The sequence below is a fragment of the Streptomyces sp. NPDC047974 genome (assembly GCF_040653375.1).
Taxonomy (GTDB): domain Bacteria; phylum Actinomycetota; class Actinomycetes; order Streptomycetales; family Streptomycetaceae; genus Streptomyces.
Window position 1 is genome coordinate 113,292 of the sequence record NZ_JBEZNU010000016.1, and the last position, 56,105, is coordinate 169,396.

At 73.6% G+C, this 56,105-nt stretch carries 51 protein-coding genes, 4 pseudogenes and 1 riboswitch (2 of these 56 cut by a window edge); of the genes and pseudogenes, 31 read left to right on the plus strand and 24 right to left on the minus strand.

Annotated features, from left to right (window positions below):
* Nucleotides 1-1,027 carry the 3' portion of an NAD-dependent epimerase/dehydratase family protein gene (locus AB0E19_RS23165; protein WP_362183294.1) on the plus strand. The gene continues 35 nt to the left of window position 1, outside the view, so the window shows 1,027 of its 1,062 coding nt (coding positions 36-1,062); its start codon lies off the left edge, out of view; its stop codon occupies nucleotides 1,025-1,027.
* Nucleotides 1,028-1,036: 9 nt separating this feature from the next.
* Here AB0E19_RS23165 and AB0E19_RS23170 read toward each other — a convergent pair whose 3' ends face one another.
* Together AB0E19_RS23170 and AB0E19_RS23175 are read right to left on the minus strand one after the other, a co-directional pair.
* On the minus strand, nucleotides 1,037-2,149 hold the full coding sequence (locus AB0E19_RS23170) for a HAMP domain-containing sensor histidine kinase (RefSeq protein ID WP_362183297.1): 1,113 nt from the start codon (nucleotides 2,147-2,149) through the stop codon (nucleotides 1,037-1,039).
* On the minus strand, nucleotides 2,146-2,916 hold the full coding sequence (locus AB0E19_RS23175) for a response regulator transcription factor (protein ID WP_362183300.1): 771 nt from the start codon (nucleotides 2,914-2,916) through the stop codon (nucleotides 2,146-2,148). The genes AB0E19_RS23170 and AB0E19_RS23175 overlap by 4 nt, the downstream gene beginning before the upstream one ends.
* A 135-nt stretch (nucleotides 2,917-3,051) precedes the next feature.
* Between AB0E19_RS23175 and AB0E19_RS23180 the strand changes: the two genes are divergently transcribed.
* The 3 genes from AB0E19_RS23180 to AB0E19_RS23190 are packed head-to-tail and all read left to right on the plus strand — an operon-like array spanning nucleotide 3,052 to nucleotide 5,017.
* The gene (locus tag AB0E19_RS23180; protein ID WP_362183303.1) at nucleotides 3,052-3,729 is read left to right on the plus strand and encodes a glycosyltransferase family 2 protein; all 678 of its coding nucleotides are present in this window, start codon (nucleotides 3,052-3,054) and stop codon (nucleotides 3,727-3,729) included.
* On the plus strand, nucleotides 3,726-4,358 hold the full coding sequence (locus AB0E19_RS23185) for a DUF2064 domain-containing protein (protein ID WP_362183306.1): 633 nt from the start codon (nucleotides 3,726-3,728) through the stop codon (nucleotides 4,356-4,358). Before AB0E19_RS23180 ends, AB0E19_RS23185 begins: the two co-directional genes overlap by 4 nt.
* Complete coding sequence (locus AB0E19_RS23190; RefSeq protein WP_362183309.1) at nucleotides 4,355-5,017, plus strand: methyltransferase domain-containing protein; 663 nt, start codon at nucleotides 4,355-4,357, stop codon at nucleotides 5,015-5,017. Before AB0E19_RS23185 ends, AB0E19_RS23190 begins: the two co-directional genes overlap by 4 nt.
* Here the strand turns inward: AB0E19_RS23190 and AB0E19_RS23195 are convergent.
* Nucleotides 4,990-5,409: a hypothetical protein gene (locus tag AB0E19_RS23195; RefSeq protein WP_362183312.1), complete on the minus strand. Its 420-nt coding sequence runs from the start codon at nucleotides 5,407-5,409 to the stop codon at nucleotides 4,990-4,992. The two genes, AB0E19_RS23190 and AB0E19_RS23195, sit on opposite strands and share 28 nt — an antisense overlap.
* Nucleotides 5,406-6,575, minus strand: a complete 1,170-nt coding sequence (locus AB0E19_RS23200; protein ID WP_362183315.1) for a molybdopterin-dependent oxidoreductase — start codon at nucleotides 6,573-6,575, stop codon at nucleotides 5,406-5,408. The genes AB0E19_RS23195 and AB0E19_RS23200 overlap by 4 nt, the downstream gene beginning before the upstream one ends.
* 113 nt (nucleotides 6,576-6,688) lie before the next feature.
* Between AB0E19_RS23200 and AB0E19_RS23205 the strand changes: the two genes are divergently transcribed.
* Nucleotides 6,689-8,083, plus strand: a complete 1,395-nt coding sequence (locus tag AB0E19_RS23205) for a glycosyltransferase family 87 protein (RefSeq protein WP_362183318.1) — start codon at nucleotides 6,689-6,691, stop codon at nucleotides 8,081-8,083.
* 35 nt (nucleotides 8,084-8,118) lie between these two features.
* Nucleotides 8,119-8,940: an S-methyl-5'-thioadenosine phosphorylase gene (locus tag AB0E19_RS23210; protein WP_362183321.1), complete on the plus strand. Its 822-nt coding sequence runs from the start codon at nucleotides 8,119-8,121 to the stop codon at nucleotides 8,938-8,940.
* Nucleotides 8,941-9,275: 335 nt separating this feature from the next.
* Here AB0E19_RS23210 and AB0E19_RS23215 read toward each other — a convergent pair whose 3' ends face one another.
* The 5 genes from AB0E19_RS23215 to moaA all read right to left on the minus strand — a co-directional run bounded on the left by AB0E19_RS23215 (nucleotide 9,276) and on the right by moaA (nucleotide 14,469).
* A complete protein-coding gene (locus AB0E19_RS23215; protein WP_362183324.1) occupies nucleotides 9,276-11,015 on the minus strand; it encodes an FUSC family protein in 1,740 nt (579 codons plus the stop codon).
* 70 nt (nucleotides 11,016-11,085) lie between these two features.
* Nucleotides 11,086-11,532 (minus strand): molybdenum cofactor biosynthesis protein MoaE, encoded by a 447-nt coding sequence (locus tag AB0E19_RS23220; RefSeq protein ID WP_362183327.1) that lies wholly within the window; start codon nucleotides 11,530-11,532, stop codon nucleotides 11,086-11,088.
* 53 nt (nucleotides 11,533-11,585) lie between these two features.
* On the minus strand, nucleotides 11,586-11,882 hold the full coding sequence (locus AB0E19_RS23225; protein WP_362183330.1) for a MoaD/ThiS family protein: 297 nt from the start codon (nucleotides 11,880-11,882) through the stop codon (nucleotides 11,586-11,588).
* Nucleotides 11,879-13,078, minus strand: coding sequence for a molybdopterin molybdotransferase MoeA (locus AB0E19_RS23230; RefSeq protein WP_362183333.1), 1,200 nt, complete (start codon nucleotides 13,076-13,078; stop codon nucleotides 11,879-11,881). Before AB0E19_RS23230 ends, AB0E19_RS23225 begins: the two co-directional genes overlap by 4 nt.
* A gap of 368 nt (nucleotides 13,079-13,446) precedes the next feature.
* Entirely contained in the window at nucleotides 13,447-14,469 is a 1,023-nt protein-coding gene (gene moaA, locus AB0E19_RS23235; protein ID WP_362183336.1) for a GTP 3',8-cyclase MoaA, read from the minus strand.
* A gap of 476 nt (nucleotides 14,470-14,945) precedes the next feature.
* On the opposite strand from moaA, the gene AB0E19_RS23240 reads away from it, so the two are divergent.
* The 3 genes from AB0E19_RS23240 (at nucleotide 14,946) to AB0E19_RS23250 (ending at nucleotide 18,588) form a co-directional block, all read left to right on the plus strand.
* Nucleotides 14,946-17,240, plus strand: coding sequence for an FdhF/YdeP family oxidoreductase (locus AB0E19_RS23240; RefSeq protein ID WP_362183340.1), 2,295 nt, complete (start codon nucleotides 14,946-14,948; stop codon nucleotides 17,238-17,240).
* Nucleotides 17,241-17,424: 184 nt separating this feature from the next.
* The gene (gene fdhD, locus AB0E19_RS23245; protein WP_362183343.1) at nucleotides 17,425-18,261 is read left to right on the plus strand and encodes a formate dehydrogenase accessory sulfurtransferase FdhD; all 837 of its coding nucleotides are present in this window, start codon (nucleotides 17,425-17,427) and stop codon (nucleotides 18,259-18,261) included.
* A 39-nt stretch (nucleotides 18,262-18,300) separates the two neighbouring features.
* A complete protein-coding gene (locus AB0E19_RS23250; RefSeq protein ID WP_362183346.1) occupies nucleotides 18,301-18,588 on the plus strand; it encodes a LysR family transcriptional regulator in 288 nt (95 codons plus the stop codon).
* A gap of 137 nt (nucleotides 18,589-18,725) precedes the next feature.
* Here AB0E19_RS23250 and AB0E19_RS23255 read toward each other — a convergent pair whose 3' ends face one another.
* The 3 genes and pseudogenes from AB0E19_RS23255 to AB0E19_RS23265 form a co-directional block, all read right to left on the minus strand.
* A complete protein-coding gene (locus AB0E19_RS23255; RefSeq protein ID WP_362183349.1) occupies nucleotides 18,726-18,893 on the minus strand; it encodes a hypothetical protein in 168 nt (55 codons plus the stop codon).
* A 3-nt stretch (nucleotides 18,894-18,896) separates the two neighbouring features.
* Nucleotides 18,897-19,091 (minus strand): annotated as a pseudogene (locus tag AB0E19_RS23260) (hypothetical protein); the annotation flags it as partial.
* Between the two features lie 167 nt (nucleotides 19,092-19,258).
* Nucleotides 19,259-20,491, minus strand: a complete 1,233-nt coding sequence (locus AB0E19_RS23265; protein WP_362183352.1) for a helix-turn-helix domain-containing protein — start codon at nucleotides 20,489-20,491, stop codon at nucleotides 19,259-19,261.
* Between the two features lie 178 nt (nucleotides 20,492-20,669).
* On the opposite strand from AB0E19_RS23265, the gene AB0E19_RS23270 reads away from it, so the two are divergent.
* Complete coding sequence (locus AB0E19_RS23270) at nucleotides 20,670-21,368, plus strand: class I adenylate-forming enzyme family protein (RefSeq protein ID WP_362183355.1); 699 nt, start codon at nucleotides 20,670-20,672, stop codon at nucleotides 21,366-21,368.
* A 504-nt stretch (nucleotides 21,369-21,872) separates the two neighbouring features.
* On the opposite strand, the gene AB0E19_RS23275 is transcribed toward AB0E19_RS23270, so the two are convergent.
* The 3 genes from AB0E19_RS23275 to AB0E19_RS23285 form a co-directional block, all read right to left on the minus strand.
* Nucleotides 21,873-22,361: an isochorismatase family protein gene (locus AB0E19_RS23275; RefSeq protein WP_362183358.1), complete on the minus strand. Its 489-nt coding sequence runs from the start codon at nucleotides 22,359-22,361 to the stop codon at nucleotides 21,873-21,875.
* A gap of 10 nt (nucleotides 22,362-22,371) precedes the next feature.
* A complete protein-coding gene (locus AB0E19_RS23280) occupies nucleotides 22,372-23,055 on the minus strand; it encodes a hypothetical protein (RefSeq protein ID WP_362183361.1) in 684 nt (227 codons plus the stop codon).
* 574 nt (nucleotides 23,056-23,629) lie between these two features.
* Nucleotides 23,630-24,463: a DUF2785 domain-containing protein gene (locus tag AB0E19_RS23285; protein WP_362183364.1), complete on the minus strand. Its 834-nt coding sequence runs from the start codon at nucleotides 24,461-24,463 to the stop codon at nucleotides 23,630-23,632.
* A gap of 290 nt (nucleotides 24,464-24,753) precedes the next feature.
* Between AB0E19_RS23285 and AB0E19_RS23290 the strand changes: the two genes are divergently transcribed.
* From AB0E19_RS23290 to AB0E19_RS23300, 3 genes and pseudogenes are all read left to right on the plus strand, one after another.
* On the plus strand, nucleotides 24,754-25,173 hold the full coding sequence (locus tag AB0E19_RS23290) for a hypothetical protein (protein ID WP_362183367.1): 420 nt from the start codon (nucleotides 24,754-24,756) through the stop codon (nucleotides 25,171-25,173).
* A 172-nt stretch (nucleotides 25,174-25,345) separates the two neighbouring features.
* Nucleotides 25,346-25,516: pseudogene (locus AB0E19_RS23295) on the plus strand (formate dehydrogenase accessory sulfurtransferase FdhD); the annotation flags it as partial.
* A gap of 79 nt (nucleotides 25,517-25,595) precedes the next feature.
* Entirely contained in the window at nucleotides 25,596-26,513 is a 918-nt protein-coding gene (locus AB0E19_RS23300) for a LysR family transcriptional regulator (RefSeq protein ID WP_362183370.1), read from the plus strand.
* Nucleotides 26,514-26,738: 225 nt separating this feature from the next.
* Here the strand turns inward: AB0E19_RS23300 and AB0E19_RS23305 are convergent, their stop codons facing one another.
* Nucleotides 26,739-27,716 carry a winged helix-turn-helix domain-containing protein gene (locus tag AB0E19_RS23305; RefSeq protein ID WP_362183373.1) on the minus strand — a complete coding sequence of 326 codons (978 nt, stop codon included), beginning with the start codon at nucleotides 27,714-27,716 and terminating at the stop codon, nucleotides 26,739-26,741.
* Nucleotides 27,717-27,807: 91 nt separating this feature from the next.
* On the opposite strand from AB0E19_RS23305, the gene AB0E19_RS23310 reads away from it, so the two are divergent.
* Entirely contained in the window at nucleotides 27,808-27,957 is a 150-nt protein-coding gene (locus AB0E19_RS23310; RefSeq protein ID WP_362183376.1) for a hypothetical protein, read from the plus strand.
* Nucleotides 27,954-28,571: a DinB family protein gene (locus AB0E19_RS23315; RefSeq protein WP_362183379.1), complete on the plus strand. Its 618-nt coding sequence runs from the start codon at nucleotides 27,954-27,956 to the stop codon at nucleotides 28,569-28,571. The genes AB0E19_RS23310 and AB0E19_RS23315 overlap by 4 nt, the downstream gene beginning before the upstream one ends.
* 33 nt (nucleotides 28,572-28,604) lie before the next feature.
* Here AB0E19_RS23315 and AB0E19_RS23320 read toward each other — a convergent pair whose 3' ends face one another.
* Nucleotides 28,605-30,341: an amidase gene (locus AB0E19_RS23320; RefSeq protein WP_362183382.1), complete on the minus strand. Its 1,737-nt coding sequence runs from the start codon at nucleotides 30,339-30,341 to the stop codon at nucleotides 28,605-28,607.
* A gap of 177 nt (nucleotides 30,342-30,518) precedes the next feature.
* Here AB0E19_RS23320 and AB0E19_RS23325 point away from each other — a divergent pair, with 177 nt between their 5' ends.
* Entirely contained in the window at nucleotides 30,519-31,172 is a 654-nt protein-coding gene (locus tag AB0E19_RS23325) for a TetR/AcrR family transcriptional regulator (RefSeq protein ID WP_362183385.1), read from the plus strand.
* 33 nt (nucleotides 31,173-31,205) lie between these two features.
* Here the strand turns inward: AB0E19_RS23325 and AB0E19_RS23330 are convergent.
* Both AB0E19_RS23330 and metE read right to left on the minus strand, forming a co-directional pair.
* A pseudogene (locus AB0E19_RS23330) lies at nucleotides 31,206-31,544 on the minus strand (acyl-CoA thioesterase); the annotation flags it as partial.
* Nucleotides 31,545-31,764: 220 nt separating this feature from the next.
* Nucleotides 31,765-34,083 (minus strand): 5-methyltetrahydropteroyltriglutamate--homocysteine S-methyltransferase, encoded by a 2,319-nt coding sequence (gene metE, locus AB0E19_RS23335; protein WP_362183388.1) that lies wholly within the window; start codon nucleotides 34,081-34,083, stop codon nucleotides 31,765-31,767.
* Between the two features lie 182 nt (nucleotides 34,084-34,265).
* Nucleotides 34,266-34,417: riboswitch (cobalamin riboswitch) on the minus strand.
* A gap of 214 nt (nucleotides 34,418-34,631) precedes the next feature.
* Here metE and AB0E19_RS23340 point away from each other — a divergent pair.
* Nucleotides 34,632-35,366: a dienelactone hydrolase family protein gene (locus AB0E19_RS23340; RefSeq protein ID WP_362183391.1), complete on the plus strand. Its 735-nt coding sequence runs from the start codon at nucleotides 34,632-34,634 to the stop codon at nucleotides 35,364-35,366.
* Between the two features lie 106 nt (nucleotides 35,367-35,472).
* Here the strand turns inward: AB0E19_RS23340 and AB0E19_RS23345 are convergent, their stop codons facing one another.
* The gene (locus AB0E19_RS23345) at nucleotides 35,473-36,312 is read right to left on the minus strand and encodes an NAD(P)-dependent oxidoreductase (protein ID WP_362183394.1); all 840 of its coding nucleotides are present in this window, start codon (nucleotides 36,310-36,312) and stop codon (nucleotides 35,473-35,475) included.
* 30 nt (nucleotides 36,313-36,342) lie between these two features.
* Nucleotides 36,343-37,275: an NADP-dependent oxidoreductase gene (locus tag AB0E19_RS23350; RefSeq protein ID WP_362183458.1), complete on the minus strand. Its 933-nt coding sequence runs from the start codon at nucleotides 37,273-37,275 to the stop codon at nucleotides 36,343-36,345.
* A 94-nt stretch (nucleotides 37,276-37,369) separates the two neighbouring features.
* Between AB0E19_RS23350 and AB0E19_RS23355 the strand changes: the two genes are divergently transcribed.
* Nucleotides 37,370-38,326, plus strand: a complete 957-nt coding sequence (locus AB0E19_RS23355; protein WP_362183398.1) for a helix-turn-helix domain-containing protein — start codon at nucleotides 37,370-37,372, stop codon at nucleotides 38,324-38,326.
* A gap of 64 nt (nucleotides 38,327-38,390) precedes the next feature.
* Here the strand turns inward: AB0E19_RS23355 and AB0E19_RS23360 are convergent, their stop codons facing one another.
* On the minus strand, nucleotides 38,391-39,335 hold the full coding sequence (locus AB0E19_RS23360; RefSeq protein ID WP_362183401.1) for an SMP-30/gluconolactonase/LRE family protein: 945 nt from the start codon (nucleotides 39,333-39,335) through the stop codon (nucleotides 38,391-38,393).
* 125 nt (nucleotides 39,336-39,460) lie between these two features.
* Here AB0E19_RS23360 and AB0E19_RS23365 point away from each other — a divergent pair, with 125 nt between their 5' ends.
* Together AB0E19_RS23365 and AB0E19_RS23370 are read left to right on the plus strand one after the other, a co-directional pair.
* The gene (locus AB0E19_RS23365; protein ID WP_362183404.1) at nucleotides 39,461-39,913 is read left to right on the plus strand and encodes an Lrp/AsnC family transcriptional regulator; all 453 of its coding nucleotides are present in this window, start codon (nucleotides 39,461-39,463) and stop codon (nucleotides 39,911-39,913) included.
* A gap of 77 nt (nucleotides 39,914-39,990) precedes the next feature.
* On the plus strand, nucleotides 39,991-40,620 hold the full coding sequence (locus AB0E19_RS23370; RefSeq protein ID WP_362183407.1) for an HAD family hydrolase: 630 nt from the start codon (nucleotides 39,991-39,993) through the stop codon (nucleotides 40,618-40,620).
* Nucleotides 40,621-40,687: 67 nt separating this feature from the next.
* On the opposite strand, the gene AB0E19_RS23375 is transcribed toward AB0E19_RS23370, so the two are convergent.
* The gene (locus AB0E19_RS23375) at nucleotides 40,688-41,299 is read right to left on the minus strand and encodes a TetR/AcrR family transcriptional regulator (protein WP_362183410.1); all 612 of its coding nucleotides are present in this window, start codon (nucleotides 41,297-41,299) and stop codon (nucleotides 40,688-40,690) included.
* A gap of 67 nt (nucleotides 41,300-41,366) precedes the next feature.
* Here AB0E19_RS23375 and AB0E19_RS23380 point away from each other — a divergent pair, with 67 nt between their 5' ends.
* Nucleotides 41,367-42,851, plus strand: a complete 1,485-nt coding sequence (locus AB0E19_RS23380) for a DHA2 family efflux MFS transporter permease subunit (protein WP_362183413.1) — start codon at nucleotides 41,367-41,369, stop codon at nucleotides 42,849-42,851.
* 184 nt (nucleotides 42,852-43,035) lie between these two features.
* On the opposite strand, the pseudogene AB0E19_RS23385 reads toward AB0E19_RS23380, so the two are convergent.
* Nucleotides 43,036-43,230, minus strand: a pseudogene (locus AB0E19_RS23385) (IS200/IS605 family accessory protein TnpB-related protein); the annotation flags it as partial.
* 87 nt (nucleotides 43,231-43,317) lie between these two features.
* On the opposite strand from AB0E19_RS23385, the gene AB0E19_RS23390 reads away from it, so the two are divergent.
* The 10 genes from AB0E19_RS23390 to AB0E19_RS23435 form a co-directional block, all read left to right on the plus strand.
* Entirely contained in the window at nucleotides 43,318-43,740 is a 423-nt protein-coding gene (locus AB0E19_RS23390; RefSeq protein ID WP_362183461.1) for a GDSL-type esterase/lipase family protein, read from the plus strand.
* Between the two features lie 75 nt (nucleotides 43,741-43,815).
* Entirely contained in the window at nucleotides 43,816-45,156 is a 1,341-nt protein-coding gene (locus AB0E19_RS23395; protein WP_362183416.1) for a PASTA domain-containing protein, read from the plus strand.
* A gap of 486 nt (nucleotides 45,157-45,642) precedes the next feature.
* A complete protein-coding gene (locus tag AB0E19_RS23400) occupies nucleotides 45,643-46,788 on the plus strand; it encodes an ATP-grasp domain-containing protein (protein WP_362183419.1) in 1,146 nt (381 codons plus the stop codon).
* On the plus strand, nucleotides 46,785-47,936 hold the full coding sequence (locus AB0E19_RS23405; RefSeq protein ID WP_362183422.1) for a hypothetical protein: 1,152 nt from the start codon (nucleotides 46,785-46,787) through the stop codon (nucleotides 47,934-47,936). The genes AB0E19_RS23400 and AB0E19_RS23405 overlap by 4 nt, the downstream gene beginning before the upstream one ends.
* Complete coding sequence (locus AB0E19_RS23410; protein WP_362183425.1) at nucleotides 47,933-49,264, plus strand: hypothetical protein; 1,332 nt, start codon at nucleotides 47,933-47,935, stop codon at nucleotides 49,262-49,264. Before AB0E19_RS23405 ends, AB0E19_RS23410 begins: the two co-directional genes overlap by 4 nt.
* Nucleotides 49,261-50,373: a methyltransferase domain-containing protein gene (locus tag AB0E19_RS23415; RefSeq protein WP_362183428.1), complete on the plus strand. Its 1,113-nt coding sequence runs from the start codon at nucleotides 49,261-49,263 to the stop codon at nucleotides 50,371-50,373. Before AB0E19_RS23410 ends, AB0E19_RS23415 begins: the two co-directional genes overlap by 4 nt.
* Before the next feature lie 321 nt (nucleotides 50,374-50,694).
* Nucleotides 50,695-51,678, plus strand: coding sequence for an esterase family protein (locus tag AB0E19_RS23420; RefSeq protein WP_362183431.1), 984 nt, complete (start codon nucleotides 50,695-50,697; stop codon nucleotides 51,676-51,678).
* Nucleotides 51,679-51,766: 88 nt separating this feature from the next.
* Entirely contained in the window at nucleotides 51,767-53,263 is a 1,497-nt protein-coding gene (locus AB0E19_RS23425; RefSeq protein ID WP_362183434.1) for a hypothetical protein, read from the plus strand.
* 1 nt (nucleotide 53,264) lies between these two features.
* Nucleotides 53,265-55,295: a family 43 glycosylhydrolase gene (locus AB0E19_RS23430; protein ID WP_362183437.1), complete on the plus strand. Its 2,031-nt coding sequence runs from the start codon at nucleotides 53,265-53,267 to the stop codon at nucleotides 55,293-55,295.
* A 511-nt stretch (nucleotides 55,296-55,806) separates the two neighbouring features.
* Nucleotides 55,807-56,105: the 5' end (the start) of a serine/threonine protein kinase gene (locus tag AB0E19_RS23435; protein ID WP_362183440.1), read on the plus strand. It continues 502 nt past the right edge of the window; only the first 299 of its 801 coding nucleotides appear in the window; it begins with the start codon at nucleotides 55,807-55,809; its stop codon lies off the right edge, out of view.

The window sequence follows — 56,105 nt, forward strand, 5'->3', positions numbered from 1 at the left end:
CGGCTCACACATCGTCACCGAACTGCTCTCGGCGGGCCACGAACCCGTCGTCCTGGACGCTCTGCTGCCCGGCGCGCACGCCGCCGCCCCGGACCCCTCACCCGTGGAGTTCCTGCACGCGGACGTCCGGGACCCGAGGGCGGTGAGGGACGCGCTGGACGGGGTGCAGGCGGTCTGCCACCAGGCCGCCATGGTCGGCCTGGGCCAGGACTTCGCCGACGCGCCCGACTACGTCGGCTGCAACGACCTGGGGACCGCGGTCCTGCTCGCGGCGATGGCGCGGAGCGGCGTGCGGCACCTCGTTCTCGCCGGTTCCATGGTCGTGTACGGGGAGGGGCGGTACGACTGCCCCCGCCATGGACCGGTACAGCCCGGGCCCCGGCGCGCCGAGGACCTGGCGGCGGGACTCTTCGAGCCCCGGTGCCCCGCCTGCGGCGCCGAACTCGCCCCGGGGCTCGTCCGGGAGGACGCGCCGGCCGACCCCCGGAACGTGTACGCGACGACGAAGCTGGCCCAGGAACACCTGGCGGCGTCCTGGGCCCGCTCGGTGGAGGGGACGGCGGTCTCGTTGCGCTACCACAACGTGTACGGGCCGGGCATGCCCCGGGACACCCCCTACGCGGGCGTGGCGTCCCTGTTCCGCTCGGCCCTGGCGCGCGGCGAGGCGCCCCGTGTCTTCGAGGACGGCGGACAGCGCCGGGACTTCGTCCACGTACGGGATGTCGCCGCGGCGGACGTGCTGGCGCTGGAAGCCGTCGACGGTCTGCCGACGGGCGAGCTCACCCCGTACAACGTCGGCAGCGGCGAGCCGCACACGGTGGGCGAGATGGCCGCCGCCCTGGCGCGTGCCCACGGCGGTCCGGAACCGCTGGTGACGGGGGAGTTCCGGCTCGGTGACGTCCGGCACGTCACGGCCGACTCGGCCAAGCTGCGGCACGATCTCGGCTGGCGGCCACAGGTCGGCTTCGCCGACGGGATGGCGGAGTTCGCCCACGCCGGTCAACGGGCCTCCGCCGCCGTGGGCTGACCGGCGTGCTCAGCCCGCGGCGGCCGGGAGGGTGACCTCGAAACGGCATCCCCCGGGGACGTTGCGCACCTCCGCTCTGCCCGCGTGGGCCTCGACGATGCCCTTCACGATCGCCAGGCCCAGGCCCGCGCCCGCGGGCGGGGTGCGTGCCTCGGTGCCCCGCCAGCCGGTGTCGAAGACGCGGGGCAGATCCTCGTCCCGGATACCCCCGCAGCCGTCGGTGACGGACAGGACGACGGTGTCCTCGCGCCGCTCGGCGGCCACCGCCACCGTGCCGTCGGGCGGAGTGTGGCGGATGGCGTTGACGAGGAGGTTGGCCAGGACGCGGGTCATCTCCTTGCCGTCCACTTCGACCGGCACCGCCTGGACCGCCTCTCCCGACAGGCGCACGCCGTACTCGCGGGCGAGCGGATCGGCGCCGCCGAGCGCGTCACCGACCAGGTCGTGGACGGACAGGCGGCTCGGGGCGAGGGCGAGCGCGCCCGCGTGGATCCGGGAGAGTTCGAAGAGGTCGGTGACCATGGCGGTGAGGCGTTCGACCTCGGTGCGGATCTGCCGGTGGTAGCGGGCGGGGTCGGTAGCCACGCCGTCCTCCAACGCCTCGGCCATGGCCCGCAGCCCCGCGAGCGGGGTGCGCAGGTCGTGGGAGATCCAGGCGACGAGCTCCCTCCGGGACGCCTCCAGGGCGCGCTCGCGCCGACGGGACTCGTCCAGCTTGGCGCTCGTCGAGGCCAGCTCGACGGCGAGGGCGGCGAGCTCGGCGGTGGCGGTACCACCGGGGGCGGAGAAGCTTCCTCCGTCGCCGAAGTCCCGCGCCGCCTTCGCCAGGGCGTGACTGCGGGCCACGACCCACCGTCCGAGGAGGAGCGCGACGGCCAGCGAGACGAGTGCGGCCATGGCGACGACGACGGTCACGACCCACAGGTCGTGGGCGGACAGGAACATCGCCCGGGCGACGGCCAGCGTCCCGGCGAGCATCGCCGTCACCGTGACGGTGGCGACCACGGTCAGGGAGACCGCGACCGAGCGATGGCGCACGAGCCGGAGGACCACCGCGCCCGCGAGCCCGGCACACGCGGCTCCCGCGAGTGCGAAGAGGGCGATGAGCAGGACGTCCTTCATGCCGCCTCTCCGTCGTTCTCTCCGTCGTTCTCTCCGCCGTTCTCGGGTTCGCCGCCGCCCTCCGGCTCGAAGCCGTAGCCGACGCCCCACACGGTCCGGACGAACCGGGGCCGGGCCGGATCGTCCTCGATCTTCGCGCGGAGACGGCGTACGTGGACGGTGACGGTGGACAGGTCGCCGAAGTCCCAGCCCCACACCTCGCGCATCAGTTCCTCCCTGCTGTGCACGGCGCGCGGACGGAGCAGGAAGTACGCGAGCAGGTCGAACTCCCTCAGCGTGAGAGCGAGTTCCCGTCCTGCCCGAGTGGCTCGGCGCGTCGCGGGATCCACGGCGAGGTCCCCGGCGCGCAGCACGGGCCCCGTGACCCCCGGGGCGGCCGTGCGGGTCCGCCGCAGCACGGACTCGACCCGCAACACCAGTTCGCGCGGGCTGAACGGCTTGGTGACGTAGTCGTCCGCACCCACCTCCAGGCCCGTGATCCGGTCGTCCTCGTCCCCGCGGGCCGTCAGCATGATCACCGGCACGGGCCGGCGGGCGCGCAGCCGCCGGCACACCTCCAGGCCGTCGAGGCCGGGCAGCATCAGATCGAGCACGACCAGGTCCGGCCACCGGCGCTCCGCCCGCAGCAGCGCGTCGGGGCCGTCGGCGGCGTGCTCGACGGAACAGCCCGCCCGCTCCAGATAGCTGCCGACCACTTCGGCCACGGTGGGGTCGTCGTCCACCACCAGGATTCGGGCCGGTGCGGCCGGGGCGTCGTGCTCGCTCATGGCGCCCACCCTCGCATCCGCGCTCCGCCGACGACCACGCCCACCCGGGGGTACGCGGACCGACGTCCGCGTTTCGTAAGAAGTGAAACGGCCTGGAGACCGTCCGCGGTTCCTACGGTGAGACCTGTGACACCCATGACCGCAGATGTCGTCCTGCCCTGCCTCGACGAAGCCGAGGCGCTCCCCTGGGTCCTGTCCCGGATCCCCGCCGGGTGGCGGCCCCTCGTCGTCGACAACGGCTCCACCGACGGCTCCGCCGAGCTGGCCGCCGGCCTCGGGGCCACCGTCGTGCACGAGCCCCGGCGGGGGTTCGGCGCCGCCTGCCAGGCCGGGCTGCTCGCCGCCCGAGCCGAGTTCGTGTGCTTCTGCGACTGCGACGCCTCCCTCGACCCGGCCCTGCTGCCCGATCTCGTGCGCTCCGTGGCCGACGGCTCCTCCGACCTGCTCCTCGGCCGTCGCCGCCCCACCGGGCGCGGTGCCTGGCCCGCCCACGCCAGGGCCGGGAACACCGCCCTGTCCTGGCTGCTGAAGCGCCGCACCGGGCTGCGGCTGCGCGACCTCGGACCGATGCGCGCGGCCCGCCGAGAGGCCCTCCTGGGCCTGGGCCTCTCGGACCGGCGCAGCGGCTATCCGCTCGAAATGGTGGTGCGGGCCGCCGACGCCGGCTGGCGGGTGCGCGAGGTCGACGTGCCCTATCTGCCCCGGGCGGGCCGCTCGAAGGTCACCGGCACCTGGAAGGGCACCTGGCAGGCCGTGAACGACATGAGGCGCGTGCTCGACGCGCCCGTCACCCCCGGAGGTGCCCGCCCGTGACCACCCTCCTGGTCATCGCCAAGCAGCCGCGGCCCGGCCGTGTGAAGACGCGGCTCACGCCTCCGTTCACCCCGGAGGAGGCGGCCTCCCTCGCCGAGTCGGCCCTCGCGGACACGCTCGCTTCCGCGGCACGCGTCCCGGCGGACCGGCACGTCCTCGTGCTCGACGGAGAACCGGGGCCGTGGCTGCCGCCTGGTTTCCACGTCGTCCCGCAGGCGGCGGGCGGGCTCGACGTCCGGCTCGCGGCCGCGTTCGCCGGCTGCGACGGCCCGGCGCTCCTCATCGGCATGGACACCCCGCAGATCACCCCGGGGGTACTCGCGCCGGCCCTGTGCTGGGACCGGCACGACGCCTGGTTCGGTCCCGCCGCCGACGGGGGCTTCTGGGCCCTCGGCCTCGCCGCCCCCGATCCCGCCCTCCTGCTCGGCGTGCCGATGTCCCGGTCCGACACCGGAGCCGTGCAGCACGCGCGACTGCGGGCGGCCGGACTGAGCGTCGGCCTTCTGCCCGTCCTGAGGGACGTGGACACCGCGCGGGACGCCCGGCACGTCGCGGCCGAGGCACCGGGCACCCGCTTCGCGGCCCGGCACGCCCACCTGACGCTTTCGACGGCGGGAGCCGGTTCGTGACCACGACGGCCTGGCGCGCCGATCCGTACGCCGACGCCCTGCGCGCCGGGCGGGGGCCGTTGTTCCTGCGGCGCGACGACGGCTGGCTGCTGCCCCTGGAGGTCGAGCGCTGGTGCGAGGCGCCGGACGCCGCGGACCGGTCCGTGCTGGAGCGCTGCGGCCGACGGGTCCTCGACATCGGCTGCGGTCCCGGGCGGCTCGTCGCCGCCCTCGCCGCCGACGGGTGCCGGGCCCTGGGCATCGACGTCAGCCCGGAGGCGGTGTCCCGTACGGAGAGGGTCGGCGGCACGGCCCTGTGCAGGTCCGTCTTCGACCCGCTCCCCGAGGAGGGCCGCTGGGACACGGCGTTGCTCATCGACGGGAACATCGGGATCGGAGGCGATCCGGCCCGTCTGCTGCGGCGGTTGCGCCGGATCGTCTCCCGCGCCGGTCGCGTCCTCGCCGAATGCGCGCCGGTCGACGTCGACGAGCGCTGCGAGGTGCGGGTCGACGACGGCCGCGGCGGCAGGGGAGAGCCGTTTCCCTGGGCCCGGGTCGGCACCCGGGCCCTCGCCGTGCAGGCTGCCGGGGCCGGATGGACCGCGGCCGAGAGCTGGACGGCCGCGGGACGGTCCTTCCTCTCCCTCGTTCCTCAGCCGTCCGTACCGGTCCGCCGCTGAGACCGCCGCCACCGGCGTACGAGGTGCAGCCCTGCCGCTCCCGCGGCCACGACCGCCAGCACGATCACGAGGTTGCGCCCGTAGGGGAGCGGCAGCGCCGACGGGTTGGGCGCCGGGCCGGGCCGCAGGAGGAGCGGCAGCGTCACCAGGACCACACTGCCGCCGATCACCAGTGCCCCGCGCCACAAGCCCCGTTCGGGCCGTCCGGCGATCAGCAGGCCGACGGCCAGGACCAGCGGGGCGAGGAGACCGTCGTGGACGAGGAGGGCTCCGGCCAGCCACACCAGTACGTTCCCGGAAGCCGGTTGGGCGGCCACCAGCCAGGCCCCCAGGCCGATCAGGCCGACGCCGAGGCCGCCGACCGCGTAGCGCAGCGTCCGCAGCGGGTTCACAGCACCTCCAGGCGGTGCACCCACTTGGTCTGCAGGACCCCGGGCCGGTTGGGGGCGATGATCCGGGCGGGGAAGCCGTGGTCGAGGGAGAGCCGCTGCCCGTTGAGCGTGAGGGCGAGGAGGGTGAGCGGATCGTCCGCGTACCGCGCTCCCATCTCCATCACCCGGTAGGCTCCTTGGGCCTCCAGGGAGGTCACCCGCAGGGAGTCCCTGCCCGGCCGCCCGCCGGCCCTCTCCAGCAGGTCCCGCACGCGTACCCCGCCCCAGTCCGCGTCGACGCTCCAGCCCTCGACGCAGGCGATCGGCAACCGGGCCCGCGCGGGGGGCATCGCCCCCAGCTCCTCGAGGCCGAGGGTGTACGACAGCGGGCCGACCACTTCCAGACGCCACCGTCCCAGGCCGTCCGCCGCGACGCCCGCCGCGGCGGCGGTCCGGTTGACCGGCAACCCCTGGGGCCCGTGGTCGGGACTGCGGGGCGCGAGCAGGTCGAACGCCTTCAGCGGGGTGACGGACTGGCCGACCGTCGTCAGCGTCACCACGCCGACCGCCCCGCCCGCGGCGAGGAGCAGCGAGCGGCGGTCTGCGGCGTCCTCGGCCGGCAGCTCCCGCGTCCCCTCGGAGCGTCTGCTCCAATGGGCCCTGATCTCGGGAGCTTTGACGGCGACGTGCAGCAGGATCGAGCCGGCCGCGACCCAGGCGACGGCGAAGTGCACCGGCACGAAGGAGAACTGCCAGGGGTACCACTCGGCGATGTTGAGGAGCCCGGTCACCACCTGGAAGACGGCGGTCGCCACCAGGACGGCGATCGACAGGCGCTCCAGCGCGTGCCGTACGGACCGGACCGGCGGCCACGTGAACAGTCGCGGGTACACGGCCCAGAGCTTGACCGGGAGCAGGACGACCGCGGTGATGCCGCCGGCGACGTGCAGGCCCTGGGTGAGCCGGTAGCCCCACACCGGCCGGGCGGGAAGGTGATCGGCGAGCCAGCCCGGCGGGTGCTGGAGGTAGTGGCTGACGAGACCGGTCAGCAGGCAGACGCCGAAGGCGGCGCCGAGCCACCGGCCGACGGCCGTCGCCGTCCTGGCGTCGTGCAGTCGGCCTTCGAAGGACGGTGGCCGCAGCGCGGACAGGGCCCGGCTCGGGGGTCCGGGTACGCGGAAGGTCATGCCGTCCATGACACCGTCCCGAGGAGCCGCACGAAGGATGCGACACCTTACGGAACTCGAACGTCCCGCCGAGTCGTCTCCCCGCAGGTCCTGCGCGCTGTCAGGCTGCGTGCGTGATCCCCAACCGTCCCGCCGTCGCCGCCGCCCTGCTGCTCGCGGCCCTGACCGGCCTCCTCGCCGACCTCCTTCACGGGAACGCGCGCGGTGCCGGCCTCCTCGCCGGTCACGCGGGGGCGTGGGCGCTGTTCGCGGCGGCCGTCGTCGTCCTGCGCCGCGTCCCCGGCCGGACGGTCGTTCCCCTCCTCGTCGCCGGGGCGATCGCGGTCACGGCCACCGGCCTGACGGCCGCGCCGGCCACGAGCACCGACTCCTACCGGTACGCGTGGGACGGGAGGGTGCAGGCGTCCGGCGTCTCCCCGTACGACCACACGCCGGATGATCCGGCACTCGCCGGACTGCGCGACGGATGGCTCTTCCCCGACGCCGAGACCTGCGAGCGGGGCGAGGCCGACCTCGCCCCGCTCGACGACGGCCTGTGCACCCGCATCAACCGGCCCGCGGTCCACACCATCTATCCCCCGGTCGCCGAGGCCTGGTTCCTGCTGGTCCACGTCCTGTCACCGGACGGCGTCCGCCACAAAGCGCTCCAGACCGCCGCCGCCCTCCTCGCGCTGGCCGTCACGGGCCTGCTGATCGTGATCGACCGCCGCCGGGGCGATCCCCGCAGGGCCGCCCTGTGGGCCTGGTGCCCGGCCGTACCCGTCGAAGCCGTCAACAACGCCCACGTGGACGTCCTCGCCGTCCTCCTCTCGGTCGCCGCCCTGGCCGTCGTGGCACACCACCGCGTCACCGGGGGACTGCTGCTCGGCCTCGCGGTCGCCACGAAGATGCTGCCGGCCCTCCTCGTGCCCGGAGCGCTGTCCGGCGCCAGGCGCCCGCGCGCGGTCCTGGCGGTCCTGGTTCCGGTGGCCGCCACCGTCGGGGCGCTGTACCTCCCGTACGTCCTGCTCTCCCGGGAATCCGTCCTCGGGTACCTGAGCGGCTACGCCCAGGAGGAGGGGTACGACGACGCGGGCGCGAGCGGCCGGTACGCCCTGCTCCGGCTCGTCCTGCCCGACGCGTGGGCGGTGCCCGTCGTCGCCCTCGTCATGACGGCCGTGGCGCTCACGGTCTGGTGGCGCGCAGACCCCGAACGCCCCTGGAGCGGCGCCCTGGTGACCACCGGCACCGCCTTCCTCCTGCTGACCCCCGGCTACTCCTGGTACGCCCTCCTCCTGGTCGCGCTCGTCGCCCTCGACGGCCGCTGGGAGTGGCTGGGCGTGGCCCTCGCCGGTGCCACCGCCTACCTCGCGGCTCCGCTGGTGGGCCACGGGGCGGCCACCGCCGCCTACGGCATCGCGGCGGCCGCGGTCTGCGCGGGCTGGTGGACGCGACGACGCCCGGACGGCCCACGCCCCCGATCCGGGACGACCACGAACACGCACACGACCACGACCACGGCCGCGTGACGAACCGGCCACCCACACCACGGAGACACGACACCATGGATGAACGACCCGGCGGGAACCCGACGGCCGACATCGCGATCATCGGCGGAAGCGGCTTCTACGAACTGCTGGATCCGGCCCGCCGCGTCGAGGTGACCACCCCGTACGGCCCGCCCTCCGCCGCCGTGACCCTCGGCACCGTGGACGGCCGCAGGGTGGCCTTCCTCCCCCGGCACGGAGCGACGCACGCCGTCCCCGCCCACCGCATCAACCACCGCGCCAACCTCTGGGCCCTCCGCTCCCTGGGCGTCCGGCAGATCCTCGCGCCCTGCGCCGTCGGATCCCTGCGCGACGACCTCGGCCCCGGCAGCGTGGTCGTCCCCGACCAGCTGGTCGACCGTACGACCGGGCGCGTGCAGACGTACTACGACCACGGCGCGGTGCACGTCTCCTTCGCGGACCCCTACTGCGAGAGGGGACGGACCGCCGTCCTCAAGGCGGGGAGCGACTGCGGGGACGAGGTCCACGACGGCGGGACGATGGTCGTCGTGGAGGGTCCCCGTTTCTCGACCCGGGCGGAGTCACGGTGGTTCGCCTCCGCGGGGTGGTCGCTGGTCAACATGACGGGGCACCCCGAGGCGGTGCTCGCACGGGAACTCGCGCTCTGCTACACCTCCGTCGCCCTGGTGACCGACTACGACGCCGGCGTGGAGCACGGCGAGGGCGTCTCACAGCACGAGGTGTTCGCGGCGTTCTCGGCGAACGTACGGCGACTGAAGGACCTCGTCCTCCACACCGTCCGGGGCATGGGGCCCGAGAGGGAGTGCGCCTGTTCCGCGGCGCTCGACGGCATGGAGCTGCCGTTCGAGCTGCCCTGAGGACGCTCGGCAGCGGCGCCACTCGCGAACCGACCGGGGAGAAGGCGCCGGCCGCGTCCCGTGCCTCGCTCGGGCCGTCGGTGTTCCTCACGGAGCGTGGCACGGGCCCCTGTGCCGCCGCGACCACGGGTCCGGCTGACCTCCACCAGGCCGGGCGGTGTGGGCCGCGACAGGTGGTTGAACTCCCAGGCTCATGACGTGCAGAAACCATGCCGCCGGTGAGGCGAAGCGGCCCGGCAGCGCCCGCCGGGGATGAGCCTTCCTGCGCACGCCGCGAGGGTGCGGCGCGGGTGGAGCGGCAGCCCGGGGCCGGGCGAGCGACGCGTTCCGCGGCCTCATCGGCCCCGTACGAACCGTTCGAGGAGGCCGTACGCGCGTTGCTCCGCGGCGGCCAGTTCCGCGGGGTCGATCTCGGCCGACCAGAGTTCGCCCGCCGCTGCGTCGTCGGCCTCGCGCAGTTCCACCACCGCAGCCGCCAGTCGCGACTGGACGTGCGGGAACCGTGCCGCGTCGAGGTCCGCGAGTACCCGCTCGGCCCGCTCCGACGCCTCGGCGCACTCGGTCAGGGCGCGCTCCGCCCGCAGCGCCGCCCGGTCGTGCACCACCAGGAGCGCACACAGCAGTGCGACGGCGATGCCGAGGAAGCTGGCCAGGGCACGGTCCTGTACGAGCGCCCCGGGCGGCGTGGGCGCGGCGAGTTCGGTGAGCACCAGCGCCAGCGGGGTGAGGAACACGACGCCGAGTCCGTAGTTGCGGGCCACGACGTACTCGAGGAGGAACTCCAGCAGCACGACCACCACGACGAGGACCAGGGGATCGGGACGTGCGGCCAGGATGCCGAGCGCGAGCAGCAGACCCGCGACCGTGCCCAGGGTGCGCTGCACGGCCCGCTGCGCCGCCGTGCGCACGTTGATCGAGTGCAGGACGGCCGAGGCGGAGACGGACGCCCAGTAGCCGTGGTCGAGTCCCAGGGCCAGGGCCGCCAGTCCGGCCACGCCCGTGCCGAGGACCATCCGCAGGGCGGGCACCAGGAGAACCGCCGCACGGGTGTGGGCGTGGCCGGTGAAGAGCTCCCACGCGCGCAGTTCGGCGGTGGGGCGGGCGGGAGCCGGTGCGGGGCCGGTGGCGGGGGCGGCGCCGGGGTCGGCGTCGCCGCGGGAGACGGCGGCCGCCCGCGACAGCTCCGAGAGATCGGGCTCCCCGGCCCGGCGGCCCACCAGAACGCGGACCTGGACACGCAGCCGCTCCGCCAGACCGGCGGGGTCGTCCGGCGGCCGGCGGGCCGAGCCGATCAGCAGCGACCAGGACAGATCGGCCACCCGGACACAGAGGTCGCCTCGGTCGTCGCGCTCGGCGGCCGTCGGAGGCAGCGTGCCGAGCGTCCGGTACGCCTGCAGCACGGTCGCGGTCGCCCGGTGCCGGGCCGCCCGACGGTCGTGACCGGCGGCGATCGCCGCCAGCAGGTCCGCCAGCTCGCGCAGCGCGGCGGCGACGGCGAGGCGCCGCGGGCGGTCCGGGTGCACGAGCCGGCCGGACACGCCGAGCAGCCAGGCCACGGCCGCGCCCAGCGCGGCCAGGCCGGTGTGCGGCAGTACGTCCGACGGGTCCGGTGAGCCGTTCGCCGCGACGGCGAAGGAGAACATCAGCAGGACGGCTCCGAGGCCTCGGAGCCGAGCCGCGTCGCAGGAGAACTTGGCGGCCCCGGCCACCAGGGCGGTCACCGTGACCACCAGCGCGGCGCCCGCCCCGCCATCCTGCGGCCGGGCCCAGGCGCCGAGCGCGGTGCCGCCGGCGACGCAGGCTGTCATCGCCACGGCGACCAGCGCGAGCACCCTGGCCCGCGGGCCGTACGGCAGGTTGCGGCCGAACGTGGTGGTGAAGGAGCCGAGCATCGCGTACACGGCCGCGTCGGCCCGGCCCGCCACGGCGAGCGGCACCGCGGGCAGGGCCGTCACCGCGGCCGCGCGCAGGGCGAAGGACAGGGCGCCGTCGACGCTCTGCAGGGCCAGGGCGCCGCGCGGGGAGAGCACGCGTCCCACGCGGGCGGCCGCCTGGCGCAGGGCGGGCCGGGTCACCGCTGCGCACAAGGGACGCAAGCGGGGCAGAGGCGGTGTGGACCGCCCAGGCGTGCGGCCCGGCGGGCAGTCAGCACGCTCCCACCCATTCCACCGCGCCGTCCGCGAAGACCTGTCGCTTCCAGATCGGTACCTCGTGCTTGAGGTCCTCCACCAGCCGCTCGCAGGCGGCGAACGCCTCCGCGCGATGCGGGCAGGAGACGGCCGCGAGGACGGCGATGTCCCCGACCACGAGTGGCCCCGTCCGGTGCACGGCCGCGAGCGCGCGGACCGGGAAGTCCGCGGCGGCCTTCTCGGCCACCCGGCGGAGCTCGTCCGCCGCGCGCGGGTGGGCGCTGTACTCCAGAGCGGTCACCGGTCGGCCGCCGTCGTGGTCGCGGACGGTGCCGACGAAGAGGACGGTTCCGCCGGCGGCGTCGTCGCCGACGGCCGCGTACACCTCGTCGAGGGAGAGCGGGGCGTCGCGGACGTCGAGCAGACGGATCGGGTCGGCGGGGGTGCCGGGGGAACTCGTCATGGTGCTGGTCCTGGGGAGAAGGCGGGCGGGACGGAGACAGGAGCGGGGCGGGGTCAGCCGCCGGCGAACGGGGGCAGGACTTCGACGGTGCCGCCGTCGGACAAGGAGACGGCCGCGTGGTCCCGGTGGCCGACCGGGTGGCCGTCCACGAGGAACGAGCAGTGGGCGAGGACGAGGGCGAAGCGGGGCCGGCCGGCGTGGCGCGACCGGGCCCCGGCCAGTGCGTCGGCGAGCGTGCCCGCCCGGTAGGGCTCCTGCGCGGTGCCGGCCTCGGCCTTCGCGGCCGCCCAGTAGCGGATGGTCCCGGCAGGGATCGGGGTGGTCTGCAGGGCGGTGCCTCCTGTGATCATGCCGAGGGTGCCTCCAGCACCTCGACCTCGGTCCCGGCGGGCACGCCGCCGGGCGGGACGACGGCGAGGCCGTCCGCGAAGGCCAGTCCGCGCAGCATCGCCGCCCCGTCGAACGGCAGCGGCTCCACCCGGTGCGTCGGCCGGCGCACCGGCAGCAGCCGGGTGCACCGAGGATGCCCCGGCAGGTCCGCAGCGGTCGGCAGCCGCAGCGGGACGGCGTCCGAGTGGCCACCCAGGCGGCGCAGTAGGGGTACGGCGAGGGTCGCCGTACCGGCCACGGCTGCCAGCGGGTTGCCGGGCAGGCCCACCAGGCGGCGGGACCGGCCGTCGGCTGCCGGCGGAAGTTCGGCGAGCACCATGGGGTGACCGGGCCGCACGGCGACGGAGTCGACGAGGAAGCGGGCACCGGCCTCGTCGAGGACGTCGTGCAGGAAGTCCACCGGACCGGCGGCGGTGCTGCCCGTGGTGACGACGACGTCGGCCGCGGAGTCGTGGACCGCCGCCCGCAGGAGCCCGAGGTCGTCCGAGACGAGACGTCGGCCGATCACCCGCGTGCCGCTGCCGCGCAGCCACGGCGGCAGGAGCGGTCCGAGCGCGTCACGCACCCGGCCGTCGCGCGGCATCCCCGTGTCGAGCAACTCGGAGCCGAGCACGAGCAGTTCCACCACCGGTCGGCGGTGCACGGTCAGCCGGTCGTAGCCGGCCGCAGCGGCCAGACCGAGGACGGCTGGGGTGACGGCCGCACCCGCGGGGAGCAGAGCCTCGCCCGTGCGGCACTCCTGGCCGCGCGGCCGGACGTCGCGGCCTTCGGGCAGCGGGCCCCTCCCTTCGTGCCGCAGCTCACCTCCGGCCGTGAGCTCGCCGTGTTCGCGGCGGAGCACGGCGCAGGCGCCGTCCGGCAGCGGGGCGCCGGTGGCGATGGCGACGGCGGTGCCGGGCGGCAGCGGCACGGCCGGCCCGCCCGCGAGGACGCGACCGGGGCGCAGCCGCCAGGGAGCGGCCCCGGCCACGGCCCAGCCGTCCATCGCCGAGGAGTCGAACGCCGGCAGGTCGGTGAGCGCGGTCAGCGGCTCGGCGAGGGCGTGACCGAGGGCCTCGGCGAGATCCAGGGTGACGGCGGGCAGCGTCTCCTCGACGCAGTCGCGCGCGATGTCCCGGGCACGCGTCCAGGACGTGGACGAGTCCGGGGCGGTCACGGCGTGCGTCCCGAGGCGTCGGCAGGGTCGGGGTGCGGTGCCGCCCGGCGTTCCGCCGGGGCTGTCGCCCCGCGGTCGGCCTCGGCGACCGCGGTCTCGCCGCCTCCTGCCCGTGCGGCGGCAGAGCCGACCGGGAAGGCCGTCACGGGGCGGCAGGGCGGGTCGCGCCGTGGGCGGCGAGCCCGGTCGTGTCGAGCCCGGTCGTGTCGAGCCCGGTCGTGTCGAGCAGGTTCGTGTCGAGCCCGGTCGTGTCGAGGGTTCGTGTCGAGCAGGACGTCGACGTCGAGGTCGACGCCCGGTTCCGCCTTCGCGGCGGTGATCCAGCGGCGCATGGTGCTCGCCTTCTCCTTCGTTCTGGTCGGGGTGCGTCAACCGCCGATGGCCGACATGGGGCGTTCCGGCCGGCGGAACCCGGCGCTGCCGATGGCGTGGCCGGGACCCTTTCCCGCGAGGGAGGTGCGCCAGGCGGCCTCCAGGGCCGGATCGTCCGCGCCGTTGCGGAGCAGTGCTCTCAGGTCGGACTCGTCCCGGGCGAAGAGGCACGTGCGCAGCTGGCCGTCGGCGGTGAGCCGGACCCGGTCGCAGGCGCCGCAGAACGGGCGGGTGACGCTGGCGATGACGCCGATCGTCGCGTCCGTGCCGTCGATGCGCCACTCCTCGGCGGGAGCGCTGTTCCGGCACTCGACCGGACTGAGGTCGTAGTGCTCGCGGAGGCGGTCGAGGATCTCCGCCGCGGTGACCATCCGGTCGCGGTCCCAGGCGCCCTGGGCGTCCAGCGGCATCGACTCGATGAACCGCATCCGATGGCCGTGCTCCAGGGCGAAGGCGGTGAGGTCGACGATCTCGTCGTCGTTGACCCCGCGCACCGGCACCGCGTTGATCTTCACGGGCGCGAGCCCCGCGTCCCGGGCGGCGCGCAGCCCCTCCAGGACGTCACCGATCCGGTCGCGCCGTGTGATCTCGGCGTACCGGTCGGCACGCAGGGTGTCCAGGCTGACGTTGACCCGGTCGAGCCCGGCCTCGCGCAGGGCGACGGCGCTGCGCGCCAGTCCGATGCCGTTGGTGGTCATCGACAGTGCGGGGGCCGCGTCCAGCCCGGCGAGGCGGGCGACGAGGCCGGGCAGTCCGCGCCGGAGCAGCGGTTCGCCGCCGGTCAGCCGTACCTGGGTGATCCCGAGCCGTTCGGTGGCGAGGCGGACCAGCCGTACCACCTCGTCGTCCGTGAGCACGTCGGGGCGCGGCAGCCAGTCGAGGCCCTCGGCGGGCATGCAGTACGTGCACCGGAGGTTGCACCGGTCGGTGAGGGACACCCGCAGGTCGGTGTGGACACGGCCGAACCGGTCCACCAGAGGGGCGGGGAGGGTGTCGGGGTCGGGGTGCGGGCGGGGCACGGCACTGCCCTCCTTCCTCTGCCGGGTGGCAGTCGTGCGGTGTGGGGCCGGGACGCGTGATGCGCCGTCGGACCGGGGATGCGCCGTCGGACCGGGGATGCGCCGGACTCCGACGCGCTTGCGGAAGACCCGGTGGGTCCGGTCCTGGGAAGAGCGCGACGAGCAGCGTCGCCACGGCGGCCGTCATCCGGCGCCTTTCTCGTCACGCTTCGAAGGACGCCCGCAACCTGCTCTCCCCTCACCGAAAACTCTCGGGGAATTCCCTTCGCACGTCAAAGAGGGATTCCCGATGACCTGATCGGCGACGCTTATGCCGACGCCTTGCGTGCCTTACATCCCTGGTCAGAGGCGACCGAACGGCGTGATAGGCGGCGCCTGTCACGCCATCGGATTCACCTCTTTGACAATGCGCCGGAATTATCGTGAAGCTGCTCCGGCAGCGCGATCCGGAGATTCTCAAAAGAGGCGAAAGAGATATGAGCACCAGCATCGAGGACCCGAGCGACGACCTGAAGGTCACCCCGCCCAAGACATGGGCGACGGGTCTTCCCGCGGTGACGCACGCGCTGGAGTACTCGCTGAGCCAGACGTCCCCGCGCCGCACCGCGCTGACGCTGCTGAACATCAACCAGCCCCAGGGCATCGACTGCCCGGGCTGCGCCTGGCCCGAGCCCAAGCCGGGCGAGCGCCACATGAACGAGTACTGCGAGAACGGCGCCAAGCACATCAACGACGAGGCGACCTCGCGCCGCGTCACCCGGGACTTCTTCCGCGAGCACTCGATAGCCGAGCTCGACGGGAAGTCCGACTACTGGCTCAACCAGCAGGGCCGGCTCACCGAGCCCATGGTCAAGCGCCCCGGCGCGACGCACTACGAGGCGATCGCCTGGGACGAGGCGTTCGGTCTGCTCGCCGCGGAGCTGAAGCGGCTGGACTCCCCGGACGAGGCCCTGTTCTACGTCTCCGGCCGGCTGAACAACGAGGCCGCCTTCCTCCTCCAGCTGTTCGCCCGCGCGTTCGGCACCAACAACCTGCCGGACTGCTCCAACATGTGCCACGAGTCGAGCGGCTCCGGGCTCGGCGAGACGCTCGGCATCGGCAAGGGCAGCGTCTCCCTGGACGACATCCACGACTCCGACCTGGTCTTCGTCGTGGGGCAGAACCCGGGCACCAACCATCCGCGCATGCTGTCCGCGCTGGAGGAGACCAAGCGCAACGGCGGCCAGGTCGTGGCGGTCAACACGCTGCCCGAGGCCGGACTGATGCGCTTCAAGCACCCCCAGAAGGCCCGCGGCATCCTCGGCCGGGGCACCCCGATCGCCGACCAGTTCCTGCACATCCGGGCCGGCGGCGACCTCGCCCTCTTCCAGGCCCTGAACCGGCTGCTCCTCGAAGCGGAGGACACCGCGCCCGGCACCGTCCTGGACCACGACTTCATCCGCTCCCACAGCACCGGGTTCGAGGAGTTCGCCGAGCACGCCCGGAAGGTCTCCTGGGACGACATCCTGGCGGCGACCGGCCTCGACCGCGGCGAGATCCAGGCGCTCTTCGAACGGGTCCTGGCGAGCAGGAGCGTCATCGTGTGCTGGGCGATGGGCGTCACCCAGCACAAGCACGGCGTCCCCACCATCCGCGAGATCGTCAACTTCCTGATGGCACGCGGCAACATCGGCCGGCCCGGCGCCGGCGTGTGCCCGGTGCGCGGCCACAGCAACGTGCAGGGCGACCGCACCATGGGCGTGTGGGAGCGGATGCCGCAGTCGTTCCTCGACGCCCTGGGCCGCGAGTTCGGCTTCACGCCGCCCGCGCACCACGGCCTGGACGCGGTGGACAGCATCCGGGCCATGCACGAGGGCCGTGCCAAGGTCTTCCTCGGCGTCGCCGGCAACTTCGTCCGGGCCACCCCCGACAGCGAGGTCACCGAGGAGGCGATGCGCGGCTGCCGGCTCACCGCCCACGTCTCGACCAAGCTCAACCGCTCCCACACGGTCTGCGGCGACACGGCGCTGATCCTGCCCACGCTCGGCCGCAGCGACCGGGACGTCCAGAACGGCGTCGAGCAGTTCGTGACCGTCGAGGACTCCATGAGCGAGGTCCACGCCTCCCGCGGAAAGCTGCCGCCCGCCTCGCCGCACCTGCTCAGCGAGGTGGCGATCGTCAGCCGGCTGGGCCGGGCCACCCTGGGCGACGATCCGTCCATCCCCTGGGAGGAGTTCGAGGCGGACTACGGGACCGTCCGCGACCGGATCTCCCGGGTCGTGCCCGGCTTCGAGGACTTCAACGCCCGGGTCGACGTGCCCGGTGGCTTCACCCTGCCCAACCCGGTGAACCACGGGGTCTTCCCCACGCCGAGCGGCAAGGCCGTCTTCACCCGCAACGCGTTCACGATGCCGGACATCCCGAAGGGGCACCTGCTGCTCCAGACCCTGCGGTCGCACGACCAGTGGAACACCGTCTGGTACGCGCCGAACGACCGATACCGCGGGATCCACGACGCCCGCCGGGTCGTCATGGTCAACCCCGCGGACCTGGCGGAACTCGGCCTCGCCGACCGCGACCTGGTGGACCTGGTGAGCGTCTGGCACGACGGCAGGGAGCGCCGCGCGGAGGGCTTCCGGATCGTCTCGTACCCGGCGAGCCGCGGCTCGGCGGCGGCGTACTACCCGGAGACCAACGTCCTCGTGCCGCTGGACAGCGTCGCAGACATCAGCAACTGCCCCACCTCGAAGGGCGTCCTGGTCCGGCTGGAGCCGTCCCGGGACACCCCGTGAGCCGGGAACTCGCCCCGGCGTCCCGGACCGAGGACCACTGGCCCGCCGTCCCGGCCGCGAACAGGCCGGGCAGGCGACGCGCGGTGCGGCCCGCGCCGGCGCTGTCGGCCGCGGGCCGCACGGTCGGCGCACGGCCACGCTCACCCGCACACCCACCCCCCGCCCGCGACGAGAGGAACGAACCATGGGCCGAGTGACCGCGCGGCGGCGTGTCCTGCGGATCCGGGAGGGCGTGCCCTCCCACCGCCCCGACACGCTGGCCGCCGAGGAGCCGATGGAGATCCGGGTCGGCGGGCGGCCGCTGACCGTGACGATGCGCACCCCGGGCGACGACTTCGACCTGGCGGCCGGGTTCCTGGTCGGCGAGGGCGTGGTGCACGCCGCCGCGGACGTCGCCGGGATCCGGTACTGCGCGGGCGCCACCGCCGACGGAGGCAACACGTACAACGTGGTGGACGTCGGTCTGGCCGCGGGTGTGGACGTCCCGGACGCCTCGCTGGAGCGGAACTTCTACACCACGTCGTCGTGCGGGCTGTGCGGCAAGGCCAGTCTGGACGCGGTCCGCACCACCGCCGCGTGGTCGGTGGCCGAGGATCCGCTGCGCGTCGGTCCCGCGCTGCTGACGGGCCTGCCGGACAAGCTGCGCGCGGCCCAGCGGGTGTTCGACACCACCGGCGGTCTGCACGCGGCCGGGCTGTTCGGCCCGGACGGCGAGCTGCTGTGCCTGCGGGAGGACGTCGGCCGGCACAACGCCGTCGACAAGGTCGTCGGCCACGCCCTGCGCGAGGGGCTGCTGCCGCTGCGCGGCACCGTTCTGATGGTCAGCGGCCGGGCCTCGTTCGAACTGGTGCAGAAGGCGGTGATGGCCGGCATCCCGATGCTGGCGGCGGTCTCCGCGCCGTCGTCGCTCGCCGTCGACCTCGCGGCGGAGAGCGGGCTGACCCTGGTCGGCTTCCTGCGCGGGGCGTCGATGAACGTCTACACGGGCGCGGAGCGGCTGGAACCGCTGGCCGTGGTCTGAGCCCGGCCGTCCGGGGTCCGGACGGCACGGCGACGCGACGTGGCGTTCCGACCTGCGGTCGCACGGGAGCATCATGTCGCCCGCGCCGCCCAGGCCCGTCACCTCGCCCAGCCCGCCCTGTCCGAGGCGATCCGGGAACTGGAGGACGAGCTCGACGTACCGCTGGATGCCGGGATCACGTACCTGCGCGGGCTTCTCGCCGAGGGCTTCCAGGAACCCTGGCGGCGCTCTTCGCCCGTGTCCGGGCGGGGCGATGGGCGGGCGTCGTCCCGCGTGCCTGGCTGCAGGTGCTCGGAGCTCCGTACGGAATGCGGGCGGTGCCCATGACGGAGCCCGACCGGACGGTGCCGGTCGGGCTCGTGGTCGCGGCCCGGGAGCCGGGCTCGGTCATGGCACGCCTCTCGTCGACGTCGCGCGCCGGAGGGGTGTGGCCGCCGCGCCGGCGTGGCTGCCTGCGAACCGAACTAGTCGTCCTGCCCGCCCGGTTCCGGAGGAAGACCTACTTCCTCGTGGTCCTCATCCAGGCGCTCTTCCAGTTCCTCCTCGTCCGGACGACGGGGCATTCCGCGCCCATGCCCGGTGTCAGGGTCGCCCTCGACCTCTTCGTTCGACTTGTGGTGGTGATGGGCCATCGGTCACTCCTTGCCGTCAGGGGCGTCGGTCGCCGCAGGTGCCTCATCGGCCTCGGGTGCCGTGCCGGCTTCGGCGCCGTCGTGATTGCGGATGGTGCGGTGGAGGGAGTCGTCGAGGACGTCGGCGACGATCGTGTCGCCGGGCTCTGCCTCGCCGTCGACGAGGAGGGAGGCGATGCGGTTGTCGAGTTCGGTCTCCTGCACGAGCGAGTGGGGGTCTCCTTCACTGAAACCCGAGGTCTGCCGCTCCGCAAACGGTGAGGTGCGCCGGGTGGCGGTGTCAGCCCGCCAGTCGGGACGGGAACTTCGGCGGGGAGACGGCAGGGCCGGCGGGCGACAGCACGCGAGGGGCGGGCTGGTCCGGGTCAGTGAGCAGCGGGTGGGGCCGGGTGGTCGTGGAGGAGGGCGGGGAGGACGCCGAGGGCGTCGAGGGCGATGGCGAGTTCGCCGATGACGAGGGGGTCTTCGAGGGATCCGCGCAGGTGCTCTTCCAGGCGGCGCATGCGGTAGCGGACGGTGTTGGGGTGGCAGTACAGGGCTTCGGCGGCGTCGGTGGCGGAGCCGTGGGCGCCGAGCCAGGCGGGAGCGGTGGCGAGCAGGGTGGTGCGTTCGTTGTCGGGCAGGCACAGCAGGCCGCCCAGGACGCGGTTGACGGCGCGCCGGGTGCTGTCGAGATTGGCCAGGACCAGGTCGGTGAGCGGGGTGTCGTCGAGTTGGCGCAGGCCGATCCCGTCGGGCGGCAGGGAGTCCAGGGCGACCTGGGCGTACCGCAGGGAGTGCCGGGTGTGGTCGAGAGTGAGGTACAGCGGACTGAGCCCGACGCGGGCGGTCGCCGTCGCGCGCAGGGCGTCGAGGACGGCACTCACCTTGCCGCGGGCCGGCAGCGACAGGATGCCGACCTCGCATCCCGGCTGGGGTCGCCAGGCACTGCCCACGTCCAGGGCGCGCAGCCGGTGCTGGAGCCCGGGCAGCGGCGGATCGCCGGGCCGGGTGGTCTCGGCGACGGCGACGAGGTACCGGCCCTGCGGGGGGAAGCCCAGCAGACGAGCGGTCTCCCACACTTCCTCGCCGTCCGTGCCGGTCCCGTCGAGCAGGGCGGCGACGAGCGCGGAGCGCCGCCGGTCGGCCTCCACCATCCGTTCGGCGGCGGCCTCCCGATAGGACTCGGTGAGCGCTGTCGAATAGGCCTCGGCCAACGCCCAGATCCGTGAGGCGGCGGCCAGCAGAGCCTGGGTGCCGTCCTCGCCGGAGGCGCGGGCCTGCATGAGGAGCTGCTCCCAGAAGTAGGCGAAACTGAGCCGGTAGACCCGCAGGACGTCTGCGAGCGGAGCGCCCTGCAGGGCGCGGGTGCGGCCTGTCTCGGTGGGGGCCGATACGTCGTGGGGCGCCATACCGTCGTCCGCCAGGTGCATGAGGATGAAGCCCACGCTTCCCCGCAGGCCCGCGCAGAGCGCCTCTCGGCTCACCGTCGGTCCCCGGTAGAAGGCGATCTCACGGACGGTCAGGTCGGCCATCTCGGAGACAACGCTCTCGATGCGGGCTTCGAGGGTCCGTACGACCTCGGTGAGCGGCGTCTGCGCTGTCTTCACGTCGTGCACGGGCCGAGCCTAGGTCACCGGCGAGGGTCGACAGGCCGGAACGGTGAGAGCGGACCGTCCAGCGGCGGCCGTTGTCCGTGGAGACAGGTAACGCTGTCTCCGGCGCCATAGATCCCGCGCCCCGTGCCCCGCGATGATCGGCGCAGGCGGGAGCCGCCGGGAAGGGACACAGGGAGCTATGGGAAATCTGGCCACGAACCTCCAGGACACCGTTGGGCAGTACCCTCTGCACCCGGCAGTCTGGTCGAACGGCGAACTGCTGTCCTACGGAGACCTGGACGATCTGTCCGGCCGGGTGGCAGGCGGGTTGCGTGCCCACGGCATTCGTGCCGGAGAGCGCGTCGCGCTCGTGCACGTGCCCGGCACCGCACTGCCCGTCCTTCTCTACGGGGTGCTGCGTATCGGCGCGGTGGCCGTCCTGCTGCCCGAAGGGCTGCCACCCGAGCAGGAGGACTTCCGGCTGCGCGCGTGCGGGGCCCGGATGGTGTTCGCCGCGGGGCGGGGGAAAGCCGAGGAGGAGAACGAGCCGCTGCGGATCGCTGTCGGCCCGGGCTTCCTGGACCAGGTGGCCTTCTGGCCCCTGGACGCGGAGATCGCCTACCGAGGCGACGGCGACCCCGCTGTCGTGCACCTCGATGCCGGTCCGGCCGAGCCCGTCGTCGTGGTGCTGGATCACGGCACGCTGCGCGCCCGTGCCTACGCCGACGCGACCGTCGCGGCGGGGGTCGCCCCCGGCGGCGTCGTGTACGGACGCTGCCCGTCCGAAGGATCCACGGGCGGGTTGTGCGGGCTGCACGCCACCGTCCTGGCCGGGGCGTGCCTGGTCGTCGTCGGTGCCACCGCCCGCCCCTGCCCGTGCTCGGACAGGCCCCGCTGACCGGTCGCCGAACCACCGGCATACGGGATCACACGACGTGTGAAGTGCCTCCTCGGGGTCCGCCGCCTACGTGGTCGCCGCGAGGTCCGGTCGTCGATGGCGGCGGACTCTTGCCCGGTACGACGTGAGGTGGCCGATGGCCGCGTGGAGTCGCTCCCGGTCGTCACGTTCCGCGATCCGTCAGAGGACGTCCTGCCGAGCCTGCGCCCGGGTTTCCCGGGCCGTCGTACCGATCTCTGCTTCCAGGACGGCGCAGAAGCTCTCACCGGAGGCGTTGTCGAAGCACGAGCCTGTTCGTCGAGGTGGCGGATCCTGGTGCGCGTGCTGGTGTGCCCGTACTGCCACCGCTGGAGTCGGCGGCCCCGGAAGGGGGCGCGGATCGTGTTGCCCGCACCCTGGCAGGTCTCGTCGGGTCAGCGGGTGAGCCGGCCTCTTCGCGCTCACGGCCCTCCCTGAGGCGGGACGAGCAGGGCGGCCGGTGATGGCGGACTCGGCCGGCCGGTGTCACGTGTAGTCGGCGGTCCTCTTCACCTCTCCGAATCGCGGGAAGACGCGCTCCACGGCGAAGTCGTGTTCGTCGGCGGCCAGTCCGGACATCGCATCGGCCACGAACTCCAGCTCGTAGCCGTGATCGGAGGCGGCCCGCGCGGTGGACTCGACGCCCATCGTGGTGACCAGTCCGGCGACCACCAGCGTGTCCACACCCAGACCGCGCAACCGTTCGTCGAGACCTGTGCCGTAGAAGGCGCCGATGGTGCGCTTGACCACCACGAGGTCGCCATGGTGTACGAGACCATCGGCGAAGTCGCTGCCCGGAGGCTGCTGGACGACACCCGGACGTTCCACCCGGACCAGCACCACAGGCCGCTCCCGTGAGCGAAACGCATCGGCCAACTCGCGGCTGCGTGCCAGTACTTCGCCACCGGAGTACGGGGCGAGGGGAAGAGCGACGATGCGCGGCATCAGGTCTATGAGGATCAGGGCAGAGTTCACAGCGGTGATCCTAGGGCTGCTCCGTCCACGAGGAGCGCGAGACCGGGGGCCGATGACGTCGCGGCGGGAGGCTTCTCGGCGGCGTGCATACGGGCTGGGCTTCAGGCGCCATGGGTCTGTACTCGGCCGCACGTCGGCGCTTCCAGTACCCGACGGTCAGCACGGCAAGGAGCGGCCCCCACAGGATCAGCGGCGTGTAGCAGATGTGGAACCAGACCTCCTCCCAGCCGCCGGCCGAGCCCGGGAAGTCGCCGGGAAGGGCGTCACCCCGGATCGTCGTATCCATGACCTGGGTGACGAGGGCCAGGCCGGTCCACAGGAAGGTGAGGAGCGCGGCCCCGATCGCGGCCGGAACGACCGCTGCCATGGTCGGGACCCGGCGGCCTCGCACGAAGGGGAGCCAGCGCGGAAACACCTCGCCCCACCGAGCGATCAGGCCGAACGCGGTGAACGCGACAGCCTCGGACAGGACGGACAGGAAGACGACGTACAGCCGCTCACCGATCCCGATCCCATGGGCGAAGGCGGACGGGAGCCTCCACAGGCTGGACGGCAGGACGGCCAGGACCACGGCGTAGGCGGTAAGCCGCAGACGCCGGGAGACTCCGGCGACGGGCTCGTGGGCGGCCCGCCACGCACGTCGGAATCGGCCGGGGAAGGCTGGGTGTTCGCTGATGCGCGGGAGCGGCTGCATGTGCGGTCCTCTGTCCTGCCGGGCCCGACCGGCCCGTTCGTCCTCAAGGGTCGCGGCCAGGAGGGTCGACGCGCATCGAGCCGTGGGCTGACTCGGATCCGACCTGACGCCGAGGAGCCGTGCTACCGAAGGAGGACGACAGGGTGGTGCCGAGACGGGGGCCTGGCGCGACACGACGCCGACGGACACCACAGCCCCGCGTCTCCCCATGCTTCGAGCAACGGCAACCCGTGGTCCAAGGCGTGCACCGCCCGCATCGAGCACGCACTGCACTCATGCGTCTGGCCGTACGCGGAGAATCCGACGGCGGTGGTCCGGGTTCCGGGACGGTCCATGACATTGCCGCCGTTGGTGTCCCGGATCTGCCACGCGTCCCCGGTCCTCCACGGCGTGACGGTCGCGAAGGGCGGTTGTAGGTGTATGCCGAGTCCCCTGCCTCGGCCCGGGAGCCGCCGACGACGACGGCTTCGAGAGTGGCGATGGTGGCTCCGCGCCGGGCACCTGCGCCGGCCGCCCGCGTCGGTCGACCGCTCTACGGATCCGGGCTCGGCCCGAGCCCAGGGTTCTGACGCTCTCAGTGCGTCTGGAACACCAGTGCCAGAACTTCCGCGAGTCGGTGCTTGAGCGGCTCGGCGTGCGGCAGGCGCGTCGCGGGACCGGCCGGGCTCTTCCGTACGCCGACATCGGCCAGGAGATACAGCATGCGCAGGGTCCGCATGGCGTTGGAGGTGTGGGCCGCGGTGGTGGGGACGCCGAGGCGACGGCCGGCGGCGAAGTCAGCCTCGATCGGCGCCAGCCAGTCGAGGGCGTCTGCCGCGCTGAGTTCCGGGCGGGTCAGGGTGCGCGCGATGGCCTGGGCCAGGCGGTCGTCCTCCTGCTGGGCGAAGAGCTGATCGGTCGGTGCCAGCAGCCGGTCGGCCGCGAGCGTGAGCATCGTAGTGGGATCCACCGACGGGTGGAGGCCGAAGGAGCCCAGCAGGTCGGCTCCGTGCGCGACCGCGTGCAGCCAGCCCAACTCCTGGTCGTAGCCGCGCAGATCGGCCTCGGCCGGGTACCAGTCGCGAAACGCGGCCAGCCACGCGGCATCGAAGTCGCCCCGGCCGACGATCATGTCGAGCACGAGCGGGGCGAAGGTCCGGGCCTGGATCTCGGGCACGGTGAACCGCTCCGTCATCACGGCGCCGAGCCGGGCACGCAGCGACCGGTCGATCACGTCGCGCTGGATCCAGGTCCGGAGCACGACGTAGGGCGCACCGTCCCGGATCTCCGGGTCCGGGTGTCGGAGTGCCTCGGCCAGTTCATGGGTCAGAGCGGGGATGTCCGCCCCAGCGGGAACGGTGCAGTCGTTCAGGTACACGGCCTGCCAGCGGGCCGTGTCGACCTGAGGCAGTTCATGGATCTTGGTCACCGTGGCACCCTCGGCGAGCGGTGGTCCGCACGTCAACCCGATTTACGGAGAGTAAAGGGGGCGGAGTCGTCGAGGCGGCAAGGATGGTTGACGCTCGCTCCGGGGTGCTGCGACCGTGTCCCGTCGACAGCGTGCCGGGCAGGCGCCGGCAACAAGGGGGGAAGGGCCGCGTGGCCGGGGGAGACCAGCGTACGAGCAGCGGAGGGACGGCACATGGGGCGGCGGAATCGATTGCCCTGCTCCGGCGTCTGATACTGCCGTACGGGGTGTACGCGGCGGGAAACGTGGCGATGTTCGCCGTGGTCCTCGTCGCCTTCCTCGTCCTGGCCCCAGCCACCGGTGCGCCCGGCTGGGCCTCCCTTCTCGCGTGGAGCGGTCTCCTTCTCGGCTTCATCGCCTGGACCGTGGCGTTCGCCGGCTACGTCACCTTCCGGGTCGCCCCTTCGCTGTCCCCCGATGACCCGGCCCGCCGACAACGGTTGGGCCGGCTCGGCGGCCTCCCGTTGGCGGCGGGCGCCGTGATCGGCGCAGCCCTCTGGCTCGTGGCCAACCTCGTCGACGACGTGCGACTGGCGACCGGCGCGTCCCCTGGCGAATCCCACGCCGCCGCCGTACTGGGCGCGATGTGCACCGTGGGCTGTTCCGCGGCGGTCATCGTCTACGCGGCCGCCGCGTGGGGGTTCGGCCGCCGCGTCTCGGCCACGCCGTAGCGGAACCGCGCGCTCAGGGCAGTGGGCTTGTGGAGCCGGCCCGCCACCTCACCCATGCCGCCTCCGCGGCCGGCGGACAGGCCTCGCGGAATGAGCCGGGCGGATCGCCGATCGCGCGCAGGGGAGGCTGCTGTCGCCCAGGGCCTGCCGGCGCTGCCGGTGCAGGGACACGCAGAAGGCGGTGATGGCCGGCATCCCGATGCTGGCGGCGGTCTCCGCGCCGTCGTCGCTCGCCGTCGACCTCGCGGCGGAGAGCGGGCTGACCCTGGTCGGCTTCCTGCGCGGGGCGTCGATGAACGTCTACACGGGCGCCGAGCGGCTCGCACCCCTGGCCGCGGTCTGACGGAGCCTCCGATGCCGCGACCGGGGCGACACGGCGCCGCGGATTGGCTTTCCGTCCTGCGGTCGGGTACACCCGTGAGGTGCTGTTCCGTCAACTCGAGTACCTGGTGGCCCTGTCCCGGGAGCGCCACTTCGCCCGCGCCGCCCAGGCCTGCCACGTCTCCCAGCCCGCCCTCTCCGAGGCGATCCGGAAGCTGGAGGACGAGCTCGACGTACCGCTGGTGCGGCGCGGCCGGAAGTACGAGGGTCTGACGCCGGAGGGCGAGCGGATCGTGCTGCGGGCGCAGCGGATCCTGGCGGACCGCGACGCCCTCAGGAGCGAGGCCACCGCCCTGCGCGGCGGCCTCGGCGGACGGCTGCGGATCGGCACGGTCCCCACCGCGTCCGGCGCCGTCGCCCACCTGACGGGCCCGTTCTGCGCGGAGCACCCCCTGGTCACCGTCGCGGTGACGGCGGACCTGCGGTCGGAGGAGATCCTGCGGCAGCTGCGGAACTTCGAGATCGACGCGGGGATCACGTACCTGCACCGCGAACTCCCCGACGGCTTCCGGGCGGTGCCGCTGTACGAGGAGCGGTACGTGCTGCTCACCGACGCCGCCGACGGTCTCGACCGGCCGACCGGGGCGACCTGGGCGGAGGCGTCGCGGCAGCCGCTGTGCCTCCTGACCGAGGCCATGCAGGGGCGGCGGGTGCTGGACGAGCAGTTCGCCGAGGCCGGGCTGAAGCCGTCACCACGGGTCGAGACCGATTCGGTGGCGGCCCTGTTCGCCCACGTCCGCACCGGCCGCTGGGCCAGCATCGTGCCGCACACCTGGCTGCACGTCTTCGGCGTGCCGCACGGCATGCGGGCGGTACCGATGACCGAGCCCGCCCGGGCGGTGCCGGTCGGGCTCGTGGTCGCGGCCCGGGAGCCGGACTCCGTGCTGGCGCGCGCCCTCACCGACGTCGCCCGCCGCACCGACGTCGCCGCCGCCCTGGAGCGGCTGCCGGGGGACTAGGCCGTTTCTTCCGGATCGGGCCGGGCTCGCGGCGTCTGGCACGCACGCTCGCCGCGTTGTCGTCGGTCGCCGATGCTCCGCATGGACTCCCTCCTCCGCCTTGCGACCGCACGCACCAGACGCCGCTCCCTGATCCGGCCTGATCCGGAAGAAACGGCCTAGACCGTTTCTTCCGGATCATCCCGGGCTCAAGGCATGATCCGGCAGAGACGGCCTGGGCCGTCCTCAGCCCGAACCGGCGACCAGGGCCTCGCCGAGCGGGGTGCGCCGGTAGAGCACCGAGCGTCCGGACCGGGCGCGGACGAGGAGTCCCGCGGCTCGCAGGATGGCGAGGTGGTCTCCCACGGCGCCGGGGGCCATGGCGAGGGTCCGGGCGAGGTGGGTGGTGCTGGCGGGGGCGTCCAGGGCCGTCAGCAGCCGGGCCCGGGCCCGGCCGACCAGGGCGGTCAGCGTGTCCGGCTGGGGGACGGTCGCCGGTTCGTCCCACAGGGCGGCGGTGCCGCGGGCGCCGTAGACCAGGGTCCTGGGCCAGGGGTCTTCCAGGTGGGCGGCGACGTGCCCGACGAAGACCGAGGGGATCAGCAGGAGCCCGTCGCCGGCGAGGGGGACCGTGCCGCCCGGGAAGAAGCCGATCTCGATACCGCCGTCGCGGCAGGCGATGCCCGGGTGCAGACTCTCGATGGTCGTGGCCCACCCGTGCTCGCCGATCAGGCCCACCCGGTGCACGACGTCGCGCTCGCAGATCGCGCGCAGGTGCGGCCAGTCCGGGGCGAGCAGTTCGTGCCACGCCCGGTCCATCGCCTCGGCGATCCTGGAGACGGCGTCCGGCGCGTCCAGCACCGCGCGGACGCGGGGATCACGGGCGGACGGGCCGGTCGCGGTGGCGGCGCATGCTCGGCGGGCCGCGTCCGGCGGCGTGGCCCGGATCGTGGCCAGGTCGTCCGCCCAGGTCTGGCCGAGGCCGCGCGGCGGCGGGGCGACGAAGTCCGGGCCGCCGTGCGGGGACTGCAGGGCGAGGGCGGCGTCCAGTTCGGTCTCGCGGCGAAGCCGCTCGAAGGCCGGTGTGAGCCGGGCGGCCCAGGCTCGCGGCAGGGGCCGGCCGTGCCCGACGAGCGAGCGCAGCAGCAGACAGAGGTCCAGCGCGGGCGACAGGGCGAAGCGGCTGCGCAGCAGGTCCTCGATGGAGACGTCGAAGCGGAGCACGCCGTGATGCTACCCGCGGGCCCGCCCGCCCGGATTCGTCCGGCGACGAATCATTGGTGAGCGGCGCGAGCGCACGGCGAGGCTGACCGTCATGACCACGACCGCCGGACCCGCACGGGCCGACCACCCCCATGACCACCCTCACGACCACGCCCACGACCACGCCCACGCCGCGACCACGCCCTGGGCGACGAGCGCCCCGGGGACCACCCGCAGCCCGTGGACGGTGCGTGCCGCGTGATCGACGGATTCGCGAAGGACACCCTGCACGGCAGGCTGCGGCGGGACCGCGAGGCGCTGCTCTGGAAGCTCGACGGCCTGTCCGAGTACGACGCCCGTCGGCCGCTGACGGCGACCGGGACCAACCTCCTCGGGCTGGTCAAGCACGTGGCCACCGTCGAGGCCAGGTACTTCGGCGAGGTCTTCGGCCGCCCTTCCCCGGAACCGCTGTCCCGGTGGCAGGACTCCGACGGCAGCGATCTCTGGGCGGCCGAGGACGAGACCCGCGATCGGATCACCGGGTTCTACCGGCGGACGTGGGAGCACGCGGACGCGACGATCGACGCGCTTCCCCTCGACGCCCCCGGTCACGTGCCGTGGTGGCCGGAGCCCCATGCCCGCACGAACCTGTTCGCCGTCATGGTCCACGTCCTCGGCGAGACCGTCCGGCACGCCGGGCACGCCGACATCCTGCGCGAGGGCCTCGACGGCCGGACCGGGCTGCGCCCCGAACACGAGGGGCCCATCGACGAGGAAGCCCGTGCCGCCCACCGCGCGAGGATCGAGCGGGCCGCCGGGTCGGCCGCACCCGCCGAGCGGGCAGGGGGCACCGGCGGCCGGGGCGAGGCCGGGTGAGGTCCTCCGGCGCGCGTGTCGCGGCGCGCCGGGCTACTCGGCCGGGAGGCGCGGCGTGCGCGTCGGCACCGTGCGCCGGCTGCCGGTCTTCTCGAAGGCCGCCGCCAGGGACAGCAGGGCGTTGTCGTCGTAGGCGCGGCCCGCGAAGGTCAGTCCGACGGGCATCCCGGTGTCCGTCATGGTGCCCATGGGCACGGTCACGGTGGGGACGCCGAGGTGGCGGGGGACGAGGTTGCCGTTGGCGACCCAGACGCCGTTGCGCCAGCCGAGGTCGGCGGAGGCCGGGTTCACGTCCATGTCCGCGGGGCCCACGTCCGCCACCGCGGGGAAGACCACCGCGTCCAGGCCGAGGCCGTCCATCCACAGCTCCAGGTCGACGCGGCGCGTCTCCTCGAGGCCGCGCAGCCCCTCCTCCAGGAGCGGCATGTCGGCGAGGGACGCGTACGGGCGCTCGCGCACGAAGCGGGGGTACGCGCCGATCGTGTCGTCGAAGCCGTCGTACCGGTCCGGCAGCTCGCCCTCCTGCTTGGGCCAGATCCGGTCGCCGTCGACGTCGGCCAGGGTGGAGAGCGCCGGGTCGCCGTTGGCGCGCAGGAAGTCGTCCCAGGCCCAGGCGGACAGGTCCTCGATCTCGAAGGTCAGGTAGGCGCGGCCGACGAGTCCGCGGGTGAGCAGCGAGGGCGCTCCGGGGCGGTCGGACTCGTAGTTCGACACCACGGGGAAGTCGACCTCGACCACCTCGGCGCCGGCGGCCTCCAGGTCGCGGCGGGCGGCTTCCCACAGGGCGATCACCGAGGGGCGGGTGTCGACGCGCTGCCCGGTCTGGCCGCCGATGCCTCCGTCGGGGTTCGTTCCGGCGGCGGGGTCGGCGTTGATGTACATCCGGGGCACGCCGACGCGCTTGCCGGCGAGCGCCGCGGACGCGGAGTCGGCGTCGGCGGGCGCGAGCGCCGGGTAGGAGGCGGGGCGCACCCGCGACGGCGAGGGCAGCTCCAGCCACGGCTGGGCGCGCCACAGGTCCCCGCGCGTCTCGGGGTCGTCGGCGACGATGACGTCGAGCAGTTCGAGCAGGTCGGCCATGGTGCGGGTGTGCGGGACGACGACGTCCATGGTCGGTACGAGCGGCCAGTTGCCGCGGACCGAGATCACGCCGCGGCTGGGGGTGTAGGCGCACAGCGCGTTGTTCGAGGCGGGGGCGCGGCCCGAGGACCAGGTCTCCTCGCCGAGGCCGAACGCGCCGAAGGAGGCGGCCGTCGCCGTGCCGGAGCCGTTGGAGGAGCCGGAGCCGTAGGCGCTGGTGAGCCAGTCGGCGTTGTACGGGCTCTCGGCGCGGCCGTACACGCCGCGCTGCATGCCGCCGTTGGCCATCGGCGGCATGTTGGTCAGGCCGATGAGGACCGCGCCGCCCGCGCGCAGCCGCTCGATGGCGAAGGCGTCGCGCTGGGCGACGAGGTGCTCGAAGGCCGGGGAGCCGGACGCGGCGGTGAGCCCCTTGGCGAGGTAGCTGTCCTTGGCGGTGTACGGGATGCCGTCCAGCGGGCCCAGCGTCTCGCCGCGGGCGCGGCGGGCGTCGGAGGCCTCGGCCTCCGCCCGGGCGTGCGGATTCATCACGACCATCGCGTTCAGGGCGGTGGCCGTACCGGGCCGGTCGTACGCGTCGATGCGCGCGAGGTAGGCGTCGAGCAGCTCGACCGCGGTCGTCCCGCCCTGTTCCAGCGCCGTGCGCAGGTCGGCGATACAGGTCTCCACGACATCGAATCCGCGTGTCATGAGGGTGTCTCCCGGGGGGTGAGTAGGGCAGGCGGGCCCGGCGGCCGTCGGGGCGACCGCGCACAGCCGGTCGTCACACACCCCATCGCACTGACTAGATTTTCAATCTAGACTATGAGTCTAGGTTTTCGGAACCTAGACTGGGCCCCTGGATCTCCGGACCTGGAAAGTGAGCTCATGCCGACGTCAGAGACCGGGCCCTCGCGGCCCGCGGCCCGGGTCCCGACCGACAGGAAGCGTCAGCGCAGCGGGGACGAGGCACGGGGGCGGGCCATGCGGGCCGCCATCGGCGTCATCGCCGAGAAGGGCACGGCTGCCCTGCGGATGTCGGACATCGCCGAGCGGGCCGGCATGAGCACCGGGCACATCCTGTACCACTTCGGCAAGAAGGACCGGCTCCTGCTCGAAGTCCTCGCATGGAGCCAGGCGGATCTCTGGGACCGGCTCCGGCAGGCCCTCGACCAGGCCGCTTCCCCCGCCGAGAAGCTGGACCTGTTCGTCCGCTTCTACCTGCCCCGCGACGCGGACGACGAACGGTACGCGCTGTGGACGCAGGTGCTCGCGCAGCGCCACGACGAAGCGGGCCGGCGCGTCCTCACCGAACTGCTCGACGGCTGGGACGAGCGCCTGGAGGCGATCGTGCGCGAGGGCCGTGACCTCGGGCACTTCGCCGACGTGGACCTCCCCGAGTTCACCGTCCGGGCGGTGGCCATGCTGAGCGGGCTCTCCGAGGACGTGATGTTCGGACGCTCCCGCTGGCAGCACGCCTCCCCGCACGCGTTCGCCCTGGCCGCGCTCGAACGCGAACTGCGTCCCACCGGCCAGGGCTGACGAAGCTCAGCTCACGCCGGGCAGGGACACGTCGAGCGCCGGGACGGGGCGAGGGGACCCGTCGGCGCCGACGGCGACGAAGGTCAGGAACGCCGTGGCGACCTCGGTGGCGGGGCCGGTGCTGTTCCACCGCTCGGCGGTGACCCGCACGCCGACCGTCATGGACGTGCGGCCGGCGCGTTCGAGTCCCGCCTGGACGCTGAGCAGGTCCCCGGCGCGGACGGGGGAGAGGAAGGTCATGCGGTCGACCGAGACGGTGACGGCGGGGCCGTCGGCGTGACGCCCGGCCGCCGCCGCGGCGGCGTCGTCGATGAGCTTCATCACCACACCGCCGTGGATGGTGCCGTAGAGGTTGGTGTCGTGCTCGCTCATGATGTGGGCGAGGGCCACCCGGGAGTCGTCCGGCGTCTTGACCGGACGGGACACGGGGGCGGGGCCGGTGGCGGTGGCATCGGCCACGTCAACTCTCCTTCGCGAGTCGCGGCGGGGCTGCGCCGCGTGCCAGGGGTGTCGGCGCGCGGGCACGGACGACGCCTCCGGCCTCCCCGGCCCGGTCCGGGCCGGGGGGAGGCCGGAGGCTACCGGTCGCGGGTCAGGAGGGCGGCAGCCGGTCGCGGAGGGCACGGGCCGCCGCCACGAGGTGCTCCAGCGAGGCGCGGGTCTCGGCCCAGCCGCGGGTCTTCAGGCCGCAGTCGGGGTTGACCCAGAGCCGCTCGGCGGGGATCGCCGCGAGTCCCTCTCGGAGGAGGGCCGTGGCCTCCTCCGCGGAAGGAACACGCGGGGAGTGGATGTCCCAGACGCCGGGACCGGCCTCGCGCGGATAGCCGTGGGCGGCGAGCTCGTGGGCGACCCGCATGTGGGAGCGGGCGGCCTCCAGGCTGATGACGTCGGCGTCGAGGTCGTCGATGGCCTGGACGATGTCGCCGAACTCGGCGTAGCACATGTGGGTGTGGACCTGGGTGTCCGGCCGCACGCCGCCGGTGCTGAGGCGGAACGCCGCCGTGGCCCAGGCGAGGTAGTCCGGGTGGTCGGCGCGGCGCAGAGGCAGGGTCTCGCGCAGCGCGGGTTCGTCGACCTGGATCACCGACGTCCCGGCGGCCTCCAGGTCGTCCACCTCGTCGCGCAGGGCGAGGGCCACCTGACGGGCGGTGTCGGCGAGGGGCTGGTCGTCGCGGACGAAGGACCAGGCGAGCATGGTGACCGGGCCGGTGAGCATGCCCTTGACCGGCTTGCCGGTGAGGGACTGGGCGTACGTGGTCCAGCGCACCGTCATCGGCGCCGGGCGGGACACGTCGCCGGCGAGGATCGGCGGGCGGACGTAGCGGGTGCCGTACGACTGGACCCAGCCGTGCCGCGTGGCGAGGTAGCCGTCGAGCCGCTCGGCGAAGTACTGCACCATGTCGTTGCGTTCGGGCTCGCCGTGCACCAGCACGTCGAGCCCGGTCTTCTCCTGGAAGGAGATCACGTCCCGGATCTCCGCCCGGATGCGCTCCTCGTAGCCGGCGGCGTCGATGCGTCCGGCGCGCAGGTCGGCGCGGGCGGCGCGCAGTTCGGCGGTCTGCGGGAAGGAGCCGATGGTGGTGGTCGGCAGCAGGGGCAGGTCGAGGTGGGCCCGCTGGGCGGCGGCCCGCTCCGCGTACGGCTGGGGACGGCGGGCGTCCGCCTCGGTGACGGCCTCGGCGCGGGCGCGCACGGCCGGGTCGCGGGTGATCGGCGAGTTGGCGCGGGACGCGAGGGCGGCGCGGTTGGCCGCCAGCTCGCCGGTGATCGCGTCGGTGCCCCGGGCCAGGCCCGTGGCGAGCGTCGTGATCTCGCAGGTCTTCTGCTTCGCGAAGGCCAGCCAGCGCCGGATCTGCGGGTCGACGTCCTTCTCGGCCGCCGCGTCGAGCGGTACGTGGAGCAGGGAGCACGAGGCGGCGACGTCGACCTGGCCGGCGAGTCCGAGGAGGGTGCCCAGGGTGGTGAGGGACCGGTGCAGGTCGTTGATCCAGATGTTGCGGCCGTCGACCACGCCGGCGACCAGCCGCTTGCCGGGGAGGCCGCCCGCGGCGGCCAGCGCGTCGAGGTTGGCGGCGGCCGGGCCGGTGAAGTCCAGTGCGAGCCCGTCGACCGGTGCCTTGGCGAGCACGGGCAGGGCGTCGCCGAGCCGGTCGAAGTAGGAGGCGACGAGCAGCCTGGGCCGGTCGGTGAGGGTGCCGAGGTCGCGATAGGCGCGGGCGGCGGCGTCGAGTTCGGCGGGGGTGCGGTCCTGGACCAGGGCGGGCTCGTCGAGCTGGACCCACTCGGCGCCGGCGGCCCTCAGATCGGCGAGGACCTCGGCGTAGACGGGCAGCAGGCGGTCCAGGAGGGTCAGGGGCTCGAAGTCCGCCGCCACACCGGGGGCCGGCTTGGCCAGCAGCAGGTACGTGACCGGACCGACCAGCACGGGGCGGGCCGTCAGCCCGAGGGCGAGGGCCTCCTTCAGCTCGGTGACCTGCTTCGCCGAGTCCGCCGCGAAGACCGTGTCGGGGCCCAACTCCGGCACGAGGTAGTGGTAGTTCGTGTCGAACCACTTGGTCATCTCCAGCGGGGCGACGTCCTGCGTGCCGCGGGCCATCGCGAAGTAGCCGGCGAGGGCGTCGGCGTGGACGGCCTCCCGGTGGCGCGCGGGGACGGCGCCGACCATGAGCGTGGTGTCGAGGACGTGGTCGTAGTACGAGAAGTCACCGGTGGGCACTTCGTGGATGCCGGCTCCGGCCAGCTGCCGCCAGTGCGCACTCCTGAGCTCGGCGGCGGTGGCGCGGAGGGCGTCGGCGGTGACCCGGCCCTTCCAGTAGCCCTCGATCGCCTTCTTGAGTTCGCGGTTCCGTCCCTGGCGGGGGTAGCCGTACACGGTGGCCCGTGCTGCCGCGACTGCGGACTTCGTGGTCACGGAGATCTCCTTCGCGAGATGAATCCCTGAGATCCGGGGACCGGACGAGGACGCGAAGGGGCGACGGACCGGACGGTACGCGGGTGCGGCATGGCACGGTCGCCCGTCCGATATGTGCGCCGACCCGCCCTCGAGGTCACCGGATGGCCGCGCGCGGAACGGTCCGCGTGCGGGCAACGGGCAGGTCTTCGGACTCGCGGGCACGCCCTCCTCGTGGAGGACACCTACTGGCCGTCGCTTCCCAGACCCGGTATGTCGGGTCCAGTGCGTATGACGGCGGTCGTTCCCGCTCACCGCTGCGGGGCAGTCCCGGATTCCCACCGGGTTCCCTCTTGCGACGCGCCCGCATGGCGTGCGGGGCGAACCAGCTGCACGGGCCACCCTACGGGTCCGCCCCACCGGCCGTCGGCGGATGTCCGACCCGTGGGACGTGACATGAGCCACCCGCCGGCGCCCGGGCGGCACCGCGGGCCCGACCCGACGGACCGCTGTCTGCCGTCGGTGAACACGCCCCCGAACGGGCGCAACGGTCATTACCGTCAAGCCACATGACGACGGTCACCACGCGCACGGTCGCCTACCCGGCCGACGACCTGACGATGATCGGACACCTCGCGCTCCCGGCCGGCGCCGGGCGCCGGCCCGCGGTCCTGATCGGACCCGAGGGGGTGGGGCTCGGCGACGTCGAGCGCCGCCGGGCCGAGGCCCTGGCCGAGCTGGGGTACGTGGCGCTGGCCTTCGACCTCCACGGTGGACGCTATCTGGGCGATCCGGAGGAGATGCTGGCCCGGTGCATGCCGCTGCTCGCCGACCCCGACCGGATGCGGGGAATCGGTCACGCCGCGCTCGACGTGCTGCGTGCCGAACCACGGACGGACCCCGACCGGATCGCCGCCGTCGGCTACGGCACGGGCGGCGCGGTCGCCCTCGAACTCGGCCGTGACGGCGTCGACCTGCGCGCGATCGGGACGGTCAACGGACTGATCACGGGCCGGCCGGGCGAGGCGGCCCGCATTCGCTGCCCGGTATGGGCCGGGGTCGGCTCGGAAGACCCGATCATGCCGCCCGCCCAACGGGACGCGTTCGCCGCGGAGATGGAGGCCGCGGGCGTCGACTGGCGCCTCGTGGTCTACGGAGGGGCCCTGCACGCCTTCCACCACCCGCCGGTCGACCACACCGTGCGTCCCGGCGTCGGCTATCACCCGCGGCACGCACAGCGGGCCTGGAGTGACATCGTCGCCCTGCTCGCCGAGTGCCTGCCCGTCCGGCCGGACGCTCCGTAGTCTCCCGGCGTGCCCGACGACCGGGCGTCCTCGAAGGGGCGACTGCGCGCCGCCGTCGTGGCGGGGCCCGGGTGTCCGGAGCCGTGGGCGCCCGGGGGGCGAGGGCCTACGCGTCGCCCTGGTCCGCGAAGCCGGTCCGCCAGGACGGCCGGGCGGGAGCCCAACCGAGACCGCGGGCCCGGGTGTTGAGCGCCCCTCGGGCCCAGGGCGTCCGGCCCGCGGTCCGTTCCGGCGCGGGCACCCCCAGTGCCCGCGCGAGCAGCGGCAGCCAGGCGTGCGCGGGGGCCGGCTCGTCGTCCACGACGTTGTACGTGCCGGAGGGCCAGGACAGGGCTCGTACGGCGGCGTCCGCCGCGTCCGCGACGTGCACGAAGGAGCTCACCGACGCGTCGGCGGCCGTGCTGCCCAGGAAGCGGGCCCCGGTGTCCCCGGCGAGGGCGGCCGCCACCGCGCCGCCGGGCGCGTACCAGGTGCCCGGACCGTAGAGGATCCCGTACCGCAGGACGACGGCCGTCGGGAGTTCGGCCACCGTGGCCTCCAGCGCCCGCACTCCGGCGACGATCCGGGCCCGGGGCTGCTCCCGCGTCGCGTCGAGCGGTACGGACTCGTCGGCGGGCGCGTCGCCGGGCGCGTACGCCCAGCTGATCGACTGCGCGACGACGCGGCCGACGCCCGCCGCCCGGGCCGCGTCCACGAGGTTGCGTGTCCCCTCGACGCGCACCCGGTCGTTCGCGGCGCCGTTTGCCCCGCCGAGATCGGTGAGTTGGTGCACCACCGCGTCGGGCGCGGCCTCGGCCACCGCCCGTAGGACGGCTCCGGCGTCCAGCACGTCCACCGGGCGCGGACCGCGCCGGGAGATGCCCACGACCTCGTGCCCCGCCGCCTCCAGGCGAGGGACGAGCTGACGGCCCACGGCGCCGGTGGCGCCCGCGACGAGTACCCGCATGGGCCCCAGCCTAGAAGATCCCCGCGGCCGTTACGGGACGGTCAGCACGATCTTGCCGGTCGTGCGGTCCGTCTCGCCGAGGGCGTGTGCCTTGGCCGCCTCGGCGAGCGGGAAGACGGCCTCGATGTGGGCGCGCAGGGCGCCGGAGGCGGCCAGTTCCGCGACGGCGTTCATGCCGGTGTGGTCCGCCTCGACGAGGAGGGACTCCACGCGGACCCCGCGGGCCGCGGCCTTCGCGGCCTCGTCGGGGTCGCCTCCCGGCAGGATCGAGACGAGGACGCCGCCGGGGCGCAGGACGTCGAGGGAGCGGGCGCGGGTGTCGCCGGAGAGCGGGTCGAGCACCATGTCGACGTCCCGGACGGCGTCGCGGAAGTCGGTGGTGCGGTAGTCGATCACCTCGTCCGCGCCGATCGAGCGGACGAACTCGTGCTTGGGCGCGCTGGCGGTGCCGATGACGTACGCGCCGCGGGCCTTCGCGATCTGGACGGCGAGGTGGCCGACCCCGCCGGCGGCGGCGTGGATCAGGACGCGCTGCCCGGAGCGCACGCCGGCGGTGTCGACGAGCGCCTGGTACGCGGTGAGGGCGGCGAGCGGCAGGGCGCCGGCCTGCACGTGGTCGATGCCGGCGGGCTTGGCGGCGAAGGCGCGGGCCGGGCCCGTCACGTACTCGGCGTGGGAGCCCACCCCGTGCGGGTAGGGCAGCATCCCGAAGACCTCGTCGCCCGGCTTGAACAGGGTGACGCCGAAGCCGACGGCCTCGACCACGCCGGACACGTCCCAGCCGAGGACGAGCGGCAGCCGGTCGAGGAAGAGGCCCGCGGCGCGGTGCTTCCAGTCGGTCGGGTTGACGCCGGCGGCGCGGACGGCGACGAGGATCCGGCCCGGGCCGGGGACGGGCCGGGGGAGGAGGACCTGTTCCAGGACCTCGGGGGCGCCGTGGGTGTCCTGGCTGATGGCGCGCATGGTGGGGGCGGTGGTGTTCGTCATGCCGTCAAGCCTCGCCGCGCAGCCCGCCCGGTACCATGGCATGAATGCCAACTTCCGACGGGATCGTGCCATGACTGTCCACCGTGTCGTCGTCCTCGCCCTGGACGGGGTGTACCCCTTCGAGCTCGGCATCCCCAGCCGGATCTTCGGCGCGCTCCAGGACCGCTACGAGGTCCTGACCTGCTCGGTCGACGGCGGGCCCGTCGCCACGAACGCCGACTTCTCGGTGACCGTGGGGCACGGCCCGGAGGTCCTGGCGACGGCGGACACCGTGCTGCTGCCGCCGTTCGACCTCTCCCGCCTCTCGCGCGAACTGCCTCCTGAGGTCGGCGAGGCCCTCGCGGCGATCCGACCCGGCGCCCGGATCGTGTCCATCTGCACGGGTGCCTTCGTCCTGGCGGCGGCGGGGCTGCTCGACGGCCGCCCGGCCACCACCCACTGGGCCGTCGCCGACCTCTTCCGGTCCTGGTACCCGGAGGTCGCGATGGACCCGGACGTGCTCTTCGTGGACGACGGGACGGTGCTGACCTCGGCGGGCGCCGCGTCCGGCGTCGACGTCTGTCTCCACCTCGTACGACGGGACCACGGCGCGGCCGTCGCCAACCACGTGGCACGCGTCTGTGTCGTACCGCCGTGGCGGGACGGAGGGCAGGCCCAGTACATCGAGCACCCGGTGCCCCCGGCGGCCGACAGCGGCACCTCGGCCACCCGCCAGTGGGCGCTGGAGAACCTCCACGAGCCGCTGACGCTGAGCGAGCTCGCCCGGCACGCCCGGATGAGCCTGCGCACCTTCGCGCGGCGCTTCGGCGACGAGGTCGGGACGAGCCCGGGGCGCTGGCTGATCCAGCAGCGGGTGTCCCGGGCGCAGCACCTCCTGGAGACCACCGACCTGGCCGTCGACGACATCGCCGGCCAGGTCGGCTTCGCCACCGGCACCTCCCTGCGCGAGCACCTCCACGCGGCCATCGGCGTCTCGCCGATGGCGTACCGGCGCACCTTCCGGGGGGCGCCGGCGCCGGCGGGATGAGCGCGGGCCCCGGCCTCGGGAGGGCCCGGGTCCCGGGAGGGTTCCGGTCTCGGGAGGCTTCCGGCTACAGCCAGGGGCGACGGCCCGGCCCCGTCGGGTGCGTGCCGGTGACCCCCATGACCACCGAGTACAGGCTGGTCTCCGCGGTGATGAAGAGGCGGTTGCGCTTGGCGCCGCCCCAGGAGACGTTGGCGACCGCCTCGGGGACGTTCAGCCGGCCGATCAGGGTGCCGTCGGGGTCGTAGCAGTGCACGCCGTCGTCCATCGCGGCGACCCAGAGCCTGCCGCCGTCGTCGAAGCGGAGGTTGTCGAAGCGGGCCTTCTCGCGGTCCCCGGCCGTCGCGAAGACCGCGCCGTCGGAGAGGGTGCCGTCCTCGCGGACGTCGAAGACCCGGATGGCGCCGGCACGGGTGTCGGAGACGAACAGCCGTCGCTCGTCGGGCGAGAAGACCAGCCCGTTCGGTGCGCCGAAGCCGTCCGCGACGAGCCGCACCTCACCGGTGGCCGGGTCGATCCGGTAGACGTTGTTGGAGCCGATCTCGCTCTCGGCGCGGTACCCCTCGTAGTCGCTGGTGATGCCGAAGTCCGGGTCGGAGAACCAGATCGAGCCGTCGGACCTCACGGTGGCGTCGTTCGGGCTGTTCAGCCGCCTGCCCTGCCACCGGTCGGCCAGCACGGTGACGGTGCCGTCGTGCTCGGTCCTGGTCACGCGGCGGTTGCCCTGCTCACAGGTGATCAACCGGCCCTCGCGGTCGAGGGTGTTGCCGTTGGTGTGGCCGGCGGAGCGGCGGAAGACGGCGACCGCTCCGGTCTCCTCGTCCCACCGCAGCATCCTGTCGTTGGGGATGTCGCTCCAGACCACCTGCCGCCAGGCGGGCACGTAGACCGGCCCCTCGGCCCAGCGGCAGCCGGTGAACAGGACCTCCAGCGCCTCGTCGCCGTTCATGCACCGGCCGGTCCGGAACCGCTCGTCGAGCATCTCGTACAGTCCCGGGCGCTCGCTGCTCATAGGGTCCACTCCTCACGAGAGACATCACATGCCGCATCCCGGCCGATGACTGAATGCCAGTCGGCCTGAACCCGATATTGAAGGATGGGATACGGTCATCGCCAGAAGTCGACGAACGGAGAGTTGTGGATCACATCGATCGCGCACTGCTGGCCCGGCTCCAGCAGGACGCCACCCAGCCGTACGCCGCCCTCGGCCAGGCCGTCGGGCTGTCCGCCGGCGCCGCCCACGAGCGGGTGCGCAAGCTGAGGGAGCGCGGCGTCATCCGGCGTACCGCCGTCGACGTGGATCCGGCCGCCGTGGGCAGCGCCGTCCTCGCCTACGTGATGGTCGACTCCGCGTCCTGGATGGGCGATTCGGCGGAGGACTTCGCCGCGCTCCCCGAGATCCTGGAGGCGCACGTCATCGCCGGCAGTGCCTCGGTCCTGGTCAAGGTCAGGACCGCGACCACCGAGCAACTCCAGGACGTGCTGCGCCGGATCTACGCCATCGACGGGGTCAGCGGCACCCAGGCCACGGTCGTCCTGGAGACCTTCTTCGAGCGGCCGCTGTCCCCGCTGACGGCCGACGCGACGTGAGCGCCTCCCGCCCCGCCGCCCGACCCTCCGTCAGACCCCCCGTCCACGCCGCGGGATCGAGCAGGCCGATCGAACTCGTGATCTTCGACTGCGACGGCGTCCTCGTCGACACCGAACGCCTGGCCGTCCGCCTCCAGGTCGCGCTCGGCGCCGAGTTGGGCTGGCCCCTCACCGCCGACGAGGTGGTCGAACGGTTCATCGGCCGTTCCAAGGAGTCGATCGTCGGGCAGATCTCCGAGCGGCTCGGCCCGCAGGCGGCCGCGCGGTGGTGGAGCCTGCTCGTCCGGCGCCACCGGGACGCGGTCGACACCGGCCTCGCGCCGGTGGACGGGCTGCCCGAGGCGCTCGCCGCCCTCACCCTGCCGACCTGTGTCGCGTCCAGCGGGTCCCACGAGAAGATGCGTCACACCCTGGGCCGCACCGGCCTCTACGCCCGCTTCGAGGGCCGGATCCACAGTGCGGGCGACGTGGCCCGGGGCAAGCCCGCGCCCGATCTCTTCCTGTACGCCGCCCGCCGCATGGGCGTCGACCCGGCGGCGTGCGCGGTGGTCGAGGACAGCGCGCCCGGCGTCGAGGCCGCCAGGGCCGCCGGGATGCGGGCCTTCGGGTACGCCGGGGGCCCCACGCCCGCCGGACGCCTCGAAGGCCCGGGCACCGTCGTCTTCGACGACATGCGCCGGCTCCCGGAGCTGCTCGCCGGAGCGTGATGCGGGACCGGGGCGTCCCGCCCTCCGGTGCCCGCGGGCGACTTCGAGGGGGACGGGCCGCCGGCGGTCAGTCCGCCGTGGGGACGCCGAGGATCGTGCGCATGCCGTGCAGCGCCCAGCCGTCCGCCTGGTCGTCGCCGTGGAGGAGCCGCGCGGGAGTGATCCCCGCGGCCAGGGATTCGAGGCCGTAGACGACCCGGGGGGCGTCCGTCACGGCCGGCAGCTCCCCGGCGGCGACGGCGGCGTCGATGTCGTGGCGCAGGACCTCCCGCCAGCGGGCGCGCCCCTCGGCGATCCGGTCGTGCACGGAGCCGGTGCGGCCGTCGTAGTCGTACGTGACCTGGGTGAGCAGGCAGCCGCCGGGGTAGCCGGGCTCGGCGGCGTAACGCACCCAGGCCGCGCAGACGGCCAGCAGGCGCGGCAGCCCCGCGTCGAGGTGGCGCACCGGCAGCCAGACCCGGGTGCGGAAGTCCTCCAGGACCAGCTCCACGGTCTCCAGCTGCAGCCTCTCCTTGCTGCGGAACTGGCCGATGACCCCGGCCTTGCTCATCCCCAGCCGGTCGGCGAGCCGGCCGATCGTGACGCTGTCCAGGCCCTCCAGGGAAGCGAGATCGGCGGCGGCGCGCAGTACCGACCGCCGGGTTTCGAGGGCCGCCTGAGCCGATGTTCGTCCTGCCATGCCGGAGAGTTTAGCAAACGACCGTACGCTATTGACGTACGAACGATCGTACTCTTAACTCCTCGCCATGACGCCTGTTGCGGACTCCCGCCGAGCCTCCCTCGCCCTGTTACTCGCCGGCGCCGGCACCTTCCTGAGCTTCCTCGACGCCACCGTGACCAACCTGGCCGTGCCGCCGATCGCCGACACCTTCGACGCCTCGCTGACCACCGTCTCCTGGGTCGCCACCGCCTATGTCATCCCCTTCGCCGCGCTCCTCGCCCCGGCCGGCCCGCTGGCCGACGCCGTCGGCCGCGCCCGCCTCTTCCTGATCGGCGTCGCCGCCTTCACGGCGTCGTCGCTGCTGATCGCCGTGGCCCCGAACCTGCCCGTCCTGCTCGGCGCCCGCGCCGCCCAGGGCCTGGCGGCGGCCCTGCTGGTGCCCGCCTCGCTGGGTCTGGTGCTCACGGAGATCCCCGCCGAACGCAGGCGCGCCGCGATCGGCCTGTGGAGCGCCGCGGGCGCTCTGGCCGCTGCCGCCGGGCCCGCGCTCGGCGGCGTCGTCGTCGAGGTGCTCGACTGGCGCGCGCTGTTCTGCCTCAACCTGCCCGTCGGCATGTGGGTGCTGATCGCCGGCAGGAAGCTGCTCGCCGGCGAGTCCCGTACCGGCCGGGCGCCCGACCTCGCGGGCAGCGTGCTGCTCGCCCTCTGCGTCGGCGCGGCGGTGTACGGGCTGACGCGGGGCCCCGAGCGCGGCTGGTCCTCGGCGCACGTCCTCGTCGCCGCCGGGGTCACCGTGCTCGCGGCGGCGGCCGCCGTGACGCGCTCGCTCCGGCATCCGCGGCCGGCCCTCCGGCTGGACCTCTTCCGCAGCCGCCCCTTCGCCGTCGCGAGCGCCGTCTCCGTCGCGTACGGCGCCGCCCTCTTCTCCACGATGCTGCTCGGCGTGCTCTTCATGACCGACGCCTGGAAGTACTCCGCCCTGGAGGCGGGCCTCGCGATGAGCCCGGCGGCGCTCGTCACCGCCGTGGTCGGCGTCGGCGTCGGACGCCTCTCCCTTCCCCTCGCCCCGCGCACGATGGTGGTGGCCGGCTCGGCCGTGGTCGCCGCCACGACGGCCGTCCTGGCCCTGCTGATCGACACCGAGCCCCGCTTCTGGACGCTGTGGCTCCCGGCCGGAGCGGTGATGGGGGTCGGCGTCGGACTGGTCACCGTCGGCGTCTCCAGTGCCGCCGCCCTCTCCGTGGCGCCGCGGCACTTCGCCGCCGCCACCGGCATGGTCATGGCGGCCCGTCAGGTCGGCGGCGGCCTCGGCATCGCCGCCACGGCCGTGATCATCGCGGAGGTCCCGGGCACGGGAGCGGAGCCGTACGCCGCCGTGTACTGGTTCGCCGCCGCCGTCAACGTGGCCGCCGCGCTCGGCGCACTCGCCCTGCGCGCCACGCCGCAGTCACAGCCCCCGTCGCAGCCGCAGCCGCAGCCCCGGTCCGCGGCTGCCCCGTCGCCCGGACCTGCCCCCGTGGCCGGCGGGGCCGTGGGCGCCCCTCGCGTCCTCGAAGGAGACCAGCGATGACCCCGCGGCCGGACCGGACCCCCGTCCAGGACCCGCCGGCCGACCGCCCCGACCTCACCGCCGAGTCGTCCGACCCGTACTAAGTCGCCCGGGACCCCGCCGCTGGACTGCTCCGTCACCACCCGTGGCGGCGGCTCGCCGTCCCGGGCGACAGCGTCACCGCCGGCGTGATGGACCGTTCCTCATCAGTGAGCAGGAGTGAGTCTTGGACCCATGCCTGTTCACTGCGGACATCCCGAACGGTTTTGGGTGTCCTGGTCGCCCGCGTTCTCTCCGCGTCCGGCTGCACGCATCGGGTGCGTGGTCCGGGGATGCAGGGGCGGGGTTCCTCACGCCCGAGGACCTCTGGTCGAGCCTGGACGGTCCGATGCCCGCGACCGCGATCGCTGTCACGCCGCAGGTCCTGGCCCAGTTCAGCAGACGGGACAGGGTGTGGCGGACCTGGGCGTCACGGTGGCCGGCCCTGATGGTCGGCGCGGGAGGCAACGACGCCTTCCGCCGGTTCGACCCCGCCACGCTCCGGGGCCGGCTCGCCGCCCTCCTCGCACCCCTCGCCGAGACCGGGGCCCTGGTCGTCACGATCGGCCTGTTCGACCTCGCCCGCTCGGGCCTCGTCCCACCGGAGCACGCGCCCGGCATGGCCGCCCGTTTCGACGAACTCGACGCCCTCACCGCCGACCTGACGCGCGCACTCGGCGGCGTCCACGTCGACACCCACCACCATCGGCTCGCCGCCGACCCCGCGATCTACGCCGCCGACCGCGTCCACGCCAACGCCCGGGGCCACGCGGTCGCCTTCGCCGCGATCACAGCCGCTCTGGCGCGGAGGCCCGGAACCGTCGCTCCCGCCGAGGGGCCCGGACCAGGGGCTTCCGCGGGCGGGGGCTAGCATCCGGTACGTCCGGGGGGCGCCGTGCGGGCCCGTCCCGGGCCGTCCGTCGTACCTCCGAGCACGGGGAAGCTTGTGTCCGATCCGTTGGCCGACGACCCGCGCACCGCCAAGGTCGCGCCGGGCGACGCCCGTTCCCTCTCCGAAGGTCACCGGCAGGCGCTCCTGCGGGAGCTCGGGGTGGGGGAGGCCGTCCGGGCCGTCTACCACGACGGCTGGGGCTACGCCGTGCTCACCGGAAAGGGTCTGGTCCTCCTCCGGAACCTCGTGGCGCCCAAGGCGACGCGTGTGGCCGGGCCGTTGCGGATCCTGCGCCGCTCCTACGGACTGTTCGACGCCGTCGAGATCCTGGTGGACGGGAAGCCGCACAAGCTGCACGGCTCGAAGCTCGACCCGAAGGGCGAGCTCCTGGAAGCGGCGGGAGAGCTCCTGCCCCCGGGCTCGCCGCTGCGGCCCGGCGGCGGGAGACGGACCGCCACGTGGATGCGGCGGCATCCGGTGACGGTCGCCGTGGTGGCCGCCGCGATGCTGGTCGCCGGGGCGAGCGGTCCCGGGCAGCCCGATGCCGCGGCGCGCGGCGGGGCGGACGACGCGCCGGCCGTGCCCGACCTCCGGGGCGCCGCCCTGGCCACGGCCGCAGGGGAGGCGCGCCGTGCGTCGTGGCGGGTGGCCGCCGCCGACGCGTCGTCCGCGCTGCGTACGGTGACGGGGTCTCAGGCCGGCTGGCGCGTCTGCTTCCAGAACCCCTCTCCCGGCGAGCGCGTCCGCCCGTACGGCAGGACGCTGACGCTCTACGCGGTTCCCGAGTCGGAACCGTGCCCCTCGCGACGGGACGGGACCCGGCGCGTGGTCATGCCGGACCTCGTCGGCGAGCGGTTCGACGCCGCGTGGCGGGAGCTCGCCCCCCTCGGTCTCGACCGCGTGACGGGCTTCCACGCGCACACCGGGCAGCGTCTGGACGACCGGCGCGCGAGCCTGGCGGAGTGGCGGGTCTGCCGGCAGCAGCCGGAGGCGGGCATCGAGGTGCCCGTCACCACGCGGGTCGACCTGTGGCTCGTCGCCGAGGGCGTCTCCTGCGCAGAACCCAGCCCGACTCCGAAGCCCACCCCGAAACCCAAGCCGAAGCCGAAGCCGAAGCCGAAGCCGAAGCCCAAGCCCAAGCCCAAGCCGGCGTCCGAGTCGCAGCCGAATTCCGGGTCCGGGTCCGGGTCAGAGTCGGGGTCCGGCTCCCGGGCCACCTCGGACCCCGAGCCGTCGCGTCCGGAGCCGACCCGCGACTCCGGCTCCGCTTCCGGGATCGGTTTCGGCCAGTTCTGCTCTCCCGTGGGTGCCACCGCCACGACCGCCGACGGCCGTCCGGCGAAGTGCTTCATGGGCAAGGACGGCTCCGCCCGCTGGGGGTACCGCTCCGGCTGATCGCGAGGCCGGCGTTTTCGCAGGTCAATACCGGTGCCGTCCTCGGGACGGGCGGCACCGGACAATCCGTTGCGCTCTGCACGCATTCTCGATTCCGTGGTGCCTCCACGGCGTGCCGTTCTTTTCTGGCCAAGTCTGAAAACGATCGCTTGCACGCCCCGTTTGTCGAAGCTACGCTCTGGCGGCGGAAGGGGAGAATGGGCATGGGGGAAATAAAATGAGGCGCAGCTAGAGACGATAGAAATTCGCTGCTGCCGCGTCCCGGCGCCCCCTCGGCAATGAATTCCGCACGTGTCACTGACCCGATGACGTGCGAAGACGCCGAGTGTATCCCAGCATTTCTAAACCCATGGAAGATGGGGAAAATCTGTGCAGTCTAAGGAATACGTACTCCTGCTCGGGGCCGACCAGTATCTCCGGGAACGGGCCTTTTCGGGAGCGAAGCAGATTACCGATCTTCCTGTGTGGGCGGCCGCGGAAGACGCCGTGCGCAAGCGCAACCGCACGTTCGACAACATGCTGTCGGCCGATCCCAAGGACCCGGAATCCCTCCTGAGCGCCATCCGCGCGCAGGCCGCCCAGGGATGGACGCCGAAGGTCGTCGTTCCGCTGAACGACTGGACGGTGGATTCGGCGAACGCCGTCAACCGCGCCCTCGGACTCGGCGCGTTGGGCGTCGACGCGGTCAACAACGCCCGGAACAAGCACGCCATGAAGCGGGCCCTCCTGGACGCGGACGTGCGCACGCCCCGCTCCCTGCTCGTGCAGTCCGAGGAGGAGCTGCTCGAAGCCCTCGACGCCATCGGGCTGCCGGTGGTCATCAAGCCGTACGACTTCGGGGGCAGCGGCGGGGTCGTCCTGGCCACCACCCGCGAGGAGGCCGTCGCCGGTCTCGCGGAGTCCAAGGCCGTCATCGCCCAGTACGGATCGTCGTTCAACATCCTCGGCGACAAGTACCTCGTGGAGCAGTTCGTCGACTCCGACGACGAGGTGTCCGTCGAGGTCCTCTGCGGGGAGGGCCGGGCCCAGGTCCTCGCCGTGACCGAGAAGTACCTGTCCCCGCGTCCCTGGTTCGCCGAGACCGCGCACCTGGTGCCGAGCCACCGCACCAAGGACGCCGAGCTGAACGACCTGGCCGTCCGGGCCTGTGTCGCGCTGGGTGTCGACCGGGGCCTCGCCCACGTGGAGATCAAGTTCGCCGCGGACGGGACGCCCTGGGTGATCGAGGTGGCCGCCCGGCCGGGCGGCGACGGCATCATGGACCAGGTCGAGCGCGCCTACGCGCTCAACCCCTACCGGGTGCACGTCGGTTCGTACCTCGGTGTCGACCTCTTCGACGTCGTCGCCGCCGCGGAGCCGACCCGCACCTCGGCCATCGCGTTCCTGAAGGCCCGGGAGGGCCGGATCAAGGACGTGCTCGACGGGAAGCCGCTGCCGCCCGAGGTGCGGAGCCTCAACATCAGCGCCAAGAGCGGCGACCTCTCCACGAGCGCCAAGAACTGGAGCAACAGGGAGGGCCTCGTCGAACTGGACTGGGACCGGCTCTTCGACGAGAAGACCTCGCTCCCGGTCGACGTGGCGAAGGAGCTGGCCGACCAGATCTTCGTCGTCGACGAGGCGGCGGGGGAGTGAGGCGGTACACGCTCTACTCCGGTCTCTACCGGTTCTTCAGCGGAGTGGTGCTGCTCCTGCTGAACTGGCACATCGCGTCGGCGCAGGACGGTGGATACGACGTGCTCGCCGTCTCCACCGCCCTCTCCTTCGTGCCCGCCGTCTTCGTCCCGTCGCTGATCCGCTTCGTGCCGATCGCCGGCGGGGCCAGGATGACCGCCGCGGGACTCGCCGGCGTCGCGCTGACGCTCCTGGTGATCGCGGCGGGCTACAGCCAGGTCCAGGTCGTCGTCGCCCTGAACTTCGTCCTGTGGATCTTCTTCTTCTACCTGGAGTCGGCCTGGGAGGTCTGGTTCAACGACGAGGCGTCCGGGCTCGACGGCGACGCGCTGCGCCGGTCCAGCTCGCTGACGATGACCGTCAACCAGGTCGCGCTCATGGTGGGCCCGCTGTTCGCACCGCTGTTCACGCGGGTGGTCCGGGCCGAGTGGGTGCTGGTCGTCTGCGGTGCCCTGTTCGCCGTCGTGGCGGTCCTGAGCCTGGGCGCGCAGCGGACCGCGTCCGCCGCGGAGCAGACGCGGCAGGAGGCCAGGCCGAAGATCACGGGTGGTCTCGGGGTCCTCTACCTCCTCGCCTTCATGTTCGTCTGGCCCATCCTGGGCACGTTCAACTTCATGCTGCCCCTGGAGGTCCTGGCCAACGGCGGGAGCATGCTCACCGTCGGCATCCTGGACATGCTCCTCGGTATCGGAATGGCCGTTGCTGGAACGTTCCTGCACCGCGTGACGAAAACCCCGGGGCTGCGCTGGATCCTGATGGGCGCCGCCGGCGCGGTCGTCGCCGCCATGGCGATCTGGCTCTTCTTCCCGGCGTTCGGGGTACCGCAGTCCATCGCCATCTTCATCCTCGGATGCGCCTTCGGCTCCCTGCGGGTGATCCTGCGCTCGGAAGCGGCGTCGCATTTCTCGCCGCAGCAGGTCGGGGCGATCGTGGCCCATGCGAACGCCTACTCGCTCCTCCTGCTGTCCGCGGTCCTGGCCGGCGGACGGTACTTCTCCTCCCACGTCTGGCTGGCACCGTTCGCCCTGACGCTGTTGCTTGTTCTCTCATTTCACCGAATCCACGCGGTCCAAGGCCGTCGACTCATTCCGAGTGAGGTGTCCGAATGACAGTGATTGACGATTCCCGAGGCGTTCCGCAGCTCGTCGAGCAACCGGCGGACATGGAGGCCGTCGAGAAGGCGATCGTCCAATTGGTCTCCATGAAACTGGACCACGAACGATGTCGCCGTCACACGCGGTCCACCCCGCCCCTGGCGCTCATGCTCGCCATCGACCTGCTCTGCTCCATGGAGCGCCCCTCGGCCCTGCAGGCCGCGGAGATCTGCGATTCCCTCAGGCAGACCGAACCGGCCGAGCCGCGGACCAGGGCCATGCTCTCCGCCGTCGGCTCCTGGGCGGACGGCGACCTGGTGACGGCCCGGAACGGCTTCCAGGCCCTCGTCGACACGTATCCCGGGGACGCCGTCTCGCTCTACGCGGCGCACATGCTCGACTTCTACCTCGGCGACGCACCGCACATGCTGGCCTCGATCGAGGCCGCCGTCGGCCGGTTCGCGGACGACGACCCCGTCATCGGCTATCTGCACGGCCTCCACGCCTTCGCCCTGGAGGAGAACGGCCTCGTCACGGCGGCCATCGAGCGCTGCGGGGTCGCCCTGGAGGCGAACTCCGACGACATCTACGCCATGCACGCCCTCGTGCACTGCCTCTACGAGACGGGCCGTCACGAAGAGGGCGCCCGCTACATCCAGGACTACATGCGCGGCAGGGACGCCTCCACTCCCATGCGCATCCACGTCTGGTGGCACTACGCCCTCTTCGAGCTGTACGCGGACCGGGTCCAGGACGTCCTGGCGTGCTACCGCATCGGCATCCGCCGCAAGACCTCGGCGCGCTCGGCCGAGGACCTCGACGCCGTGACGCTGCTCTGGCGCCTCGCCCTCGTCAGGCCCTCGCTCGACCTCTCCGCGTACTGGCAGTCGCTCCACGAGGACTGGAAGCCGTACACGGAGGAGAACTGGTACCTCTTCAACGACTTCCACGCCTACCTCACCTACTGCCAGGTCGGCGACCACGGGCGCGCGGACGCCCTCCTGGAAGCGGTCCTCTCGCGGCGCGAGAAGGTGTCCGACGAGATGGTCGACATCTTCCTCGGCTTCCGCTCCTTCACCACCGGCGACTACGCCGACGCGGCGGCCCGGCTGGCCAGGTCCTTCCGTCACTCGGCCGCGATGGGCGGAAGCAACGCCCAGCGCGACGTCATCGAGATGACCGGCATCGAGGCCGCTCTGCGCTCCCGCGACTACGAGCTCGCGCGGCAGCTGCGCGACTCCGGCCGGTTCTTCCGGCACCAAGGCCCCGTCATCCAGCGCTACGAAGAGCGCCTGGCGGAACTGCGCACATCCGAGAACCATTCACAGGGGGTACTGACGTGAGCCTTTACCAGGCGATATCCGACGAGATCGCGCCCGAGGGCATGCAGCTGACCGAGATCCGGCTCAAGGACCGCACGACGGTGTGGCAGCTGGACGGCTCGGCCGGCTTCGTCGTCAAGGTGACCCAGGGACGCGCGGCGATCTTCCGATGTGAGAAGGCCGCCGCGATCACCCTGGAGACGTTGAAGGACTGTTGTGCGCCCTTCGGGGTCGGCGAACCGGTCGAGTGCGACGAGTCGCAGTACCTGCTGGCCATCGGGCTGGTCGACGACACGGCGCTGATGGTCCTGGGCGGGGAGGCGGACGTCACGGCCTCGCCCGTGGAGTTCTCTCCCACGAGCGACGACGTGCGGAACATCGTCGGCTCGATCGACGACTACTACTTCGGCTACGAGGACCGCTACCGGACCGTGTACGAGAACGGCGCCGAGCTGTGGGAGTCGGAGGAGCCGAACGCCTCCCTCCTCCAGCTGATGAAGGAGCGCCCGGAGGTCTTCTCCCAGCGGATCATCGACCTCGGCTGCGGCGAGGGCCGCGACTCCCTGTACCTCCTGTCCCAGGGACACGACGTCGTCTCGGTCGACGTGTCGCACTCGGCCCTGTCCCGTGCGCGCGAGCGGGCCACGGCCGCGAACCTGAACCCCTCCGGGTTCATGGAGCGCGACATCATCTACCTCCGCGGCTTCGAGGAGGGCAGCTTCGAGCTGGCCATGAACATGGGCTGCCTCCACATGCTCGTCGACGACACGCAGCGGGCCCGCCACATCTCCCGCGTCTTCGAGATCCTCCGCCCGGGCGGCCACTTCGTCGTGGACCACTGTGCGAGCGAGTGGGGCAAGGGCTTCTTCTCCATCCCGGACTACGAGGAGATCGCCGCCGACCTCGTGCCCGGCCGCGTGATCCCCCGGAAGATCCGGGTCGGGGACGGCGAGAAGAACATCGGCCTGGAGGTCCTGCCCTACGCCGAGCGGCAGGGCGACGCCCTGGTCGAGGAGATCAGGCAGCACGGCTTCACCCTGGTGAGCAGCACCCACACCGACACCGAGGCGTTCGGCGCCTCGACGCTGCTCCTGTTCCGGAAGCCGGAGAGCGCGACGCCGGCGTCCTGACCCTCCCGCGTACGTCCGTGCGGCGGCACCCCGGATTCCTCCGGGGTGCCGCCGCACGGCGCGTCGGGCCGCCCGTCCCGCGCGGGGGCGGCCCGCCGTCCGTGGAGGGCTCGGCCCTCCCTTTCTAGCGCCGGCGCTCCCGGGCGTCAGTCCGTAACGTTCCGGGTCCCGTCCCGCCCGTCCCGTTGCTAGCTTCCGGACCGTTCGACCGTTCGACCGTTCGACCGTTCGACCGTTCGACCGTACGGTCCGGACCGGCCCGGCACGGGAGTCCCGCCGCCGCCCTCCGGACCTCCCCATGTTCTCGACCCGGAGGTCACGTTGAGCGCGCAGCACCCCTCGCGCAGGAACATCCTCAAGTCCGCCGGCGGCCTGTCGGCCGCCCTGGCCCTCGGCGGCGCGGGCGTCGTCGCCGCGGCCGGGCCGGCCGCCGCCGTCGGCGACGGTTTCGGGCTGCGGATCGTGGAGCGCGGCGAGACCGACCACCGCATGTGGTACTACCGGTTCTCCACCGACGCCATCGGCTGGAACCCCGCCGTGAACGTGCTCCTGCCCGACGACTACCACTGGAGCGGCCGCCGCTACCCCGTGCTGTACCTGCTCCACGGCGGCGAGCAGGACTTCATCACCTTCGACCGCGAGGGCATCCGCGCCTGGACCGCGGGCAAGCCGATCATCGTCGTCATGCCCGACGGCGGGCGGACCGGCTGGTACTCCAACCCGGTCAGCTCCAACGTCGGCCCGCGCAACTGGGAGCACTTCCACATCGCGCAGCTGATCCCGTGGATCGACGCCAACTTCCGCACCTACGCCGAGTACGACGGCCGTGCCGTGTCCGGCTTCTCGATGGGCGGCTTCGGCGCGCTGAAGTACGCGGCCAAGTACTACGGCCACTTCGCCTCCGTCAGCTCCCACTCGGGCCCGGCCAGCCTCCGCCGGGACAACGGCATGGTGGTCCACTGGGCCAACGCCACCTCCGCGGCGCTCGAACTGGGCGGCGGCACGGTCTACGGCGCGCCGTTCTGGGACGAGGCGCGCGTGAACGCCGACAACCCGGTCCAGCGGATCGAGAGCTACCGCCACAAGCGGGTCTTCCTCGTCGCCGGCACCAGCCCGGACCCGGTGAACTGGTTCGACACCGCCAACGAGACCCATGTCCTCGCCGGACAGCGGGAGTTCCGCTCCCTCCTCGGCAACGCGGGCATCCCGCACGAGTGGCACGAGCTGCCGGGCGGCCACTTCATCCGCCACGACATGATGCAGCGCGACATCGACGGCATCATCGACCGGCTCCGCAAGGCGTGAGCCCGGTGCGCGGCGCGCCCCCGTGCGGCGGGCCGCGCACCCCTCCACCCGACGGGCCGGCGTACCACCCCACCCGAGGAGACCGCAGGTGACGAGCGTTCGACGCCCCGCAGCGGGCGGCCCCCAGCCCTCACGACGCCGGGCTCCGTACCGGATCGCCGCGTCGGCCCTCACGTCGCTGCTCCTCGCCGCCGGCGCGCTCGCCGGGGCGCCGCCGGCGCACGCGGCCGGGAGCGATCTGTGCGCCCAGGTCGGCTACCAGGCCGGTTTCCGGGGCGAGGCACTGGTGACCGCGGTGGCCGTGGCCCTCGCCGAGTCGAGCTGCGACCCCCTGGCGTCCAACACGCAGAACAACTCGCCGGCCTCCACCGACCGCGGCCTGTGGCAGATCAACGACTACTGGCACCCGGAGGTCGACGACGCCTGCGCCTACGACGCGCAGTGCAACGCGCACGCCGCCTTCGCCATCTCCTCCGGCGGGACGGACTGGCAGCCCTGGTCCACCTACAACCGGAACCTGCACGCGCGGCACATGGACGAGGCCCGGGTGGCGGTCGACCGTCTCGGGCACCCGGGAGAGCCCGGGCCCGCTCCGCTCGTGTACCCGGCGGAGTCGGGCCGGGTCGTCTCCGCCCGGTCGGCGGACGGCCGTCTGGAGGTGTTCGCCGCGGGCGCCGACGGCGTGCACCACGCCTGGCAGGTCGAGGTGAACGGCGCCTGGTCGGCCTGGGAGCCGCTCGGCGGCCCGGTCGGCGCGGAGCTGGCCGTCGCGCCCGACGCGGACGGCCGTCTGGAGCTCTTCGCGATCGACGGCGACACCTTCCTCCACCGCTACCAGCTGTCCCCGTCCGGCGGCTGGTCGGGCTGGGAGACCTTCGGCGGGGGCGGCGAGGACGCGGCCGCCGGGGTGAACGCCGACGGCCGGATCGAGGTGTTCGCGTCCGGGCCCGCCGGTCTGTTCCACAAGTACCAGACCGCGCCGAACGGCGGCTGGTCGGACTGGGAGCCCACCGGGGGCGGGCCGGCGGACGCCCGGGTGGAGATGGAGAAGTCCCGCGACGGACGCCTTGAGGTCTTCGCCCTCAACGGCGACGTCTTCCAGCACCAGTACCAGACGTCCCCCAGTGGCGGCTGGTCCGGGTGGGACACCTTCGGCGGCGGCGGACACGACCTGACCGTGGACCACAACGCCGACGGACGCCTGGAGGTGTTCGCCTCCGGCCCGGTCGGCATCTTCCACAAGTACCAGACGGGTCCCGCGAGTTGGTCCGCGTGGGAGCCGACGGGCGGCCCCGCGGACGCGCGGCTCACCAGCGAGCGCGGGCCGGACGGGCGGGTCGAGGTCTTCGCCGTCAACGGCAGCACCGCCGCGCACTCCTGGCAGACGGGGGTCAACGCCCCGTACAGCGCCTGGGAGACCTTCGGCACCGGAGGCACGGAGGTCGCGGCCGCCACGAACGCCGACGGCCGGATCGAGGTCTTCGGGGCCAACCCCACCGGCACCTTCCACCGCTGGCAGACCGGCTTCTCCACCTGGTCCGCCTGGGGCTGGGTCAACGACTCCGCCGGCCCGGGACTCGACTGACATGCGACCGGTCGGCAGACGGAACCTGCTGCGGGGCGCCGCCGGAGCGGCGGCCCTCCCGCTCCTCGGCGCGGGCCCCGCCGCCCGCGCGTCCGACGGGCCCGTCCCGTCAGCGCGGTGGATCGGCTCGGGTCCCTTCACCCATGTGTACGACCCCTCCACAGCCACGTCGCCGCGCTACCTCAACGACCACACGCTGATCAAGGCGCGGGACCGCTGGCACCTGTTCGGCATCGTGGGGAACAGCGCACCGCGCGGGGAGGCCCCGGACAGCGGCGCCGAGGTCACCTTCGCGCATGCCTCCGCCCCCACCGTGCACGGGCCGTGGACCACCCACGCCGACGCCCTCACCGTCGACCCTGCCTACCACGGCGAGGAACACCTGTGGGCGCCGCACGTCGTCGAGGCGGGCGGCAGGTACCGGATGTTCTACGCGGCGGGCGGGCAGGGCGGCGCGGCGATCAACCTCGCCACCTCCACCGATCTGTCCACCTGGACGCGCGAACCCTCGGGACCGCTGTTCCGGGGGCTCGCCGCCCGCGACCCGATGGTGCTGCGGGTCGGTGACGCGTGGGTCGTGTACTACACGGAGCTCTCGGGTCCGGGAGGCCGGCACGTCGTGGCGTACCGGCGCTCCGGCGACCTCGTCCACTGGAGCGCCCCGGGCACGGCCTTCGCCGACGCGAGCACGGACGCCACCGTCTCGGTCACCGAGTCGCCGTACGTCGTGGAACGGGACGGCTGGTACTACCTGTTCATCGGTCCGAGGGGCGGCTACGAGGGGACCGACGTCCTGGCGTCCCGGGACCCCTTCCGCTTCGATCTCGCCGGCTGGGCGGGCCATGTGCCCGGACACGCCGTCGAGGCGGTCGCCGACGGCGACGCGTGGTACGTCACGGCCGCGGGCTGGTTCCGGCAGGGCGTGTACGTGGCGCCCCTGGAGTGGCGCGCCGCGCCGCCGACCTGGCAGAGCCCGGACGATCCGGTGGCCGCTCTCGACACCGGCGGCCGCCTCACCGTCTTCGCCCTCGACGCCGTCGACCGCTCGGTGCTGCGGCGCGTCCAGCTCGACCCGGCCGCCGGTCTCTGGTCGGAGTGGGAGCGGTTCGGCGGCCCGGCCGGCGCGGTCCCGGCCCTCGGGCGCGGTACGGACGGCAGGCTGGAGGTGTTCTCGCTCGCTCCCGGCGGCGTGAACCTGCACCACCGCGTCCAGCGGCCGGACGGCGGCTGGTTCGACTGGGAGGAGTTCGGCGGCCCCGCCGGTGCCGCGCCCGCCGTCGCCCGTGACGCCGCCGGCCGTCTGGAGGTCTTCGCCCTGGCGCCCGGCGGTGCCTCCTTCGCGCGGCGTCGGCAGGCGGCGCCGGGATCGCTCGCCTGGGACCCGTGGGAGCCCGGCTTCGGCGGTGCCGCCGGGGCCCCGCCGGTGGTCGGCGTCAACGCCGACGGCCGCCTGGAGGTGTTCGCGCCGAGTCCGGGAGGCGCCGGCATCCGCCACCGGTGGCAGGAGGCACCCGGGGGAGCGTGGACACCGGAGTGGCACCCGTTCGGCGGCCCGGCCGGCTCCGCGCCGCGCGTCGCCCGGGACGGCAGCGGGCGGCTGACCGTCGCCGCCGCCGGGCCCTCCGGGCTGGGCACCTTCATCCGACGGCAGACCGTGCCCAGCGGCGGCTGGGACGCGTGGCAGCCGCTGTTCGGCTGGAGCGCCGGCGCCCCCGCCCTCGCCGTCGACGCCGACGGCCGTCTCGAAGCCTTCTCGCTGTCGCCCGGCGGTGCCCGGCTCGTCCACCGTCGGCAGCTCGCTCCGGGCGGAGCGTGGGACCCCGGGCGCGAGTTCGGCGAACCGGACCTCCGCCTCGCCGCCACGCCCACCGCCGCGGTGGACGCCACCGGACGGATCCACGTCCTCGCCGTCACTCCGGAGGGCGGGGTGCGGACCCGTGTCCAGGCGCGGCCCAGCGGCGAGTGGCAGCCGTGGACCGCGTTCGGCGACCGGCCGATCGCACCCGTCGTCACGGGAGCCCCCGTCCCCTGAGCCGGGGCGCCGCGGGTCCCGGCGTACGGATCGCGCCACGCGACGGGCGGCGCGAGGCGCCCGAACCGGCCGGATGGCCGGGAGGGGTGGCGCGTCCGAACGCCCCGGGCCGTGACCTTTCCCACCTTGCGACCGGGGCCGGACCGCTCGGCGGTCCCGGTCCCGGACGCGACGCCGTGCCGCGTCCCGGTGGTTCCACCGGCGCCACGCCTGTCGCCACCCCGGCTGGAACGCTTGATTCCGCCGCCCGGAAAACTGGAAAAGCGTTCTAAAAGCCGTCCGTGGCGGAGGAGAGAGGTGTCCCCCGTCACAGCCGGCGCCGACGCTCCCGACCGCTGTCCGGCGCACTCCCGGACGGCCTCGTCGCGTATCCGATCCGGTCTCGGACTCCGCCCGGAAGCGGCCGGATCCGAGACCGGCGCCGGGTGGCCGAAGCGTGCCGGTACACCCCGGTAAGGGGTGGGTATCGTTCCGCTCGTCCGGCTGGCGGGCGATGCGGAAGGGGGGCGCGATGAGCGGCGTGGTCGTACATCTGCCGCAGGGCTGCGGAGGCGCCGGCGACGGCGAACGGCGGGCCGAGGCGGTCACGTTGAGGCTCGGTCCCGGCGAGGTCGCGCGCTTCGGCCGCGGATCCCCGGGCACCCCGGTCGAACTCCGCCTCGCCGACGCCGCGGTCTCCCGGCTCGCCGGGGAGATCCGCGTGACCGACGACCACTGGCAGCTGACCAACCACAGCGGCACCCACACCTACCTTGTGGAGAACCCGGAGGGGGCGGGCGAGTACCTCAGGGTCCCGCCGCGCCGGGTCGG

Bases quoted from the DNA above. Each gene is read 5' to 3' on its own strand.
- AB0E19_RS23310 (WP_362183376.1), top strand. From the start codon at position 27,808: ATGACCACGACCGCCGGACCCGCACGGGCCGACCACCCCCATGACCAC.
- AB0E19_RS23255 (WP_362183349.1), bottom strand. From the start codon at position 18,893: ATGGCCCATCACCACCACAAGTCGAACGAAGAGGTCGAGGGCGACCCT.
- AB0E19_RS23380 (WP_362183413.1), top strand. From the start codon at position 41,367: ATGACGCCTGTTGCGGACTCCCGCCGAGCCTCCCTCGCCCTGTTACTC.
- AB0E19_RS23430 (WP_362183437.1), top strand. From the start codon at position 53,265: ATGCGACCGGTCGGCAGACGGAACCTGCTGCGGGGCGCCGCCGGAGCG.
- AB0E19_RS23225 (WP_362183330.1), bottom strand. From the start codon at position 11,882: ATGATCACAGGAGGCACCGCCCTGCAGACCACCCCGATCCCTGCCGGG.
- AB0E19_RS23270 (WP_362183355.1), top strand. From the start codon at position 20,670: ATGGGAAATCTGGCCACGAACCTCCAGGACACCGTTGGGCAGTACCCT.
- AB0E19_RS23280 (WP_362183361.1), bottom strand. From the start codon at position 23,055: ATGCAGCCGCTCCCGCGCATCAGCGAACACCCAGCCTTCCCCGGCCGA.
- AB0E19_RS23390 (WP_362183461.1), top strand. From the start codon at position 43,318: ATGGTCGGCGCGGGAGGCAACGACGCCTTCCGCCGGTTCGACCCCGCC.
- AB0E19_RS23210 (WP_362183321.1), top strand. From the start codon at position 8,119: ATGGATGAACGACCCGGCGGGAACCCGACGGCCGACATCGCGATCATC.
- AB0E19_RS23220 (WP_362183327.1), bottom strand. From the start codon at position 11,532: ATGACGAGTTCCCCCGGCACCCCCGCCGACCCGATCCGTCTGCTCGAC.
- AB0E19_RS23410 (WP_362183425.1), top strand. From the start codon at position 47,933: ATGACAGTGATTGACGATTCCCGAGGCGTTCCGCAGCTCGTCGAGCAA.
- AB0E19_RS23200 (WP_362183315.1), bottom strand. From the start codon at position 6,575: ATGACCTTCCGCGTACCCGGACCCCCGAGCCGGGCCCTGTCCGCGCTG.
- AB0E19_RS23180 (WP_362183303.1), top strand. From the start codon at position 3,052: ATGACCGCAGATGTCGTCCTGCCCTGCCTCGACGAAGCCGAGGCGCTC.
- AB0E19_RS23375 (WP_362183410.1), bottom strand. From the start codon at position 41,299: ATGGCAGGACGAACATCGGCTCAGGCGGCCCTCGAAACCCGGCGGTCG.
- AB0E19_RS23360 (WP_362183401.1), bottom strand. From the start codon at position 39,335: ATGAGCAGCGAGCGCCCGGGACTGTACGAGATGCTCGACGAGCGGTTC.
- AB0E19_RS23320 (WP_362183382.1), bottom strand. From the start codon at position 30,341: ATGACACGCGGATTCGATGTCGTGGAGACCTGTATCGCCGACCTGCGC.
- AB0E19_RS23240 (WP_362183340.1), top strand. From the start codon at position 14,946: ATGAGCACCAGCATCGAGGACCCGAGCGACGACCTGAAGGTCACCCCG.
- AB0E19_RS23170 (WP_362183297.1), bottom strand. From the start codon at position 2,149: ATGAAGGACGTCCTGCTCATCGCCCTCTTCGCACTCGCGGGAGCCGCG.
- AB0E19_RS23340 (WP_362183391.1), top strand. From the start codon at position 34,632: ATGACGACGGTCACCACGCGCACGGTCGCCTACCCGGCCGACGACCTG.
- fdhD (WP_362183343.1), top strand. From the start codon at position 17,425: ATGGGCCGAGTGACCGCGCGGCGGCGTGTCCTGCGGATCCGGGAGGGC.
- AB0E19_RS23355 (WP_362183398.1), top strand. From the start codon at position 37,370: ATGACTGTCCACCGTGTCGTCGTCCTCGCCCTGGACGGGGTGTACCCC.
- AB0E19_RS23290 (WP_362183367.1), top strand. From the start codon at position 24,754: ATGTTCGCCGTGGTCCTCGTCGCCTTCCTCGTCCTGGCCCCAGCCACC.
- AB0E19_RS23325 (WP_362183385.1), top strand. From the start codon at position 30,519: ATGCCGACGTCAGAGACCGGGCCCTCGCGGCCCGCGGCCCGGGTCCCG.
- AB0E19_RS23345 (WP_362183394.1), bottom strand. From the start codon at position 36,312: ATGCGGGTACTCGTCGCGGGCGCCACCGGCGCCGTGGGCCGTCAGCTC.
- AB0E19_RS23175 (WP_362183300.1), bottom strand. From the start codon at position 2,916: ATGAGCGAGCACGACGCCCCGGCCGCACCGGCCCGAATCCTGGTGGTG.
- AB0E19_RS23350 (WP_362183458.1), bottom strand. From the start codon at position 37,275: ATGCGCGCCATCAGCCAGGACACCCACGGCGCCCCCGAGGTCCTGGAA.